Origin of the sequence: Pseudomonas sp. NFACC41-3 (assembly GCF_900109505.1) — a bacterium.
Lineage (GTDB): Bacteria > Pseudomonadota > Gammaproteobacteria > Pseudomonadales > Pseudomonadaceae > Aquipseudomonas > Aquipseudomonas chlororaphis.
This window is the reverse complement of sequence record NZ_FOAE01000005.1, coordinates 343,461-401,131: the sequence shown is the minus strand read 5'-3', so window position 1 is coordinate 401,131 and position 57,671 is coordinate 343,461. Positions and strand designations below refer to the sequence as shown.

48 protein-coding genes (2 of these 48 cut by a window edge) are annotated in these 57,671 nt (G+C 62.3%); 20 read left to right on the top strand and 28 right to left on the bottom strand.

Annotated elements, in window-relative coordinates; translation table 11 throughout:
• Positions 1 to 207 carry the end of an acyl-CoA dehydrogenase gene (locus tag BMY68_RS23365; protein ID WP_009044614.1) on the top strand. It extends 1,023 nt beyond the left edge of the window, so 207 of the gene's 1,230 nt are visible here — the last part of the coding sequence; its start codon lies beyond the left edge, outside the window; its stop codon occupies positions 205 to 207.
• Between the two features lie 93 nt (positions 208 to 300).
• Here the strand turns inward: BMY68_RS23365 and BMY68_RS23360 are convergent, their stop codons facing one another.
• Complete coding sequence (locus BMY68_RS23360) at positions 301 to 1,683, bottom strand: substrate-binding domain-containing protein (protein ID WP_085534108.1); 1,383 nt, start codon at positions 1,681 to 1,683, stop codon at positions 301 to 303.
• A 250-nt stretch (positions 1,684 to 1,933) separates the two neighbouring features.
• Here BMY68_RS23360 and BMY68_RS23355 point away from each other — a divergent pair, with 250 nt between their 5' ends.
• Positions 1,934 to 2,260, top strand: a complete 327-nt coding sequence (locus BMY68_RS23355) for a YegP family protein (RefSeq protein ID WP_062825314.1) — start codon at positions 1,934 to 1,936, stop codon at positions 2,258 to 2,260.
• Positions 2,261 to 2,315: 55 nt separating this feature from the next.
• Here BMY68_RS23355 and xthA read toward each other — a convergent pair whose 3' ends face one another.
• Positions 2,316 to 3,128 carry an exodeoxyribonuclease III gene (gene xthA / locus BMY68_RS23350; protein WP_062825315.1) on the bottom strand — a complete coding sequence of 271 codons (813 nt, stop codon included), beginning with the start codon at positions 3,126 to 3,128 and terminating at the stop codon, positions 2,316 to 2,318.
• A gap of 202 nt (positions 3,129 to 3,330) precedes the next feature.
• Between xthA and BMY68_RS23345 the strand changes: the two genes are divergently transcribed.
• The 7 genes from BMY68_RS23345 (at position 3,331) to BMY68_RS23315 (ending at position 14,408) form a co-directional block, all read left to right on the top strand.
• Positions 3,331 to 3,981, top strand: a complete 651-nt coding sequence (locus BMY68_RS23345; RefSeq protein ID WP_085534109.1) for a GNAT family N-acetyltransferase — start codon at positions 3,331 to 3,333, stop codon at positions 3,979 to 3,981.
• A 63-nt stretch (positions 3,982 to 4,044) separates the two neighbouring features.
• Positions 4,045 to 5,772 (top strand): autotransporter assembly complex protein TamA, encoded by a 1,728-nt coding sequence (locus BMY68_RS23340; RefSeq protein WP_085534111.1) that lies wholly within the window; start codon positions 4,045 to 4,047, stop codon positions 5,770 to 5,772.
• Positions 5,769 to 9,443, top strand: coding sequence for a translocation/assembly module TamB domain-containing protein (locus BMY68_RS23335; RefSeq protein ID WP_085534113.1), 3,675 nt, complete (start codon positions 5,769 to 5,771; stop codon positions 9,441 to 9,443). The genes BMY68_RS23340 and BMY68_RS23335 overlap by 4 nt, the downstream gene beginning before the upstream one ends.
• A gap of 208 nt (positions 9,444 to 9,651) precedes the next feature.
• Complete coding sequence (locus tag BMY68_RS23330) at positions 9,652 to 10,125, top strand: MarR family winged helix-turn-helix transcriptional regulator (RefSeq protein WP_009044607.1); 474 nt, start codon at positions 9,652 to 9,654, stop codon at positions 10,123 to 10,125.
• Positions 10,126 to 11,595, top strand: a complete 1,470-nt coding sequence (locus tag BMY68_RS23325; RefSeq protein ID WP_085534115.1) for an efflux transporter outer membrane subunit — start codon at positions 10,126 to 10,128, stop codon at positions 11,593 to 11,595. It abuts the gene before it with no gap.
• A 15-nt stretch (positions 11,596 to 11,610) separates the two neighbouring features.
• On the top strand, positions 11,611 to 12,813 hold the full coding sequence (locus tag BMY68_RS23320; protein ID WP_085534116.1) for an HlyD/EmrA/EmrK family protein: 1,203 nt from the start codon (positions 11,611 to 11,613) through the stop codon (positions 12,811 to 12,813).
• A gap of 65 nt (positions 12,814 to 12,878) precedes the next feature.
• On the top strand, positions 12,879 to 14,408 hold the full coding sequence (locus tag BMY68_RS23315; protein WP_085534118.1) for a DHA2 family efflux MFS transporter permease subunit: 1,530 nt from the start codon (positions 12,879 to 12,881) through the stop codon (positions 14,406 to 14,408).
• 155 nt (positions 14,409 to 14,563) lie between these two features.
• Here BMY68_RS23315 and lpxH read toward each other — a convergent pair whose 3' ends face one another.
• Positions 14,564 to 15,313, bottom strand: a complete 750-nt coding sequence (gene lpxH, locus BMY68_RS23310) for a UDP-2,3-diacylglucosamine diphosphatase (protein WP_007929635.1) — start codon at positions 15,311 to 15,313, stop codon at positions 14,564 to 14,566.
• The gene (locus tag BMY68_RS23305; RefSeq protein WP_009044603.1) at positions 15,310 to 15,813 is read right to left on the bottom strand and encodes a peptidylprolyl isomerase; all 504 of its coding nucleotides are present in this window, start codon (positions 15,811 to 15,813) and stop codon (positions 15,310 to 15,312) included. Before BMY68_RS23305 ends, lpxH begins: the two co-directional genes overlap by 4 nt.
• Positions 15,814 to 16,090: 277 nt before the next feature.
• Here BMY68_RS23305 and BMY68_RS23300 point away from each other — a divergent pair, with 277 nt between their 5' ends.
• Together BMY68_RS23300 and cysS are read left to right on the top strand one after the other, a co-directional pair.
• The gene (locus BMY68_RS23300; RefSeq protein ID WP_009049801.1) at positions 16,091 to 17,788 is read left to right on the top strand and encodes a glutamine--tRNA ligase/YqeY domain fusion protein; all 1,698 of its coding nucleotides are present in this window, start codon (positions 16,091 to 16,093) and stop codon (positions 17,786 to 17,788) included.
• Between the two features lie 18 nt (positions 17,789 to 17,806).
• A complete protein-coding gene (gene cysS / locus BMY68_RS23295; protein WP_053261852.1) occupies positions 17,807 to 19,189 on the top strand; it encodes a cysteine--tRNA ligase in 1,383 nt (460 codons plus the stop codon).
• 79 nt (positions 19,190 to 19,268) lie between these two features.
• Here cysS and BMY68_RS23290 read toward each other — a convergent pair whose 3' ends face one another.
• A complete protein-coding gene (locus BMY68_RS23290; RefSeq protein ID WP_085534120.1) occupies positions 19,269 to 21,119 on the bottom strand; it encodes a sigma-54-dependent Fis family transcriptional regulator in 1,851 nt (616 codons plus the stop codon).
• Between the two features lie 436 nt (positions 21,120 to 21,555).
• Here BMY68_RS23290 and BMY68_RS23285 point away from each other — a divergent pair, with 436 nt between their 5' ends.
• Genes BMY68_RS23285 through BMY68_RS23260 form a run of 6 tightly spaced genes read left to right on the top strand, consistent with a single transcriptional unit; the run spans position 21,556 to position 27,516 of the window.
• Positions 21,556 to 22,650, top strand: coding sequence for an ABC transporter ATP-binding protein (locus tag BMY68_RS23285; RefSeq protein ID WP_007929624.1), 1,095 nt, complete (start codon positions 21,556 to 21,558; stop codon positions 22,648 to 22,650).
• Complete coding sequence (locus BMY68_RS23280) at positions 22,650 to 23,765, top strand: ABC transporter ATP-binding protein (RefSeq protein ID WP_085534121.1); 1,116 nt, start codon at positions 22,650 to 22,652, stop codon at positions 23,763 to 23,765. The genes BMY68_RS23285 and BMY68_RS23280 overlap by 1 nt, the downstream gene beginning before the upstream one ends.
• Entirely contained in the window at positions 23,762 to 24,628 is an 867-nt protein-coding gene (locus BMY68_RS23275; protein ID WP_085534123.1) for a carbohydrate ABC transporter permease, read from the top strand. The genes BMY68_RS23280 and BMY68_RS23275 overlap by 4 nt, the downstream gene beginning before the upstream one ends.
• Positions 24,629 to 24,639: 11 nt before the next feature.
• Positions 24,640 to 25,440 carry a carbohydrate ABC transporter permease gene (locus BMY68_RS23270; protein ID WP_007929618.1) on the top strand — a complete coding sequence of 267 codons (801 nt, stop codon included), beginning with the start codon at positions 24,640 to 24,642 and terminating at the stop codon, positions 25,438 to 25,440.
• A 10-nt stretch (positions 25,441 to 25,450) separates the two neighbouring features.
• Complete coding sequence (locus BMY68_RS23265) at positions 25,451 to 25,723, top strand: DUF2160 domain-containing protein (protein ID WP_009044596.1); 273 nt, start codon at positions 25,451 to 25,453, stop codon at positions 25,721 to 25,723.
• A 50-nt stretch (positions 25,724 to 25,773) separates the two neighbouring features.
• On the top strand, positions 25,774 to 27,516 hold the full coding sequence (locus tag BMY68_RS23260; RefSeq protein WP_062825325.1) for an ABC transporter substrate-binding protein: 1,743 nt from the start codon (positions 25,774 to 25,776) through the stop codon (positions 27,514 to 27,516).
• Positions 27,517 to 27,966: 450 nt separating this feature from the next.
• Here BMY68_RS23260 and nuoN read toward each other — a convergent pair whose 3' ends face one another.
• From nuoN to BMY68_RS23150, 22 genes are all read right to left on the bottom strand, one after another.
• On the bottom strand, positions 27,967 to 29,430 hold the full coding sequence (gene nuoN / locus BMY68_RS23255; protein WP_009044594.1) for an NADH-quinone oxidoreductase subunit NuoN: 1,464 nt from the start codon (positions 29,428 to 29,430) through the stop codon (positions 27,967 to 27,969).
• Between the two features lie 7 nt (positions 29,431 to 29,437).
• Positions 29,438 to 30,970, bottom strand: coding sequence for an NADH-quinone oxidoreductase subunit M (gene nuoM, locus BMY68_RS23250; protein WP_009044593.1), 1,533 nt, complete (start codon positions 30,968 to 30,970; stop codon positions 29,438 to 29,440).
• A 39-nt stretch (positions 30,971 to 31,009) separates the two neighbouring features.
• Positions 31,010 to 32,863 carry an NADH-quinone oxidoreductase subunit L gene (gene nuoL / locus BMY68_RS23245; RefSeq protein ID WP_085534125.1) on the bottom strand — a complete coding sequence of 618 codons (1,854 nt, stop codon included), beginning with the start codon at positions 32,861 to 32,863 and terminating at the stop codon, positions 31,010 to 31,012.
• On the bottom strand, positions 32,860 to 33,168 hold the full coding sequence (gene nuoK / locus BMY68_RS23240) for an NADH-quinone oxidoreductase subunit NuoK (RefSeq protein WP_085985111.1): 309 nt from the start codon (positions 33,166 to 33,168) through the stop codon (positions 32,860 to 32,862). The genes nuoL and nuoK overlap by 4 nt, the downstream gene beginning before the upstream one ends.
• A 13-nt stretch (positions 33,169 to 33,181) precedes the next feature.
• Positions 33,182 to 33,682: an NADH-quinone oxidoreductase subunit J gene (gene nuoJ / locus BMY68_RS23235; protein ID WP_007929608.1), complete on the bottom strand. Its 501-nt coding sequence runs from the start codon at positions 33,680 to 33,682 to the stop codon at positions 33,182 to 33,184.
• Between the two features lie 9 nt (positions 33,683 to 33,691).
• Complete coding sequence (gene nuoI / locus BMY68_RS23230) at positions 33,692 to 34,240, bottom strand: NADH-quinone oxidoreductase subunit NuoI (protein ID WP_003223795.1); 549 nt, start codon at positions 34,238 to 34,240, stop codon at positions 33,692 to 33,694.
• Positions 34,241 to 34,251: 11 nt separating this feature from the next.
• Positions 34,252 to 35,259, bottom strand: a complete 1,008-nt coding sequence (gene nuoH / locus BMY68_RS23225) for an NADH-quinone oxidoreductase subunit NuoH (protein WP_007929607.1) — start codon at positions 35,257 to 35,259, stop codon at positions 34,252 to 34,254.
• Entirely contained in the window at positions 35,256 to 37,970 is a 2,715-nt protein-coding gene (nuoG, locus tag BMY68_RS23220) for an NADH-quinone oxidoreductase subunit NuoG (RefSeq protein ID WP_085534127.1), read from the bottom strand. Before nuoG ends, nuoH begins: the two co-directional genes overlap by 4 nt.
• 125 nt (positions 37,971 to 38,095) lie before the next feature.
• Positions 38,096 to 39,454 (bottom strand): NADH-quinone oxidoreductase subunit NuoF, encoded by a 1,359-nt coding sequence (nuoF, locus tag BMY68_RS23215; protein WP_009044590.1) that lies wholly within the window; start codon positions 39,452 to 39,454, stop codon positions 38,096 to 38,098.
• On the bottom strand, positions 39,451 to 39,948 hold the full coding sequence (gene nuoE / locus BMY68_RS23210) for an NADH-quinone oxidoreductase subunit NuoE (protein ID WP_009044589.1): 498 nt from the start codon (positions 39,946 to 39,948) through the stop codon (positions 39,451 to 39,453). Before nuoE ends, nuoF begins: the two co-directional genes overlap by 4 nt.
• A gap of 2 nt (positions 39,949 to 39,950) precedes the next feature.
• Complete coding sequence (nuoC, locus tag BMY68_RS23205) at positions 39,951 to 41,732, bottom strand: NADH-quinone oxidoreductase subunit C/D (protein WP_007929185.1); 1,782 nt, start codon at positions 41,730 to 41,732, stop codon at positions 39,951 to 39,953.
• Positions 41,733 to 41,804: 72 nt separating this feature from the next.
• Entirely contained in the window at positions 41,805 to 42,479 is a 675-nt protein-coding gene (locus BMY68_RS23200; RefSeq protein ID WP_007929186.1) for a NuoB/complex I 20 kDa subunit family protein, read from the bottom strand.
• A gap of 10 nt (positions 42,480 to 42,489) precedes the next feature.
• Positions 42,490 to 42,903 carry an NADH-quinone oxidoreductase subunit A gene (locus BMY68_RS23195; RefSeq protein WP_007929187.1) on the bottom strand — a complete coding sequence of 138 codons (414 nt, stop codon included), beginning with the start codon at positions 42,901 to 42,903 and terminating at the stop codon, positions 42,490 to 42,492.
• A 599-nt stretch (positions 42,904 to 43,502) separates the two neighbouring features.
• Positions 43,503 to 44,828, bottom strand: coding sequence for an isocitrate lyase (gene aceA, locus BMY68_RS23190; RefSeq protein WP_007929188.1), 1,326 nt, complete (start codon positions 44,826 to 44,828; stop codon positions 43,503 to 43,505).
• Positions 44,829 to 45,340: 512 nt separating this feature from the next.
• Positions 45,341 to 46,096 (bottom strand): secretin N-terminal domain-containing protein, encoded by a 756-nt coding sequence (locus BMY68_RS23185; protein ID WP_085534129.1) that lies wholly within the window; start codon positions 46,094 to 46,096, stop codon positions 45,341 to 45,343.
• A 196-nt stretch (positions 46,097 to 46,292) separates the two neighbouring features.
• On the bottom strand, positions 46,293 to 46,718 hold the full coding sequence (locus BMY68_RS23180) for a GNAT family N-acetyltransferase (protein WP_007929190.1): 426 nt from the start codon (positions 46,716 to 46,718) through the stop codon (positions 46,293 to 46,295).
• Positions 46,711 to 47,877: a ribosomal protein uL16 3-hydroxylase gene (locus BMY68_RS23175; RefSeq protein ID WP_085534131.1), complete on the bottom strand. Its 1,167-nt coding sequence runs from the start codon at positions 47,875 to 47,877 to the stop codon at positions 46,711 to 46,713. Before BMY68_RS23175 ends, BMY68_RS23180 begins: the two co-directional genes overlap by 8 nt.
• 82 nt (positions 47,878 to 47,959) lie before the next feature.
• A complete protein-coding gene (purB, locus tag BMY68_RS23170; RefSeq protein WP_007929192.1) occupies positions 47,960 to 49,330 on the bottom strand; it encodes an adenylosuccinate lyase in 1,371 nt (456 codons plus the stop codon).
• A gap of 126 nt (positions 49,331 to 49,456) precedes the next feature.
• The gene (hflD, locus tag BMY68_RS23165; protein WP_007929193.1) at positions 49,457 to 50,080 is read right to left on the bottom strand and encodes a high frequency lysogenization protein HflD; all 624 of its coding nucleotides are present in this window, start codon (positions 50,078 to 50,080) and stop codon (positions 49,457 to 49,459) included.
• A complete protein-coding gene (gene mnmA / locus BMY68_RS23160) occupies positions 50,077 to 51,201 on the bottom strand; it encodes a tRNA 2-thiouridine(34) synthase MnmA (RefSeq protein WP_009044586.1) in 1,125 nt (374 codons plus the stop codon). Before mnmA ends, hflD begins: the two co-directional genes overlap by 4 nt.
• Before the next feature lie 71 nt (positions 51,202 to 51,272).
• Positions 51,273 to 51,719: an NUDIX hydrolase gene (locus BMY68_RS23155; RefSeq protein ID WP_062825332.1), complete on the bottom strand. Its 447-nt coding sequence runs from the start codon at positions 51,717 to 51,719 to the stop codon at positions 51,273 to 51,275.
• A 210-nt stretch (positions 51,720 to 51,929) separates the two neighbouring features.
• The gene (locus BMY68_RS23150) at positions 51,930 to 54,155 is read right to left on the bottom strand and encodes an NADP-dependent isocitrate dehydrogenase (protein ID WP_085534133.1); all 2,226 of its coding nucleotides are present in this window, start codon (positions 54,153 to 54,155) and stop codon (positions 51,930 to 51,932) included.
• A 505-nt stretch (positions 54,156 to 54,660) separates the two neighbouring features.
• Here BMY68_RS23150 and icd point away from each other — a divergent pair.
• Positions 54,661 to 55,917: an NADP-dependent isocitrate dehydrogenase gene (gene icd / locus BMY68_RS23140; RefSeq protein WP_007929208.1), complete on the top strand. Its 1,257-nt coding sequence runs from the start codon at positions 54,661 to 54,663 to the stop codon at positions 55,915 to 55,917.
• Positions 55,918 to 56,007: 90 nt separating this feature from the next.
• Here icd and cspD read toward each other — a convergent pair whose 3' ends face one another.
• Entirely contained in the window at positions 56,008 to 56,265 is a 258-nt protein-coding gene (cspD, locus tag BMY68_RS23135) for a cold shock domain-containing protein CspD (RefSeq protein ID WP_009044583.1), read from the bottom strand.
• A gap of 226 nt (positions 56,266 to 56,491) precedes the next feature.
• On the opposite strand from cspD, the gene clpS reads away from it, so the two are divergent.
• Positions 56,492 to 56,854, top strand: coding sequence for an ATP-dependent Clp protease adapter ClpS (gene clpS, locus BMY68_RS23130; protein WP_009044582.1), 363 nt, complete (start codon positions 56,492 to 56,494; stop codon positions 56,852 to 56,854).
• A gap of 29 nt (positions 56,855 to 56,883) precedes the next feature.
• Positions 56,884 to 57,671: the start of an ATP-dependent Clp protease ATP-binding subunit ClpA gene (gene clpA / locus BMY68_RS23125; RefSeq protein WP_007929214.1), read on the top strand. Its footprint extends 1,483 nt past the window's final position; only the first 788 of its 2,271 coding nucleotides appear in the window; its start codon is at positions 56,884 to 56,886; the stop codon falls past the right edge of the window.

Below are 57,671 nucleotides of genomic sequence, written 5' to 3'. Positions count from 1 at the left end.
CCGAACGTGGCCTTGAAGGTGATCGACCGGGCCATCCAGATTCATGGCGGGGCCGGGGTCTCCAACGATTTCCCGCTGGCCTACATGTACGCCATGCAGCGCACCTTGCGCCTGGCCGACGGCCCGGACGAAGTACACCGCGCGGCCATCGGCAAGTTCGAAATCGGCAAGTACGTGCCCAAGGAAATGCTGCGCAGCGGGCATTAAAAGCGATCGCGGGCAAGCCTCGCTCCTACGGAAGAATCTGTAGAAGCGAGGCTTGCCCGCGAAGCGTCCTCGATTACCCCGCTGGTTTCTCTCTCAATACACCCAGACTTCCACCCGCCGATTCTTGATCCGCCCCTCGTCCGCGGTATTGGCCGCGACCGGCATCTGCGCGCCAAAACCGCGGATCTCGCGCAACACCACACCGTTTCTCACCAGCTCCCGGCGCACCGTCATGGCTCTGAGCTTGGACAGCAGCGCCGCGCGGGCCGGATCGTTCTTGGCATCGCCGAAGCCGACCAGGGTCACGCGCTTGGCCAGCTTGTCGTGCCGCTTGAGAAAGTCCAGGACCCGTGGCAGGTCCTGGCGCGCCTTGTTGTCGAGGGTGGCGCTGCCTTCCTCGAAGCGAAAGTTCACGGTCAGGCGCTGCGCCTGCCGGGCGATGGCCTGGTAACCCTCGGGCATCTGCGGGGCGGGGGCGACACTCATGGCCAGCACCGTCTGGGCGATAAAACCGTTGGTCGCGACTATGGCCTGGCCCCTGGCGCTTTGGGCGAAACGCACCAGGGCCCTGGCCCAGGGATTTTGCTCATCGGGCGGCAGGTAGAAGTACAGGCGCCGTGACAATGGGTAGTCCTCGGTGGCGATCAGGCTGTCGAGGGGCAGCATCGGTTGCGAGCCGCCGTCGACGATCGCCACGGCCTTGGCCTGGCGCACATAAGGCAGGCCGATAAAACCGATGCCCTGGGGATCGCGGCTGACCGCGTCGGAGAGTTGTTCGCTGGACTCGAAGCGTTTCGCCGTGGCGCTCAGGTTCCTGTCGCGGCGGGCCAGCACCAGTTCCTTGAAGGTGTCGTAGGTGCCGGAGCGGTCATCGCGGGCGTACAGGTGAATGGCGCCGCCGACGCCGCCCAGTTCTTCCCAGGTTTTCACCTCGCCGCTGAACACCCGCGCCAGTTGTTCGGTGTCCAGTCGCGTCAGCGGGTTGTGCGGGTGGAGGATGATGGCCAGGCCGTCGATGGCGATCACCTGTTCGGCGTCGGGGTCTTTCAGGTCGCCGAGGGCTTCCAGCTCCACCAGTTCGCTGTCCTTGATCGGCCGCGACGCGGCGGCGAGGTCGGCGCTGGCGTTCTTCAACGCGGCAAAGCCGGTACTGGAGCCATGCGCGGCGATCTCGACGACAACGCGCCGGCCCTGGGCACTCTGGCCGGTCACCCGACGCTCGTTGTCTTTGCCCGTCGCCTCGATCCGTATATCGAGCAAACCCTGTTCTTGCATCAGGCCCTTGACCAGGGCCGGGCCCAGCGCGGCACCGATGGTGTTGGAACCCTGGATGCGCAGCACCGGCTGGTTGTCGCCGGCCAGGGGCAGGGCGGCGAACACCGACCAGGGCAGGGCGTAGCAGACGAAGCCGACCAGCAGCAGGCAGAGGGTTCGGCACCAGAGGTCCGGTTCACTGACGGTGGAGACGCGTGACATGCGGCAATGGCCTTCTATGGCGGGAGCGAGTGCGGCGAGATTAAGTCAGGGAGGTGACGGGGATGTGACAGTTGATGGGGGTAATCGGAGCGTTCCCCAGGCTTTTCAGAATGCTCTTAAAGACCCGGCACGGCGGGCTCAGTAGAGTTGAAAACTTTGTCTGGAGGGGAATTGGCGCACGCCGACTCTCGTCGTCACCAGGCGTCGATGCAGCCCTGGCTGCAATTTGCTTGTGTCAAAGGAGTATGAAATGAGTGGCTGGTTCGAGCTGAAGCAATATGGCAGCGGTGGTTTCAGGTTCTTGCTGAAGTCCAAGGACGCGCAGACCATGCTTCAAAGCGACCGTTACCCTTGTCGTGAGAGTGTCGAGGCAGCCATTGCGCTGCTCCGCAAGCACTGCACGTCCCCGGGTAGTTACGAAAAGAAGATCGCCCCCGGTGGCAAACCTTACTTCAATCTCAAGGCCGGCAAGGAGGTGATCCTGGTCAGCCACTTGTATGACTCGGAGCCGACCCGTGAGTCCGCCATCGAGGCCATCATGCAGGCTGGCACCAGCACCCGGGTCGAGCTGTGTTGAGACGCTGAAGCAATAAAAAAGCCCATCTCAGGATAGGCTTTTTTGTGCCGGGCGATCAGCTCAGCTCGAGCCAGATCGGTGCGTGGTCGGAAGGTTTCTCCATGCCGCGCAGGTCGTAGTCGACCCCGGCATCCTTGATCCGTGGCAGCAGGCCGCGAGAGGCCATGATCAGGTCGATGCGCAGGCCGCGCTTGGGCTCGTCCTCGAAACCGCGGCTGCGGTAGTCGAACCAGCTGAAGCGATCGGCCACCTCGGGATTGAGGTGACGGAAACTGTCCACCAGGCCCCAGTTCTTCAGGCGGGCCATCCACTCGCGCTCTTCCGGCAGGAAGCTGCACTTGCCGGTTTTCAGCCAGCGTTTCATGTTGTCCGGGCCGATGCCGATGTCGCAGTCTTCCGGGGAAATGTTCACGTCGCCCATGACCAGCAGCGGCTGCTCGTTGCTGAAGCGGGTTTCCAGCAGGTGCTGCAGGTCGCTGTAGAAGCGCTGCTTGGCCGGGAACTTGGTGGGGTGGTCGCGGCTTTCGCCCTGGGGGAAGTAGCCGTTCATGATGGTCACCGGGGTGCCATCGGCATCGGCGAAGGTGCCCCAGATAAAACGTCGCTGGGCATCTTCATCGTCGCCATCGAAGCCTTTGTACAGGTCCAGCGGCGCCAGGCGCGAGAGCAGGGCGACGCCGTAGTGGCCTTTTTGCCCGTGGTAATGCACGTGATAACCCAGCGCCTGGACTTCGGCCAGGGGGAACTGGTCGTCCGACACCTTGGTTTCCTGCAGGCCGATGACGTCCGGTTGATGCTTTTCGATCAGCGCCGCCAACTGATGGGGGCGGGCGCGCAGCCCGTTGATGTTGAACGAGACGATCTTCATGGTCGGCAGTCCTGGCAAAACTGCGATGCTAGCCGACAAGTCGCGCGGCGGCCAGCGTGGCGGCAGGGCAGATGCGCTGCTAAGGTCGATGGGCGGTGGAACGATCACGAGCCTGAAAGGTTCGTAGCTATAACAACCGCGCAGAAGAACGCCGCCACCCAGCGCGGTCACTTCAAGCCGGGCCCAGGGGAGACCAATCGCCATGCCTGAAACCTCGACTGCCATCGCCGACATTCACATGCTCGACAGCGGCTACGCCCGCGAAGCCCGTTCCCTGCTGTACCAGGCTTATCGCCATGAGCCGACCTTCGCTTATCTGTTCGAGTCCGAACGCCCGGGTTACGAACAACGGGTGCGGGCCACGGTGCGGGAGCTGGTCAAGCAGCACTTCATTCAGGACCTGCCGGCCATCGGCCTGCTGGTCAATGACCGGCTGATCGGCATCGCCCTGATCGCGCCGCCCCAGCGTCGCCTGGGTATTACCGAGAGTTGGGCCTGGCGCCTGCGGATGGTGCTCAGTACCGGTTTCCGTTGCACCCGGCGTTACCTGGACTATCACGCCGCGGTGCTGGGTTGCCTGCCCAGCGATTCGGTGCACGTCCTGCCCTTGCTGGGGATTCATCCGCAATTCCAGGGCAAGCACTTCGGCGAGCAGTTGCTGCAGGCGGTGCACAACTGGTGCGCGGTGGACGAACACTCCCAGGGTGTGGTGCTGGACACCGGCAACCCGCGTTACCTGGCGTTCTATGAGCGCCAGGGTTATGAAGAGATTGGCGAGATCGCCGTCGGTCCGGTCCGCGAGCACGTTTTCTTTCACGCCAACCCGCAGGTTCTGCAAAGCGCGATCGGCTGAACAGAACTTTCCTCACATTTGTGCGCTCTATCGGGCTCCCAGCTCGTGATAGCATTCGCGCCTATGAAGTTTTCAGGAAGATTCACCAGCGGCTTGTTGCTGCTGTTCACAAGCTGTGCGGCACTGGCGCAAAGCGAATTGGACGTCAGGGTCAAACCCTCCAACGATGAACTCAAGGCCAATGTGGAAGGCTACATCGGCGGGGTGGGCGATCGCGACGAGGAAGCCCTGTTGCGTTTCAGCCGTGGCGCCGAGGAGCAGGCCCGCAAGGCCGCCCAGGCCCTGGGCTACTACCAGCCGCAGATCAGCAGCGAAGTCAAAGGCGGCGAAAAGCCGCGTTTGGTGCTGAATATCGATCCTGGCGAGCCGGTGCACCTGCGCAACGTCACCATCCGGGTCGACGGCCCGGCGGCCTCCCTCAAGGGCTTTCGTGTGCCCAGGAGCGACCAGCTGAAAAGCGGCGCGGTCCTCAATCACGGTCATTACGAAGACGCCAAGCGGCTGATCCAGAACCAGGCGTCGCGCTACGGCTTTTTCAGCGGGCGCTTCACCCGGCAGAAGCTGGCGGTGGACCCCCAGGCCGGGGTGGCGGATATCGAGCTGGTCTACGAAAGCGGTCCGCGTTACGCCTTGGGCAAGGTCAGTTTTGCCGGCGATACGCCGTTCGACGAAGACCTGCTGCAACGCATGGTGCCGTTCAAGGCCGGTACTCCCTACGATTCTGAACTGATCGCCGAGCTTAACCAGGCGCTGCAATCGAGCGGTTACTTCGAGGGCGTGCGGGTCGACGCGGCGCCGACCGCGGCCGCCGCCGAGGTGATTCCGGTGGCGGTCCAGCTGGAAACCCGCAAGCCGCGCACCATGGGCCTGGGCCTGGGCTTTTCCACCGACGTCGGGCCGCGGGCCAAGGCCAACTGGACCCGACACTGGGTCAACGCCCAAGGCCACAGCTATGGCTGGGAGGCGGAAGTCTCCGCGCCACGGCAGAACGTCGGCCTGTTCTACGACATACCGCTGGACCCGCCGCTGACCGACAAGCTGCGTTTTGCCGGCGGCTACCAGAACGAAGAAATCGCCAACACCGACACCCTGAGTAAACTGCTCACCCTCGGTCCCGAGTGGCACAGCAAGTTGCCCAGCGGCTGGCAGCGGGTCATCTCGTTGAAGTGGCAACGCGAGGAATACCGCCTTGGCGACGACTCGGGCCTGAGTACCCTATTGATGCCCGGCATCAGCTATTCCTACCTGCGCAGCGATAACCGCATCGACCCGCACAACGGCTATCGCCTGCAATTCGACAGCAAGGTGGCCAAGGAAGGGCTGGGCTCGGACACCAACCTGTTATATGGCACCGTGCTGCTCAAGGGCCTGACCACGGTATGGGACAACCATCGTTTCCTCGGCCGGGTGCAGTTTGGTGGCAGCGCCACCAACGGTTACAAGAAGGTTCCGCCGTCGCTGCGCTTTTTCGCCGGTGGCGATCAGAGTGTGCGCGGCTACGACTACCAGAGCCTGTCGCCGGAGAACTCCGACGGCGACCGGATCGGCGGGCGCTACATGGTGGCCGGCAGCCTCGAGTATCAGTACTCCATCGCGGAAAAATGGCGCCTGGCGACCTTTGTCGACCAGGGCAACTCCTTCGACAAACTTGAACTGCCGAACCTCAAGACCGGGGTCGGTGTCGGTGTGCGCTGGGTGTCCCCGGTGGGGCCGATCCGCCTCGACCTGGCCCATGCGCTGGACGATGACGGCGGCATTCGCTTGCACTTTTCCATGGGGCCTGAGCTGTGAAGCGTGGTTTGAAGATCGTGGCGCTGGCGCTGCTTGTGCTGGTGGCGGTGCTGGTACTGGCGCTGGCTTCGATACTCGGCACCCAGGCCGGCAGTCGCTGGGCCCTGGGCCTGGTGCCGGGCTTGAGCGTGGAAAACTTCGCCGGCCACTTAGGCGGACAGTGGAGCGCCGATCACCTGTTGTGGCAGCAGGACAGCAGCCGGGTCGAACTCCAGGCGCCGAAATTCGCCTGGTCGCCGGCGTGCCTGATGCGCATGACCCTGTGCATCGAGCAACTGGACGTGGAGCAGGTCAGCCTGCAATTCCCGCCGGGCGCGGAAGAACAAAGCAGCGGCCCGATCAGCCTGCCGGATCTGCAGTTGCCTGTGGCTATCGAGCTGGGGCAGGTGCGGGTCGGTAGCTTGCAATTCAATGGCAGCGAGGCGCTCAAGGGCCTGCAACTGGCGGTGCAGTGGACGGCCAAGGGCCTGCAGATCGACTCGGTGAGCCTGCAACGCGACGACCTCAGCCTGAAGCTTTCGGGGTTGTTGTCGCCCAGCGGCGACTGGCCACTGAGCGCCACCGGTACCCTGACCCTGCCGGCGCCCGGCAGCGAACCCTGGGCGCTGGCGCTGAAGGTCGACGGCGACCTGTTGAAGACCCTCAAGCTTGCGGCCGACAGCAGCGGTTACCTGCAAGGCCGGTTGAGCGGTGAGCTGCAACCGCTGGCGGAGAACCTGCCGGCCCAGGTGCGGATCACCGCCGATGGCTTCAAGGCCAGCGCCGAGCTGCCCGATACCCTGATGCTCAATCAGCTGGAACTGACCGGCAAAGGCGACCTCAAGACGGGTTACCAACTGCTGGGCAAGGCCACTCTGCCGGCCGAGCAGGGGCCGGTGGCCCTGGCGCTGCAAGGCAAGGTCGACGCCAAGGGCGCGCAGATTGCCGCGCTGGACCTGAGCGCCAACGACAAGCAGAACCTCAAGCTGACCGGTCAGCTGGACTGGAGCCAGGGCCTGAACGCCGAAGCCAGGCTCGACTGGCTGGATTTCCCCTGGCATCGCCTGTACCCGCTGATCGAAGAGCCCGCGGTGGCGGTGCGCCGCTTCACGGCCGAGGTCGCCTATCGCGATGGTAACTATCTGGGCAACTTCAAGGGCGACCTCGATGGCCCGGCGGGGGCGTTCAGCCTCAGCAGCCCGTTCAGCGGCGACCTGACGAAAATCTTCCTGCCCCAGTTCAAGCTGGCCGCCGGCCAGGGCAAGGCCGAAGGCCACCTGAACCTGCAATTCGCCGATGGCATCGCCTGGGATACCGCCCTGGATCTGTCGGCGATCAACCCGGCGTACTGGGTCGCCGAGCTACCGGGCACTTTGGCCGGGCCGCTGCGCAGCCAGGGCGAAATGAAGAACGAGCAACTCAAGCTCAACGCCGACCTCGACCTCAAAGGCAAGTTGCGCGGCCAGCCCGCGGTGCTGCAGGCCAAGGCCGATGGCGCTGGCGAGCAGTGGAACCTGAACACCCTGGACATCCGCCTGGGCGACAACCGCATCAACGGTTCCGGGCGCCTGCAACAGCGTTTGGCCGGGCAACTCGATATCAAGCTGCCGCGTCTCGGCCAGCTGTGGCCCGAGCTGCGTGGCCAGCTCAACGGCCGCCTCGATGTGGCGGGCACCCTGAAGGCGCCGAAGGGCAAGCTCGACCTGCAAGGCCAGCAACTGGTGTTCGCCGACAATCGCCTGCAGAGCCTCAAGCTCGATGCCAACCTGGACAGCGCGCAACGGGCGCAAATCGACCTCAAGGGGGCCGGCATCCAGGTCGGCGAAACCGCGCTGGGCACACTGACGGCCAGCGGCCAGGGCGATATCAAGAACCAGAAGCTGCAACTGGACCTGCAAGGCCCGCAGCTCAAGCTGGCACTGGGCCTGGACGGCAAGCTGGACCAGGGCAACTGGCGCGGGCGCCTGGCCAGCGGCGATATCCAGACCGGTGGCCAGGACTGGAGGCTGCAAGCCCCGGCCAAGCTCGAATACCTGGCCGACGGCAAGCTCAACTTCGGCGCCCATTGCTGGGCCAGTGGCGATGCCAGCCTTTGCGGCGAGGATCAGCGGCTGATGCCCGAGCCCAGGTTGCGCTACCACCTCAAGCAGTTCCCGATCGACAGCCTCGCGCAGTGGTTGCCCAAGGACTTTGCCTGGAAGGGCCGGCTCAACGCCGATATCAAGCTGGACGTACCGGCCGACGGCCCGCAGGGGCGGATCCTGCTGGACGCCAGCGGCGGCACCTTGCGGGTCAAGGAAAAGCAGCAGTGGCTGGACTTCCCGTACCAGACGCTGAAACTCGACACCACCCTCAACCCCAAGCGTATCGACACCCAGCTGGCGTTCAGTGGCGGCAAGCTCGGCGAGCTGATGCTACAGGCGCAGATCAATCCGCTGCCGAAAAACAAGCCGCTGTCCGGCGAGTTCCGCCTCAGCGGCCTGGACCTGGCGGTGGCGCGACCGTTCGTGCCGATGGTCGAGAAGCTCACCGGCACCCTCAATGGCAGCGGGCGCATCTCCGGCGGTCTGCTGGCGCCGCAGGTCAATGGCAACCTGGCCCTTAGTGGTGGCGAAGTTTCCGGCCCTGAATTGCCCATCAGTCTCCAGGACCTGCAATTGCAGGCGCTGATCGCCGGTGAAAGCGTGCAGTTGAGCGGCGGCTGGAAGAGCGGCAAGGCCGGCCAGGGCAGCCTGAACGGCAATATCGCCTGGGGCCAGGCGCTGGTGGTGGACCTGAACCTGAAAGGCTCGCAACTGCCGGTCACCGTCGAGCCCTATGCGGTGCTGGACGTGGCGCCGGACCTGAAGATCTCGATGAAGGACGACAAGCTGGCGATCGCCGGCAAGGTCCATGTGCCCAAGGGCGAGATCACCATCCGTGAATTGCCGCCATCGACGGTCAAGGTGTCGGACGACACGGTGATCATCGGCCACCAGACCGAGGAGGGCAAAGCGCCGATGGCCATGGCGATGGACATCGACGTGGTGGTCGGCGAGGACAAGCTCAGCTTCACCGGTTTCGGCCTGACCGCCAACCTGCAAGGCCACGTGCACATCGGCGACAACATGGACACCCGTGGCGAACTGTGGCTCAACGACGGCCGCTACCGCGCCTACGGCCAGCGCCTGACCGTGCGCCGGGCGCGCCTGCTGTTCGCCGGGCCGATCGACCAGCCGTACCTGGACATCGAGGCGATTCGCCAGACCGATGACGTGATCGCCGGTATCCGCCTCAGTGGCAGTGCCGAACAACCGACCACGCAGATCTTCTCGGAGCCGGCGATGAGCCAGGAACAGGCGCTGTCTTACCTGGTGCTCGGGCGTCCCTTGAGCACCACCGGCGAGGACAACAACATGTTGGCGCAAGCCGCCCTGGGCCTGGGCCTGATGGGCAGTTCGAACATCACCGGCGGGCTGGCCAAGGACCTGGGGATCGACGACTTCCAGCTCGACACCCAGGGCAGCGGCAACACCACCAGCGTGGTGGCCAGCGGCAATATCTCCGAGCGGCTCAGCCTGCGTTACGGGGTGGGGGTCTTCGAGCCGGCCAACACCATCGCCCTGCGCTACAAGCTGAGCAAAAAGGTCTACCTGGAAGCGGCCAGTGGCGTCGCCAGCTCGCTGGATATCTTCTACAAGCGCGACTTCTAGCTCGTCGGCAATCCAGTCCCCTTTGGCGAGGGGGCTGGCGTTCACCACCGCGCTCCTCCTGCTGGTAATTCTCCCGCCGATTTTCGACTTCAAGGCTTCCCATTAATTAGCTTAATAGTGAGCATGCTAATTATTGTTTGGATATTGGCTGCCTAGGCAGTAACATCTCGACATACTTTCGCTGCCTAGGCAGCTAACAGGTGGTCAGATGAAGCACTTCACCCCAGACGATTTCCACAATTGCCACCTCGGGCTCTTGCTGGGCCGCGCGGCCCTGCTCAAGGACCGGATCATCGACACCCACATGGAACCCCACGGCATCACCGCCGCGCAGTTCAAGGTGCTGATCATCATGGCCCAGTTCGGCGTCGACACTCCGGCCGAGCTGTGCCGCCACCTGTCCCTGGACAGCGGTTCCATGACCCGCATGCTCGATCGCCTGGAGCAGAAGGATTTCCTCGCCCGCCAACGCTCGGAGCACGACCGCCGCCAGGTGCGCCTGGTGCTCACCGAGGAGGGCCAGAAGCTCGCCGACTGCCTGCCGCACATCGGCGCCAACGCCATGAATGAACTGGCCGGCGCCATTACCCCCGAAGAGTTGAAAACCCTGGAACAGATCCTCAAGAAAATTTTGCTGGCGGCCGGTGACCCGATCACCGTGTTGCGGGTAGGTGATAAGTAAATGAGCAGTAAAATCTTGCGTGCCCGTTTGAGCCTGGTGCTGCTGGCCATGAGCCTGGCTGGATGTGCCAACTACAGTGGCCTGACAACCGAAGGGGTGAGCCTCGATGCCAAATCCCTCAAGGCCGGACAATCCCTGAGTGGCGTGACCCTGTCGCCGGCGGCCTGGCCGAAGAGCGACTGGTGGAAGAGCCTGGGCGATCCACAGCTCGATGGCTTGATCCGCGAAGCCCTGCACGACAGCCCCGACATGCAGATCGCCAGTGCCCGCGCCCACCAGGCCAGCGCGGCGGCCTATGCCGCGGACGCGGCACGCATGCCGACCCTGGACGCCAGCGGCAGTGTCAGCCGCTCGCGCCTGTCCCGTTCGCAGGACCCGAGCGGGCAGGGCGACAACTACAGCACGATGCGCAGCCTGACAGGCAACTTCAATTACACCTTCGACCTCTGGGGCGGCCAGCGCGATACCTGGGAAGCCGCCCTGGGCCAGGCCCGCGCCGCCGAGATCGATCGCCAGGCCGCGCAACTGACCCTGGCCGCCGACGTGGCCCGGGCCTACAGCGATCTGGGCCAGGCGCATATCGTCCATGACCTGGCCACTGAAGACCTCAAGCGCACCCGGCAGATGCTCGACCTGAGCCAGAAACGCCTGAGTTCGGGCATCGACAGCCAGTACCAGTACCAGCAGACCGAAAGCCTGGAGGCCAGCTCTGAAGCCAGCCTGATCGATGCCGAGAAAAACCTGCAGAGCGCCAAGATCGCCCTCGCGGTATTGCTCGGCAAAGGCCCGGACCGGGGCAACGAAATCGCCCGGCCGAAAGTCTTGCAGGCCAGCGCGGTGGCCCTGCCATCGGTGCTGCCGGCGGAACTGCTGGGCCGCCGTCCGGACCTGGTGGCCGCGCGCTGGCGGGTCGAGGCGGCGAGCAAGAGCATCGACGCCGGCAAGACCAACTTCTATCCCAACCTCAACCTGAGCGCCGCTGCCGGCACTCAAGCGTTGCTGGGGGACGCGATGTTCGGATCGGCCAGCCGCTTCTTCAACATCGCCCCCACCGTGTCGCTGCCGATCTTCGACGGTGGCCGCCTGCGCGCCGACCTGGATGCCCGGGACGCCGACTACGACCTGGCCGTGGCGCAGTACAACAAGAGCCTGGTGAATGCCCTGGGGGATGTCAGCGACACCATCTCCCAGCTGCGTGACATCGGTCGGCAGATCGCCGCCCAGCAACACGCCACCGACATCGCCCAGGACTCCTACGACACCGTGGTCCAGCGCTACGGCTCGGGGATCGGCAATTACCTGGACGTGCTCAGCATCGAGCAGCAATTACTGCAGGCCCAGCGTCAGCTGGCGACCCTGAATGCCCAGCAGATCGACCTGTCGATCCAACTGATGCAGGCCCTGGGCGGTGGTTTCCAGACCGACAATCTGGCCGCGGCCACCCCGACCCCAGCCTCGCGCACTCAATAATTCAAGGTACTCATCATGGCCACTGCCGCAACCAACAACGCTCCCGAAAACACCCCGGACACCGCCAACCCGCGCAAGCGCAAGGTCATGCTGCTGGGCCTGGTGGCGCTGATCGTCCTGGGCGGGCTGGGGGTCTTTGCCTGGTATGAACTCTACGGACGCTGGAATGAAGGCACCGACGACGCCTATGTGAACGGCAACGTGGTGGAAATCACCCCGCTGGTCACCGGTACGGTGGTCAGCATCGGCGCCGACGATGGCGACCTGGTCCACGAAGGCCAGGTGCTGATCAACTTCGACCCCAACGATGCCGAGGTCGGCCTGCAAAGCGCCGAGGCCAACCTGGCCCGCACTGTGCGCCAGGTGCGCGGGCTGTACAGCAATGTCGACGGCATGCGCGCCCAGGTGGCAGCGCAGAAGGCCGAAGTGCAGAAGGCCCAGGACAACTTCAACCGTCGTCGGACCCTCGCCAGCAGCGGGGCGATTTCCCAGGAAGAACTGTCCCACGCCCGCGACGACCTGACCTCGGCGCAGAACGCCCTGGCCAATGCCCAGCAGCAGCTCAACACCACCAACGCGCTGGTGGACGACACTGTGGTGTCGAACCATCCGGACGTGCAGGCGGCCGCCGCACAGTTGCGCCAGGCCTACCTGACCAACGCCCGCAGCACCCTGATCGCCCCGGTGACCGGTTATGTCGCCAAGCGCACTGTGCAACTGGGCCAGCGGGTACAGCCGGGCACCGCGTTGATGGCGGTGATTCCGCTCGACCAGCTGTGGATCGACGCCAACTTCAAGGAAACCCAGCTGCGTGACATGCGCATCGGCCAGCCGGTGGACATCGAAGCCGATATCTACGGCAGCGACGTCAAGTACAGCGGCACCATCGACAGCCTGGGCGCCGGTACCGGCAGTGCCTTCGCCCTGTTGCCGGCGCAGAACGCCACCGGCAACTGGATCAAGATCGTGCAGCGGGTGCCGGTGCGCATCCATGTGAATACCGAAGAGCTGGCCAGGCACCCGCTGCGGGTCGGCCTGTCGACGGTGGTCAACGTCGACCTGCATGACCAGAGCGGCCCGGTGCTGGCCCAGCAGCCGCCACAAAAGGCGTCGTTCAGCACCAACGTCTACGACCGCCAATTGAGCGAAGCCGATGCCCTGATCGCCCGCCTGATCCACGACAACAGCGCCGCCATCGGCAAGACCGCGCAGCGCTGATTCGCCGATCCCTCTGCTGCGGCCGTTAGCGGCCGCGGCGCCTGCCTCGCTTCATAGGATTCGCGATGAGCAATAACGCCTCTTTCACGCCGCCCAGCCTGTTGCTCAGCACCATCGGCCTGTCGCTGGCGACCTTCATGCAGGTGCTCGACACCACCATCGCCAACGTGGCCTTGCCGACCATCTCGGGCAACCTCGGGGTGAGTTCGGAGCAGGGCACCTGGGTGATCACCTCGTTTGCCGTGAGCAACGCCATCGCCTTGCCGCTGACCGGCTGGCTGAGCCGGCGCTTCGGCGAGGTGAAGCTGTTTATCTGGGCCACCCTGCTGTTCGTGCTGGCCTCCTTCCTCTGCGGGATTTCCACCTCCATGCCCGAGCTGGTGGGCTTTCGTGTGCTGCAAGGGGTGGTGGCCGGGCCGTTGTACCCGATGACCCAGACCCTGCTGATCGCGGTCTACCCGCCGGCGAAAAGGGGCATGGCCCTGGCGCTGCTGGCGATGGTCACGGTGGTGGCGCCGATTGCCGGGCCGATTCTCGGCGGCTGGATCACCGACAGTTACAGCTGGCCGTGGATCTTCTTCATCAACGTGCCGATCGGCCTGTTCGCCGCCTGGGTGGTCAAGCAGCAGCTGAAGGCGCGGCCGGTGGTGACCAGCCGCCAACCGATGGACTACATCGGCCTGCTGAGCCTGATCGTCGGCGTCGGTGCCTTGCAGATCGTGCTCGACAAGGGCAACGACCTGGACTGGTTCGAATCCAACTTCATCATCATCGGCACGCTGATTTCGGTGATTGCCCTGGCGGTGTTCGTGATCTGGGAAATGACCGACCGCCATCCGGTGGTCAACCTGCGGTTGTTCGCCCACCGCAACTTCCGCATCGGCACCATCGTGCTGGTGGGCGGTTATGCCGGCTTCTTCGGCATCAACCTGATCCTGCCGCAGTGGTTGCAGACCCAGATGGGCTACACCGCGACCTGGGCCGGCCTGGCGGTGGCGCCGATCGGTATCCTGCCGGTGCTGATGTCGCCTTTCGTCGGCAAGTACGCGCACAAGTTCGACCTGCGCTTGCTGGCCGGGCTGGCGTTCCTGGCGATCGGCCTGAGCTGCTTCATGCGTGCCGGCTTCACCAACGAGGTGGACTTCCAGCACATCGCCCTGGTGCAACTGTTCATGGGTATTGGCGTGGCGCTGTTCTTCATGCCGACCCTGAGCATCCTGATGTCGGACCTGCCGCCGCACCAGATCGCCGATGGCGCCGGCCTGGCCACTTTCCTGCGGACCCTGGGCGGCAGCTTCGCCGCGTCGTTGACCACCTGGATCTGGATCCGCCGGGCGAACGAGCACCATGCCTACATGAGTGAGCACATCAGCAGCTTCGAGCCGGCCACCCGCGATGCCCTGAACGCCTTGGGCGGTGCCAGCAACCAGGCCTACGCGCAGCTGGACCAGGTGCTGACCGGGCAGGCGTACATGATGTCCACCGTGGACTATTTCACGCTGCTGGGCTGGAGCTTCATGGCGCTGATCCTGCTGGTGTGGCTGGCCAAGCCACCGTTCACCGCCAAGGCCGGGCCGGCGTCGGCGGGGCATTGAGGGTGCGGTAGGGCAGAGGAATTATCGCGAGCAAGCTCGTTCCTACAAAAAGGTACGTCTTCCTGTAGGAGCGAGCTTGCTCGCGATTGAACGCACAGCGTTCGCCTGGAAGGCCTCGCAAGGCCCTTCGGGCCTTATTGCAGCCTGCGGCGGCGCTACAGGCGGGGCAATGCCTGCTGTGACGGCACGAAGTCGAAAGCCGCCAGCTGGAAGCCCTGCTCATCCACCTGCAAGGCCCAGCCCTGACGGTCCCAGTCGCCCAGCACGATGCGCTTGGCGGCCTGGTCGCCGATCTGCAATTTGTGGATGGCCGGGCGGTGGGTGTGGCCGTGGACCAGGGTCCGCACCTTGAATGCCTGCATGATCCGCGGCACTTCGTCCGGGGTCACGTCGACGATGTCGTTGGCCTTCATGCGGGTTTGCGCGCGGCTTTCATTGCGCAGCTTGCGCGCCAGCTTGTGTCGGGTGCGCAGCGGCAGGTGCCTGAGGATCCACAACGAAACCGGATTGCGCAGGTAGCGGCGCATGCGCATATAGGCTTCGTCGCGGGTGCACAGGCTGTCGCCGTGCATCAGCAGCACCGGCTCGCCGTAGAAGTCGACCACGCTCGGGTCCTTGAGCAGGGTCGCGCCCGCGGCCTTGCAGAAGGCCTTGCCAAGCATGAAGTCGCGATTGCCATGCATCAGGAAAACCTGCGTGCCGCTGTCGCTGAGCTCGCGCAGTGCTTGGCAAATGGAAAGCTGGTAGGGGGTCATGGCGTCGTCGCCGATCCAGACCTCGAAGAAATCTCCCAGGATATACAGCGCTTGCGCCGAGCGGGCACGCCCGCCCAGTAAATCCAGAAACGCCCGGGTAATGTCCGGGCGCTCCTCTTCCAGATGCAAATCTGAAATCAGCAGTATCACTCAACGATCTCGGCTTTCTCGATGATCACGTCTTCTGCCGGTACGTCCTGGTGGCCGGCCTTCATGGTGGTGGCCACGCCTTTGATCTTGTCGACCACTTCGGTGCCGGCAACCACTTTGCCGAATACCGCGTAGCCCCAGCCCTGCACGGTCTTGCCGCTGTGGTTGAGGAAGCTGTTGTCAGCGACGTTGATGAAGAACTGCGCGGAAGCCGAATGCGGCTCCATGGTGCGGGCCATGGCGACGGTGTACTTGTCGTTGGAAAGACCGTTGTCGGCTTCGTTCTGGATGCTTGGACGCTTGTCTTTCTTTTCTTTCATGCCTGGCTCGAAACCGCCGCCCTGGATCATGAAGTTACCGATGACGCGGTGGAACACGGTGTTTTCGTAATGACCGGCTTTAACGTATTCGATGAAGTTGGCCACGGTGACCGGGGCTTTCTCGGCGTTCAGTTCCAGCACGATGTCGCCGTGGTTGGTGGTCAGTTTGACTTGGGTCATGATCGGTACTCTTTATAAGGAGGAGCGTTTTCAAGGAATTCCCGGGTTCCGGGAGGCAGGCATGGGGCCCGCGGGCCGGAACCGCGCTGGCAAAAATCCGCCAAGGTGCGCAGTTTAGCGTGCCGGGCGTGAAATTCGAGGCTGTTTTTTCATTTGCGACGGATTAATCGCGGCAGATTTAAAGCCCGCTCTGTCAGGGGCTTGACCGCATCGGCTATGATATCCGTTTTGATTTATCAGGCCGCACCGGCCGCGCACTTGTACGTTCAAGGATCCTATGAGCAAGCCCACTGTCGACCCTACCTCGAATTCCAAGACCGGACCGGCCGTTCCGGTCAACTTCCTGCGCCCGATCATCCAGGCGGACCTGGACTCGGGTAAGCACACACAGATCGTGACCCGCTTCCCGCCGGAACCCAACGGCTACCTGCACATCGGTCACGCCAAGTCGATCTGCGTGAACTTCGGGCTGGCCCAGGAATTCGGCGGCGTCACCCACCTGCGTTTCGACGACACCAACCCGGCCAAGGAAGACCAGGAATACATCGACGCCATCGAAAGCGACGTCAAGTGGCTGGGCTTCGAGTGGGCCGGTGAAGTGCGCTACGCCTCGCAATACTTCGACCAGCTGCACGAGTGGGCGGTGGAGCTGATTAAGGCGGGCAAGGCCTATGTCGACGACCTGACCCCCGAGCAGGCCAAGGAATACCGTGGCAGCCTGACCGAGCCGGGCAAGAACAGCCCGTTCCGCGACCGTTCGGTGGAAGAGAACCTGGACCTGTTCGCCCGCATGAAGGCGGGCGAATTCCCGGACGGCGCACGTGTGCTGCGGGCCAAGATCGACATGGCCTCGCCGAACATGAACCTGCGCGACCCGATCATGTATCGCATCCGTCATGCGCATCACCACCAGACCGGCGACAAGTGGTGCATCTACCCCAACTACGACTTCACCCACGGTCAGTCGGACGCCATCGAAGGCATCACCCACTCGATCTGCACCCTGGAGTTCGAAAGCCACCGTCCGCTGTACGAGTGGTTCCTGGAGAACCTGCCGGTGCCGGCACAGCCGCGCCAGTATGAGTTCAGCCGCCTGAACCTGAACTACACCATCACCAGCAAGCGCAAGCTCAAGCAACTGGTGGACGAGAAGCACGTCAACGGTTGGGACGACCCGCGCATGTCGACCCTGTCGGGCTTCCGTCGTCGTGGCTACACGCCGAAATCCATCCGCAACTTCTGCGAGATGGTTGGCACCAACCGTTCCGACGGCGTGGTGGACTTCGGCATGCTGGAATTCAGCATCCGTGACGACCTCGACCACAGCGCCCCGCGCGCCATGTGCGTGCTGCGCCCGCTGAAGGTGGTGATCACCAACTACCCTGAAGGCCAGGTCGAGAACCTCGAACTGCCGCGCCACCCGAAAGAAGACATGGGTGTGCGGGTGCTGCCGTTCGCCCGTGAAATCTACATCGATCGCGACGACTTCATGGAAGAGCCGCCAAAGGGCTACAAGCGCCTGGAACCGGCCGGCGAAGTGCGCCTGCGCGGCAGCTACGTGATCCGCGCCGACGAGGCGATCAAGGATGCCGATGGCAACATCGTCGAGCTGCGTTGCTCGTACGACCCGGACACCCTGGGCAAGAACCCGGAAGGGCGCAAGGTCAAGGGTGTGATCCACTGGGTGCCGGCCGCCGCCAGCGTCGAGTGCGAAGTGCGCCTGTACGATCGCCTGTTCCGTTCGCCGAACCCGGAGAAGGCCGAAGACAGCGCAAGTTTCCTGGACAACATCAACCCTGACTCCCTGCAGGTCCTCACTGGTTGTCGTGCCGAACCCTCGCTGGGCAACGCACAGCCGGAAGACCGTTTCCAGTTCGAGCGCGAAGGTTACTTCTGCGCGGATATCAAGGACTCGAAACCGGGCGCACCGGTATTCAACCGTACCGTGACCCTGCGCGACTCCTGGGGTCAGTGATCAGTTAAGGAACTCCTTGTGCTAACGATCTACAACACGCTCACCAAGAGCAAAGAAGTCTTCAAGCCGCTCGATGGCAACAAGGTGCGCATGTACGTGTGCGGCATGACCGTGTACGACTACTGCCACCTGGGCCACGGCCGCAGCATGGTCGCCTTCGACCTGGTGACCCGCTGGCTGCGTTTCAGCGGCTACGACCTGACTTATGTGCGCAACATCACCGACATCGACGACAAGATCATCAATCGGGCCAACGAGAACGGCGAATCGTTCGAGGCGTTGACCGAGCGCATGATCGCGGCGATGCACGAAGACGAAGCACGCCTGAACATCAAGAAGCCGGACATGGAGCCGCGTGCCACCGACCATATCGCCGGCATGCACGCGATGATCCAGACCCTGATCGACAAGGGCTACGCCTACGCGCCGGGCAACGGCGACGTGTACTACCGGGTCGGCAAGTTCCTCGGTTACGGCAAGCTGTCGCGCAAGAAGATCGAAGACCTGCGCATCGGCGCGCGCATCGAAGTCGACGAGTCGAAACAGGACCCGCTGGACTTCGTACTGTGGAAAGCCGCCAAGCCGGGCGAGCCGAGCTGGGAATCGCCATGGGGCGCCGGGCGTCCGGGCTGGCACATCGAATGCTCGGTGATGTCGACCTGCTGCCTGGGCGAGACCTTCGACATTCATGGCGGCGGCAGCGACCTCGAGTTCCCGCACCATGAAAACGAGATCGCCCAGAGCGAGGCGGCCACCGGCAAGACCTACGCCAATGCCTGGATGCATTGCGGCATGATCCGCATCAATGGCGAGAAGATGTCCAAGTCCTTGAACAACTTCTTCACCATCCGCGACGTGCTCGACAAGTACCATCCGGAAGTGGTGCGTTACCTGCTGGTGTCGAGCCACTACCGCAGCGCGATCAACTATTCGGAAGACAACCTCAAGGACGCCAAGGGCGCCCTGGAGCGTTTCTACCACGCCCTCAAAGGCCTGCCGACTGTACCGGCCGCCGGTGGCGAAGCCTTCGTCGAGCGTTTCACCGAGGTGATGAACGACGACTTCGGCACGCCGGAAGCCTGTGCGGTGCTGTTCGAGATGGTGCGCGAGATCAACCGTCTGCGCGAGAGCGATCTCAATGCGGCGGCCGGTCTGGCGGCGCGCCTGAGGGAACTGGCGGACGTGCTGGGTGTGCTGCAGCTGGACGCCGACGACTTCCTGCAGGCCGGTGCCGAAGGCCGGGTCGACGCAGCGCAGGTCGAAGCGTTGATCCAGGCGCGCCTGGCGGCCCGGGCCAACAAGGACTGGGCCGAGTCCGACCGCATCCGCGACCAGATCACCGCCATGGGCGTGGTGCTGGAAGACGGCAAGGGTGGGACGACCTGGCGTCTGGCTGACTGATTGCTGTACTGGCTACAAACAGAAACCCGCCTTGTGCGGGTTTTTGTTTGCCTGCCATTCGAGGGCGGGGTGCGGGCGATCAATCCTCCTGCTGGCGCAATCTTTTATAGAGGGTATTGCGACTCACCCCCAGGCGCCGGGCCAATAGGGAGATGTTGCCGCCCACGGCCTTGAGCCGGCGGTGCAGGTCGGCGCTGTCTTGCAGGTCGATGTCGCCGGGCGGTTCGTGGCTGGTGGCTGGCTCCATGTCCAGGTCGACAAAAAAGTCGTCGGGCAGGTGCTCGGCGCGGATCGGCTGTTCTTCGGCCATGGCCAGCGCCACCTGCATCACGCTGCTGACCTGGCGCAGGTTGCCCGGCCAGGGATGGCGCTCGAACAGTTCCTGGACGTCGCTGCTGAGCCCGGCCCATTGGCCGGACTCGCGATGCTGTTCCCAGATGCGCTTGAACAGCGCCTGTTTGTCGCTGCGTTCGCGCAGGGGCGGCAACTCCAGGGTCAGGCCGCCGATGCGGTAATACAGGTCCTCGCGGAAACGCCCGAGTTGTACCTGTTCGCGCAGGGAGCGGTTGGTCGCCGAGATGATGCGGATGTCCACCGGGAACAGCTCGCTGCTGCCCACCGGTTGCACGCAACGCTCCTGCAGCACACGCAACAGGCGGGCCTGGGTCGGCAAGGGCATGTCGCCGATTTCGTCGAGGAACAGCGTGCCTTTGTCGGCCTTGCGGATCAGGCCAATGCTGCCTTTCTGGTTGGCGCCGGTGAAGGCGCCTTTTTCATAGCCGAACAGCTCGGACTCCACCAGTTCGGCGGGAATCGCTGCGCAATTGACGGCAATGAACGCCTGTTTGCTCCGCGAGCTGGCCTGGTGCAGGGCTTTGACGAAAACTTCCTTGCCGACGCCGGTTTCGCCGTGGATCAGCAGCGGAATGTCCTTTTCCAGCAGGCGTTCGGCCTGGCGCACGGCTTTCTCCACCCGGCTGTCGCCGAAGTGCAGGGTGTTCAGGCTGATGGCATTTGTGTTGGCGGGAGCCGGGCGGGAAGGTGGCTCGACGAAGACCCGAGCCTGGATCGGCACCTGCCTTGGACGCTTAAGCAGGCAATGGAAACGGTTACGGCCGGCGGCCTGCAGGGCAAAGGGCAGGCCTTCGGGCTGGTTGAGCAATTCCAGCAGGGACACCTTGAACAGGCTTTCGATGCCGACCCGCGACAGGCTGATGCCCAGCAGGTTGTCGGCGCGGCGGTTGGCCGACAGCACCTGGCCGCTGTCATCGAAGATCAGCAGGCCGGCCCATTGGCTGTCGAGGTTGTTCAGGCCGGTGTTGAAGGTCAGCTGGAAATGCCGGCCTTGGAACAGGTTGAGGATCAGTCGGTTCTCCACGGTCTGGCTCATCATCTTGACCATGCCCAGGGTGTGGGAGGGCGGCAGGTAGCTGTCGCTGGAGACGTCCAGCACCGCGATCACCCGGCGCTCGGCATCGAAGATCGGCGCGGCCGAGCCGGTCATGAAGCGGTTGGCCTTGAGAAAGTGTTCATCGTGCTCGATATGCACCGCCTGTTCGCAAGCCAGGGCGGTGCCGATGGCGTTGGTCCCGCTGCAGTGTTCCAGCCAACTGGCGCCGGCGCTGAAACCACGGGCCAGGCTCGGCTCGATAAAACGCTGGGTGCCCCAGGACGTCAGCACCTGGCCCTGGTTGTCGGCGAGCATGATCAGGCAATTGGAGTTGCTGAGGATGTTCTCGTAGTAGGGCAGGACTTCCTGGTGGGTGGTCTGCACCAGGGCATGCTGGCTCTCCAGCAACTGGGCGATGCGCTCGGCGGGCAGTTGATCGAAGGCGGGCGTGCTCTGGTGGCTGAGGCCAAAGGCCCGGCAGCGACTCCAGGAGTCCTTGATGATGGTCTCGTGAGACAGCGGTGAGGCAGGTGCGCTCATGGCGGTAGGTCTCTGAAAACGCTTTTATTGTTGTTATTGGCCTATGCCCGGGTGTAGCCGCTGGCGCAGGCTGCGATCGAGCTGGGCGGCATTCCGACGTAGCGCTCGCAAACCAGGCATCGCGATTCGTCTGTTGACCGCGTCGTTCGCTTTGCGAGTCCTGCGGCCTCGATCGCAGCCTGCGGCAGCGGCTACAGGTGGCGTTTACGGGCAAAAGCGTCCATCCAGTGTTGTTCACTCTTGTTCATTGTCAACCGCCGGACTGTTCAGTTGTTCAGTGCGGGTTGTTCATTTCTGTTCAGCTGTGAACCTTCCAATAGCCTGTCTTTTAATAAATATCAGGCTTATCAGTGGCTTGGCTGGGTGCCACGGTTCTGGCACGAAAGTCGCTCTGCTGCTGCGGTCGCTTGACTCCAATAATAAAAAAGGCCGAGCCATGTCATTAACGCTGGAGCACGTCAGCCGTGTCGTCGAGGGCCAGACCTGGATCGATGACATCTCGCTGCGCTTTGAACCCGGTTCCTTCAATGTCCTGCTGGGGCGCACGCTGTCCGGCAAGACCAGCCTGATGCGCTTGATCGCCGGGCTCGACAAGCCCGCCAGCGGGCGCATCCTGATGAACGGCGTGGACGTCACCGGGCGCCCGGTGCGGCTGCGCAACGTGTCGATGGTCTATCAGCAGTTCATCAACTACCCGACCATGACCGTGTTCGAGAACATCGCCTCGCCGCTGCGCCAGGCCGGCGTTTCGGCGCAACTGATCGAGAGCAAGGTGCTGGAGACGGCGAAGATGCTGCGGATCGAGAAATTCCTGCAGCGCCATCCGCTGGAGCTGTCCGGCGGCCAGCAGCAGCGCACGGCGATGGCCCGGGCTCTTGTCAAGGATGCCGAGCTGATCCTGTTCGACGAACCGCTGGTCAACCTCGACTACAAGCTGCGCGAAGAGCTGCGCCAGGAGATGCGCGAGCTGTTCCAGGCCCGCCACACCATCGCCATCTATGCCACCACCGAGCCCAACGAGGCGTTGGCCCTGGGCGGCACCACCACCATCCTCCACGAGGGGCGCCTGGTGCAGAGCGGCAAGACCGCCGAGGTCTATCACCAGCCCCAGACCGTGCTGGCCGCCGAGCTGTTCTCCGAACCGCCGATCAACCTGATGCCGGGGCGCATCGCCGGCAATGAAGTGAGCTTCGCCAATTTCGTGCACTTTCCGCTGAACGTCGACTTGCGCCCGGTCGGCGAGGGCGAGTTCCGCTTCGGTGTGCGGCCCAGCCATATCTCCCTGGTACCGAGCAACGACGACGACCTGGAGCTGGCGGTGACCGTCGAGGTGGCGGAAATCAGCGGCTCGGAAACCTTCCTGCATGTGCGCAACGAACAATTCCTGTTGGTGCTGCACCTGCCCGGCGTGCACGAATATGACGTCGACGCGCCGATCCGCATCTATATCCCCACCCACAAACTATTCGTCTTCGATGCCCAGGGCCGTCTGGTCCAGGCGCCGGGGCGGCGCGTCGCGAGGGTTGCCTGATGGCCGAGATCCGTTTGCACAACCTCGCCCACAGTTACACCAGTACCCCGGCCGGTCCCGAGGACTATGCGATCCGCGAGATGAACCACGTCTGGGAGCAGGGCGGCGCCTATGCCTTGCTCGGGCCGTCCGGCTGCGGCAAGTCGACCTTGCTCAACATCATTTCCGGGCTGCTCAGCCCTTCCCAGGGGCAGGTGCTGTTCGATACCCGGGTGGTCAACGAGCTGACTCCCGAGAAGCGCAACATCGCCCAGGTTTTCCAGTTCCCGGTGGTCTACGACACCATGACGGTGTTCGACAACCTGGCCTTCCCGCTGCGCAACCAGGGCCTGGCCGAGGCCAAGGTGCACAGCAAGGTGCAGGAGATTGCCGAGGTCCTCGACCTGCAGGCGCTGCTGAATAAGAAGGCGCGCAACCTCAGCGCCGACGAAAAGCAGAAGGTTTCCATGGGCCGCGGCCTGGTGCGCGACGACGTATCGGCGATCCTGTTCGACGAGCCGCTGACGGTGATCGACCCGCACCTGAAGTGGAAGCTGCGGCGCAAGCTCAAGCAGATCCACGAGCAGTTCAACATCACCATGGTCTACGTCACCCACGACCAGCTCGAAGCCTCGACCTTCGCCGACAAGATCGCAGTGATGTACGGCGGGCAGATCGTCCAGTTCGGTACCCCGCGTGAGCTGTTCGAGCGGCCGAGCCACACCTTTGTCGGCTACTTCATCGGCAGCCCGGGGATGAACCTGATCGAGGTCCGGGCGGAGGCCGGCGGTGTCAGGTTCGCCGGGACCCATCTGGCCTTGCCCGAGGCCTTGCAGCAGCGAATCGCCGAGACCGATTACCAGAGCCTGAAAGTCGGCATTCGCCCGGAGTTCATCCATGTCTGGGACGAGCCTTACGAGGAAGCGCTGCAGGCCGACGTGGTCCACATCGAGGACCTGGGTACCTACAAGATCATGACCCTGAACCTCGACGGCGCGGTCTTGAAAGTGCGGCTGGCCGAAGACAAACCGGTGCCGCAGGGCAGGGCCTGCATCAGCTTCCCCGCGCAGTGGTTGATGGTCTACGCCGACGAATACCTGCTGGAGGCCCACGCCACGAACGAGGTTCAGCCATGAACAAAGTGCAGAACAACAAAGCCTGGTGGCTGGTATTGCCGGTGTTCCTGCTGGTGGCCTTCAGTGCGGTGATCCCGATGATGACCGTGGTCAACTACTCGGTGCAGGACATTTTCGACCAGTCCAGCCGCTATTTCGTCGGCGCCGACTGGTACCGCCAGGTGCTGCTCGACCCGCGCCTGCACGACTCGCTGCTGCGCCAGTTCATCTATTCGGCCTGCGTGCTGCTGATCGAAATCCCCTTGGGCATCGCCATCGCCCTGACCATGCCGAGCAAGGGGCGCTGGTCGTCGGTGGTGCTGATCATCCTCGCCATTCCGCTGCTGATCCCGTGGAACGTGGTGGGCACCATCTGGCAGATCTTCGGTCGCGCCGACATCGGCCTGATGGGCTCGTCGCTGAATGCCCTGGGCATCGATTACAACTATGCGGCCAACACCATGGATGCCTGGGTCACAGTGCTGGTGATGGACGTGTGGCACTGGACCTCGCTGGTGGCGCTGCTGTGCTTTTCGGGGCTGCGGGCGATCCCGGACGTGTATTACCAGGCGGCGCGCATCGACCGGGCGTCGAACTGGGCGGTGTTCCGCCATATCCAGTTGCCGAAGATGAAAAGCGTGCTGCTGATCGCGGTGATGCTGCGCTTCATGGACAGCTTCATGATCTACACCGAGCCGTTCGTGCTCACCGGCGGCGGGCCGGGCAACGGCACGACCTTCCTCAGCCAGACCCTGACCCAGATGGCGATCGGGCAGTTCGACCTGGGCCCGGCCGCGGCGTTCTCCCTGGTGTACTTCCTGATCATCCTGCTGGTGTCCTGGCTGTTCTACACCGCCATGACCCACTCCGACGCCAATCGCTGAGGACGGCCGCCATGACCAAGCGCAAGCTGATACCGCTGCTGATCTACATCCTGTTCCTGCTGGTGCCGATCTACTGGTTGCTGAACATGTCGTTCAAGAGCAACAACGAGATCCTCGGCAGCCTGACCCTGTGGCCCCAGGACTTCACCTGGCACAACTACAAGGTGATCTTCACCGACCCCAGCTGGTACACCGGCTACCTCAACTCGCTGTATTACGTCAGCCTGAACACGGTGATTTCCCTGAGCGTGGCGCTGCCGGCGGCCTATGCGTTCTCGCGCTACCGCTTCCTCGGTGACAAGCACCTGTTCTTCTGGCTGCTGACCAACCGCATGGCGCCGCCGGCGGTATTCCTGCTGCCGTTCTTCCAGCTGTATTCGTCCATCGGCCTGTTCGATACGCACATTGCCGTGGCCCTGGCCCACTGCCTGTTCAACGTGCCGCTGGCGGTGTGGATTCTCGAAGGCTTCATGTCCGGGGTGCCGAAGGAAATCGACGAGACCGCCTACATCGACGGCTACAGCTTTCCCAAGTTCTTCGTGAAGATCTTCGTCCCGCTGATCGGTTCGGGGATCGGCGTGACGGCGTTCTTCTGCTTCATGTTTTCCTGGGTCGAGCTGTTGCTGGCGCGGACTTTGACCTCGGTGAACGCCAAGCCGATCGCCGCGGTGATGACCCGCACCGTGTCCGCCTCCGGTATCGACTGGGGCGTGCTGGCGGCCGCCGGGGTGCTGACCATTCTGCCGGGCATGCTGGTGATCTGGTTTGTTCGCAACCATGTGGCCAAGGGCTTTGCCCTGGGCCGGGTATGAGGATCCGTTGATGGAATGGATGAACTGGACCGCCCCGACGGCGGCATTCTTCGGTGTCATTGCCTTGATCCTGCTGGGCATGACCACTTGGGAGCTGCGTTCGCCGAGCATCCCTCGGCGCGGCTTCCTGCCGATTGCCACCACCCGTGGCGATCGTCTGTTTATCGGTCTTCTCGGCAGCGCCTACCTGCATCTGCTGGTAATCGGCGCCACCGACTGGAGCATCTGGGTGGCGTTCGTGCTGTCCCTGGTGTGGCTGTTGGCTGTGATGCGTTGGGGCTAGCCGGGCGCGTGCGCGGTGGTCCTGCTTCGAAATTCAACCGGGAGGTCTCTATGTTCGACAAAAACAATAAGCTGCGACATAGCGTTTCATTGGCGGCCATGCTGGCATTGAGCGGCTTGAGCGCGACGGCCTGGGCCGACGCCTATGAGGACGCCGCGAAAAAATGGATCGGCAGCGAGTTCAAGCCATCCACCCTGACCGCGGAACAACAGCTGGAAGAGCTGAAGTGGTTCATCAAGGCGTCCGAGCCGTTTCGCGGGATGAAGATCAACGTGGTCTCGGAAACCATCGCCACCCATGAATACGAGTCCAAGGTGCTGGCCAAGGCTTTCAGTGAAATCACCGGGATCAAGCTGACCCACGACCTGCTGCAGGAAGGCGACGTGGTGGAGAAGCTGCAGACCCAGATGCAGTCGGACAAGAACATCTATGACGGCTGGGTCAACGACTCCGACCTGATCGGCACGCACTTTCGTTATGGCAAGACCGAATCCATCACCGACCTGATGGCCAACGAGGGCAAGGACTACACCTCGCCAACCCTGGACATCAAGGACTTCATCGGCATCTCCTTCACCACCGCGCCGGACGGCAAGATCTATCAGTTGCCCGACCAGCAGTTCGCCAACCTGTACTGGTTCCGCGCCGACTGGTTCGAGCGGGCCGACCTGAAAGCCAAGTTCAAGGAGAAGTACGGCTACGAGCTGGGTGTGCCGGTGAACTGGTCGGCCTATGAGGACATCGCCAAGTTCTTCAGCGAGGACGTCAAGGAGATCGACGGCAAGCGGGTCTACGGGCATATGGACTACGGCAAGAAGGACCCGTCCCTGGGCTGGCGCTTCACCGATGCCTGGTTCTCCATGGCCGGTGGCGGCGACAAGGGCTTGCCCAACGGCTTGCCGGTGGACGAGTGGGGGATCCGCGTCGAGGATTGCCATCCGGTGGGTTCCAGCGTGACCCGCGGCGGCGACACCAATGGCCCGGCGGCGGTGTTCGCCACCACCAAGTACGTCGAGTGGATGAAAAAGTACGCGCCACCGGAGGCGGCGGGCATGACCTTCTCCGAATCCGGACCGGTGCCGTCCCAGGGCAATATCGCCCAGCAGATCTTCTGGTACACCGCCTTCACCGCCGACATGACCAAGCCGGGCCTGGCGGTGATGAACGCCGACGGCACGCCGAAATGGCGCATGGCGCCGTCGCCGCGTGGACCGTACTGGGAAGAGGGCATGAAGCTGGGGTATCAGGACGTGGGTTCCTGGACCTTCATGAAGTCCACCCCGGAGAAGCAGAAACTTGCGGCCTGGCTCTATGCCCAGTTCGTGACCTCGAAAACCGTGTCGCTGAAGAAAACCATCGTCGGCCTGACACCGATCCGCGAGTCGGACATCAACTCCCAGGCAATGACCGACCTGGCGCCGAAGCTCGGTGGCCTGGTGGAGTTCTATCGCAGCCCGGCCCGCGTGCAGTGGACGCCGACCGGCACCAACGTGCCGGACTATCCACGCCTGGCGCAGTTGTGGTGGAGCCATATCGCCGAAGCGGCCAGTGGCGAGAAAACCCCGCAACAGGCACTCGATGGCCTGGCCAAGGACCAGGACGCGATCATGACCCGGCTCGAGCGCTCGAAAGCCCAGGCCACCTGCGCGCCGAAAATGAACCCCGAGCGCGACGCGCAATACTGGTTCGACCAGCCGGGCGCGCCGAAACCGAAACTGGCCAACGAGAAACCCAAGGGGGAAACCGTGAGCTACAACGAACTGCTCAAGTCGTGGGAGGCAGCGCGCAAATAAGGTTGTGGATCGGTAATGCGCAACGGCACCTTCGGGTGCCGTTTTTTTTCGAGGCGCGCGATGATTGCGTTGTCGCTTTCGCGAGCAAGCCTACCCTGGCTGTTTCGTGGCGCAGGTGCCGACGGTCTTCAGTTCTGTAGGTGTAGAGGGTTGCCGCTCGATTGCTCGCGACAGCGTCCTGGTGGGTAGTGTGATCCTGCCGTGGCGTTCATCTGCCAGCGCTTCAAGGCCTTCGCAACTCGGAAAAGATGTCTCGTCTCATCGTCTTTCCTTGCCTCTATTTGAATGTGACGTGTGGAGTTCACTTTAAAGCCAGGCACAGTTCGGGTATGTCAGGCATCACGGATTTGCTTGAAGGGTAATTCGCAGGGCAGGGGAGGGCCGTTCCCATAAATGCAAAACGGCGCCCGAAGGCGCCGTCTTGTTTTACCGCGGATCGTGCTTGAGCGATCAGCCCGCCAGACCGGATTGCTGGACCAGGGTCAGCAGCGGTTGTGGGTAGACGCCGAGGAAGAACGCCAGGACCGCGATGGCCAGCAGCATCACGCCGCCGGCTTTCTGTTCCCAGTGCAGCTGGGCGTCGACGCGGCGCAGGTTCGGCTCGATCAGGTACAGGGTGACCATGACGCGCAGGTAGTAGAACACGCCGATGGCGCTGCCCAGGACCAGGGAGCCGACCAGCCACCATTGGTGCGCTTCGACACCGGTGGCGATGATGTAGAACTTGCCGATGAAGCCCGCGGTCAGCGGGATACCGGCCAGGGACAGCATCATCACGGTGAGTACGGCGGTGAGGTACGGACGACGCCAGAACAGGCCGCGGTACTCGTACAGGGCATCCGCGTCGCGACCCTTGTAAGGCGAGGACATCAGGGTGATCACGCCGAAGGCGCCGAGGCTGGTGATCACGTAGGTGACCAGGTAGACGCCGATGGCTTCCATCGCCAGGCCCTTGCTCGCCACCAGGGCGATCAGCAGGTAACCGAAGTGGGCGATGGACGAGTAACCCAGCAGACGCTTGAGGTTGCTCTGGGTCAGCGCCAGCAGGTTGCCGAACAGGATCGAGGCAATCGCGATCAGGGTCAGCACGGTGTTCAGGACACCGCTGCTGGCCACTGGCGAGATCTGGAACAGACGCACCATCACCGCGAATACCGCCACCTTGCTCGCGGTGGCCAGGAAGGCCGCCACAGGTGCCGGGGCCCCTTCGTAGACGTCCGGGGTCCACAGGTGGAAGGGTACCAGCGACAGCTTGAACGCCAGGCCGATCAGCATCATGCCCAGGCCCAGTTGGGCCAGCGGGCTAGGCAGGCCGGTCGCGGCCAGGGCCTGACCGATGCCATTGAAGCTCAGGCTGCCGGCTTCGGCGTAGAGCAGGGCCATGCCGAACAGCAGGAACGCGGAACCGGCGGCCGACAGCACCATGTACTTGATGCCGGCTTCCAGCGAGCGCTTGTTGAAGAAGGCATAAGCCACCAGGCCGTAGACCGGTACCGAGAGCAGCTCCAGGCCGATGAACAAGCCAGCCAGGTGCTGCGCGCTGACCAGCACCAGGCCACCGGCGGCGGCCATCAGGATCAGCAGGTACAGTTCTTCGCGGTTGCCCGGGTAACCGGTGCCGCCGTCGCCCAGGTAGGCATGGGCGAGGGTGACGCAGGCCAGGGTGGCCACCAGGATCAGCGCCATGTACAGGCAGGCGAACTGGTCGATCTGCAGCAATGGAGTCACCGCCAGAGGGGTGACTTTCAGGGCCGGGAGGATCGACAGCAACGCCAGGTTCAGACCGGCGACCGACAGCAGGAAGGTTTGCGAATGGTTGCGACGCCAGGCGATAGCCAGCATCACCACAATGATGGTGAGGCTGGTGATCAACAGCGGCGCAAGCGCGATAAAGTGTTGAATCGTAAAGTCCATAGCGCTCTTACCGGGCCGAAGCGAGTTGAGTGAAGGCGGTGCCGAGCCATTGCTGCACGCCACTCATCGTGGCGGCAGAGGTATCGAGGAACGGTTGCGGGTAGATGCCGATGTAAATCAGCAGCGCCGCCAGTCCGACCACCATGATCAGTTCGCGAGCGTCCATGCCGTGCAGGACCGCGTCCGACTTGGCCGGGCCGAAGTAGGCGCGGTGAATCATGATCAGCGAATAGACCGAACCGAACACCAGGCCGGACGTCGCGAGCACGGTGACCCATGGCGCGCTGGCGAAGGTGCCGATCAGGATCAGGAATTCGCCGACGAAGTTACCGGTCGCCGGCAAGCCCAGCGAGGCCGCGGCGAAGAACAGGCTGATGGCTGGCAGGTAGGCGATCTTCGACCACAGGCCACCCATTTCACGCATATCGCGAGTGTGGGTGCGTTCATACAGCTGGCCGCAGAGGATAAAGAGTGCCGCCGCCGACAGGCCGTGCGCGAGCATCTGGATCACCGCGCCCTGCAGGGCCAGCTGGCTGCCGGAGTAGATGCCGATCAGCACGAAACCCATGTGCGAAACGCTGGAGAATGCCACCAGGCGCTTGATGTCGGTCTGGGCGAAGGCCAGGAAGGCACCGTAGAAGATCCCGATCAGACCCAGGGTCATGGCGATCGGCGCGAACTCGGCCGAGGCATTCGGGAACAGCGGCAGGGCGAAACGCAGCAGGCCGTAGGCCGCGGTCTTCAGCAAGATACCGGCCAGGTCCACGGAACCTGCGGTCGGTGCCTGGGCGTGGGCATCGGGCAGCCAGGAGTGGAACGGCACCACCGGCAGTTTCACCGCGAAGGCGATGAAGAAGCCGAGCATCAGCACGTACTCGGTGGTGGTCGACATCTTGGTCTTCAACAGGTCGGCGTAGTTGAAGGTGATCACGCCAGTGTCGTTGAAGTTGACCAGCACCAGACCGAGGATCGCCACCAGCATGATCAGGCCGGAAGCCTGAGTGAAGATGAAGAACTTGGTCGCGGCGTAGATCCGGGTTTTCTTGCCGTCCGAAGAGCTGTGACCCCAGAGCGCGATGAGGAAGTACATCGGCACCAGCATCATTTCCCAGAAGAAGAAGAACATGAACAGGTCGAGGGCGAGGAACACGCCGACGACACCGCCCAGGATCCACATCAGGTTCAGGTGGAAGAAGCCCACGTGACGCTGGATCTCTTTCCAGGAGCAGAGGACGGACAGCACGCCCAGGAGGCCGGTCAGCAGGATCATCAACAGCGACAGGCCATCGAGGGCCAGGTGCACGTTGATGCCGAAGCGCTCGATCCAGACGTGCTTGAACTCCAGGGTCCAGGTCGGATCGGCGCCAGGTGCCGGAGCGAATGAATAGTCGCCATGGGCCCACAGCCAGAGGCCGAGAGCGAGTTCCAGGGACATGGTCAGCAGCGCAATCCAGCGGGGGAGGGTGGCGCCGAAGCGCTCACCCATCCAGCACAGCAGGCCGCCGATGAAGGGGATCAGGATTAGCCAAGGCAGAATCATGACGGGCTCAATTCCTTTCGCAAGTTCGCAAGGTTCATATCAGACCGCTACCAGCACGACGGCGCCGATAACCAGCACGGCACCAGCAGCCATCGAGGCGGCGTACCAACGCAGTTGACCGGTTTCCGTACGGCTCAGGGAGTTGTGGCCCCCTTTGGCCAGGCGCGGGATCAGACCGATGGTCTGGTCGAGCGGGTCTTTGCGCAGTACATGGCTGATCGCCAGATATGGCTTGACGAACAGTTTGTCGTAGATCCAGTCGAAGCCCCAGGCAGCGAACCACCAGGCCGAGAGGAGGCGGCCGATGCCGCTGTTGGCGACCGCGGTAACGAAGCGACGCTTGCCGAGGAACAGCAGCGCGGCCAGCAGGATACCGGCGATGGCGATGGCGCCCGACGCCAGTTCCAGGCTGTGCTTGGCTTCGCCACCGGCATGGCCGACGCTTTGCGGCAGCACACCGTGCAGCGGTGGTGTGATCATGGCGCCGACGGCGGTCGACAGAATGATCAGCACCGACAGCGGCAGCCAGTGGCTGATGCCGTGGCCGGCGTGGGCTTCGGTCTTGGCTTCACCGTGGAAGGTGATGAAGATCAGGCGGAAGGTGTACAGCGAGGTCATGAAGGCCCCCACCAGACCGGCATACAGCAGGCCGTGGTTACCGCTGGCGAAGGCTTCCCAGAGGATCTCGTCCTTGGAGTAGAAACCGGCGGTGACCAGTGGCAGGGCCGCCAGGGCCGCGCCGCCGACGATGAAGCTGGCGTAGGCCAGCGGCAGTTTCTTCCACAGGCCGCCCATCTTGAAGATGTTCTGCTCGTGGTGGCAGGCAACGATCACCGCACCGGAGGCAAGGAACAGCAGGGCCTTGAAGAAGGCGTGGGTCATCAGGTGGAAGATCGCGCCGTCCCAGGCGCCAACGCCCAGGGCTAGGAACATGTAGCCGATCTGGCTCATGGTCGAGTAGGCGAGGATTCGCTTGATGTCGGTCTGGACCAGCGCGGCGAAGCCGGCCAGGACCAGGGTCACGCCACCGACGACGCCCACCAGGTGCAGGATATCCGGCGCCAGGGCGAACAGACCGTGGGTACGGGCAATCAGATAGACACCGGCGGTCACCATGGTTGCGGCGTGGATCAGTGCCGAAACCGGGGTAGGACCGGCCATTGCGTCCGCCAGCCAGGTCTGCAGCGGCAGCTGGGCGGATTTACCGACCGCGCCACCCAGCAGCATCAGGGTCGCCAGGACGATCCAGAAGTCGCCGGCCTGGAACTTCGCAGGTGCCGCGACCAGCAGTTGCTGGATATTCAGGGTGCCCAGCTGCTGGAACAGGATGAACAGGCCGATGGCCATGAACACGTCGCCGATGCGGGTGACGATAAAGGCCTTGAGTGCCGCGTTACCGTTGTTGCGGTTGCTGTAGTAGAAACCGATCAGCAGGTACGAGCACAGGCCCACGCCTTCCCAGCCGAAGTACAGGAACAACAGGTCATCGCCGAGCACCAGGAACAGCATGCTGGCGATGAACAGGTTGGTGTAGGCGAAGAAGCGCGAGTAACCGTCTTCACCGCGCATGTACCAGGACGCGAACAGGTGGATCAGGAAGCCCACGCCCACCACCACGCCGAGCATGGTCACGGACAGGCCATCCAGATACAGGGCGAAGGTCGGCTTGAAGTCGCCTACGGTCATCCACTGCCACAGCACCTGGGTGTAGTGGCCGCCTTCCGGCGGGGCGACGTTGAATTGCCAGATCACATAAGCCGCGACAATCGCCGACAGGCCAACGGAGCCGACACCGATCAGGGCGGCGAGGTTTTCCGAGAGGCGTCCTCGGGAGAACGACAGCAGCAGGAAACCGATCAGGGGGAACAGGAAAGTCAGATAGAGAAGGTTCATCCGCGCATCTCGCTGGCAGCGTCGATATCGAGAGTGTGGAAGCGGCGATACAGCTGCAACAGGATCGCCAGGCCGATACTGGCCTCGGCAGCTGCCAGGCTGATCACCAGGATGAACATGATCTGTCCATCCGGCTGCGCCCATCTGGCACCTGCGACGATGAAGGCCAGGGCGGAGGCGTTCATCATTACCTCCAGGCTCATCAGCACGAAGAGAATGTTGCGGCGCACCATCAGGCCGACCAGGCCAAGGCAGAACAGGATGCCGGCAACGGCCAGGCCATGCTCCAGAGGGATAGTTCCGATCGTAGGCATGTTCTTACTCCTTCGCCTCGTTGCGGCCCAGATGGAACGCCGTGACGGCTGCGGCGAGCAGCAGCATCGAGGCGAGTTCGACCACCAGCAGATAAGGACCGAACAGGCTGATGCCCACGGCCTTGGCGTCCACGGTGGTGTGGCCGACACCGGTACCGCTCTGGTGGCTGAACAGCACGTACAGCAGTTCCACCAGCAGCAGGGCGGCGAGCACCACCGGCCCCAGCCAGATTCCCGGCTTGAGCCAGATGCGTTCCTGCTGAACCGAGGCAGGCCCCAGGTTCAGCATCATCACCACGAACACGAACAGCACCATGATGGCGCCGGCATAGGCAATCACTTCCAGCACGCCGGCGAACGGCGCGCCGAGGCTGAAGAAAGTCATCGCCACGGCGATCAGCGAAATGATCAGGTAGAGCAGGGCGTGCACAGGGTTGGTGTTGGTCACCACGCGGAGCGTGGAGACAACGGCGACACCTGACGCGAAATAGAAAGCGAATTCCATCTTTCTTCCTTAAGGCAGCAAGCTCTTCACGTTGATCGGCTCGGCTTCGTTTTGCGCGGAGCCTTTTGGCTTACCGGCAATGGCCATACCTGCAACACGATAGAAGTTGTAATCAGGGTTCTTTCCGGGGCCGGAGATCAGCAGATCTTCTTTCTCGTAAACCAGGTCCTGACGTTTGAACTCGGCCATCTCGAAATCCGGCGTCAGCTGGATCGCGGTGGTCGGGCAGGCTTCCTCGCAGAGTCCGCAGAAGATGCAACGCGAGAAGTTGATGCGGAAGAAGTCCGGGTACCAGCGACCGTCTTCGGTTTCAGCTTTCTGCAGCGAGATGCAACCCACCGGGCATGCCACGGCGCACAGGTTGCAGGCTACGCAACGCTCTTCGCCATCGGGGTCGCGGGTCAGTACGATGCGGCCACGGTAGCGGGGCGGCAGGTAGACCGGCTCTTCCGGGTATTGCAGGGTGTCGCGCTTGCGAAAGCCATGGCCGAAGACCATCACCAGGCTGCGCAGTTGGGTACCAGTACCCTTAACGATGTCGCCAATATATTTGAACATGGGTCAAATCCTCACTGAACCGCGCCCGCTGGCGTGTTCAACAACACAAGCGCAGCAGTCACCAGCAAATTGATCAGGGTCAGCGGCAGGCAGAATTTCCAGCTGAAGTCCATCACCTGGTCATAACGCGGACGCGGGATGGAAGCGCGCAGCAGGATGAACAGCATGATGAAGAACGCGGTCTTCAGGGCGAACCAGACGAAGGACAGTTGCGGCAGGATGCCGAACGGACCGTGCCAGCCACCGAAGAACAGGGTGACCAGCAGTGCCGAGATCAGGATGATGCCGATGTACTCGCCAACGAAGAACATGCCCCATTTCATGCCGGCGTATTCAATGTGGTAACCGTCGGCCAGTTCCTGTTCCGCTTCCGGCTGGTCGAACGGGTGACGGTGAGTCACGGCCACGCCAGCGATGAAAAAGGTACAGAAGCCGAAGAACTGCGGAATGATGAACCACAGGTTCTGCGCCTGGTAGTCGACGATGTCACGCATGTTGAACGAGCCGACCTGGGCCACGATGCCCATCAGCGCCAGGCCCATGAACACTTCATAGGACACGGTCTGGGCCGAGGCGCGCAGGCTGCCGAGCAGGGCGAACTTGTTGTTGCTCGACCAGCCGGCGAACAGCACCGCGTAGACCGACAGGCCGGCCATGGCGAAGAAGAACAGCAGGCCGATGTTCAGGTCCGCCACGCCCCAGGTCGGGGTGATCGGGATGATTGCGAAAGCGATCAGCAAGGCGCTCATGGCCACGACCGGTGCCAGGGTGAAAATCACCTTGTCGGCAAACGGCGGGGTCCAGTCTTCCTTGAAGAACATCTTCAGCATGTCGGCGGCGATCTGGAACATGCCAAACGGGCCAACGCGGTTCGGACCGTAACGGTCCTGCCACCAGCCCAGCAGGCGACGTTCGACAAAGCTGAGCAAGGCACCTGCGACCACCACGGCCAGCATGATGACCAGGGCTTTGACGACCGCCAGGATCACGTCGATCACTTCAGGGGTGAACCAGGTCATTGCGCTGCCTCCTGCAGACCGTCAACGGATTTGCCAAAGAACGCCGGTGGAATGCCCGCCAGGCCTGCCGGCAGGGCCACCAGGCCAGCGCCCAGCTCTTCGTTGATGCGCAGCGGCAGACGCAGGGTCTGGCCCGCCACGCTCACGGCGAGCAGCGCGCCATCGTTGACGCCCAGGCGGTCGGCTTCGGACTTGGCCAGGGAGACGTAGGCGGCCGGGATGCGTTCCTGGACCGGAGCGGCTTTCGAAGAGTTCTCCTCGCTGCCGAACAGGTGGTAGAACGGCACCGCCTGCCAGGTGCCCTGGGCAGGGGAGAAGGCGCGCGGCACGCTGGCGAACCAGCCGAGGCTGTCGCCCTGGCTTTCGATCAGGCGGGTGCCCGGATCGCCGGCACGCAGATGACCACCGACTTCGTCCTGGAACTTGTTCCAGGCTTGCGGCGAGTTCCAGCCCGGCGACCAGGCGAACGGCACCTGGGAGCGCGGTTCCACGGAACCCGAGTAACCTTCCATGGAGAAGGAAAACGCGGTGTCCTGGTCTTGCGGGGTACGTGGCTCGTGCACGCTGATGTCGGCGCGCATGGCGGTACGGCCGCTGTAACGCAGCGGTTCGCGAGCCAGCTTCAGGCCCTTGATACGGAACGACGCCGATGGCGCGGCATCGACGATGCGTGCCAGTTGCGGGTTGCTCTGGGCGCAGGCGGCGGTCACGTGGTCCAGCTGGGTCCAGTCCACCGGCTTGTTCAGCAGGGTAGAGCGCAGGGCATGCAGCCAGCGCCAGCCTTCGTGAACCAGGATGCTGGCATCCATATAGGTTGGATCGAACACCTGGAAGAAGCGCTGGGCACGACCTTCCTGGCTGACCAGGGTGCCGTCGCCTTCGGCGAAGCTGGCCGCTGGCAGGACCAGGTGCGCGCGATCGCTGGTGGCGGTCTTCTGGTGGTCGGCGACGATCAGCACTTTCGCGGCGTTCAGCGCGGCATCGACCTTGGCGGCGTCGGTGCGGGTGTACAGATCGTTTTCCAGCACGACCAGGGCGTCGGCCTGGTCGTCGATCACCGCTTGCAGGGCGGCGTCCACCGATTCGCCACCGAGCATGGCCAGGCCGAGGCTGTTGGCCTCAGGCACGATCAGGCTGATGGAGCCGTTCTTCTCGCGCAGCTTGAGGGCCTTGGCGATGTTTGCCGCGGCTTCGATCAGGGCCTTGGAACCCAGGGAGGTGCCGGCGATGATCAGTGGGCGCTTGGCGGCGAGGAGGGCGTCGGCGATGCGCTTGGCCAGCTCAAAGGCTTCGCTGTCCAGGCCTTCGACGGCCGGGGCGCTGGCATCCAGGGCGTGGGCCACGGCGAAACCGATGCGCGCCAGGTCGTCGGGAGCGGCGTGTACACACTCTTCGGCGACGTCGTCGAGCTTGGTTTCAGCGATGCTTGCAATGAACAGCGGGTTCAGCGCGTGCTGGCCGATGTTTTTTACCGCGGCGTCGAGCCATGGCTGGACGCGCATGGCGTCGGCCATCTCTTCGGCCTTGCCCTTGACCGACTGGCGCAGGGCCAGGGCCATGCGGGCGGCGGTCTGGGTCAGGTCCTCGCCGAGGACGAACACCGCATCGTGGTCTTCGATGTCGCGCATGGTCGGCACGGGCAGCGGGCTGTTTCTCAGCACTTGCAGGACCAGGCGGATGCGTTCCAGTTCGGCGGCTTCGATACCGCTGTAGAAGTGCTCGGCGCCTACCAGTTCACGCAGGGCGTAGTTGCTTTCCAGGCTGGCGCGAGGCGAACCGATACCGACGATATTGCGCCCGCGCAGCAGGTCGGCGGCCTTGTCCAGCGCCTGGTCCAGGTTCAGCTTGGTGCCGTCGTTCAGCAGCGGCTGGCGTGGACGGTCTTCGCGGTTGACGTAGCCATAGCCGAAACGACCACGGTCGCACAGGAAGTACTGGTTCACCGAACCGTTGTAGCGGTTCTCGATGCGCCGCAGTTCGCCGTAGCGCTCGCCCGGGGAAATGTTGCAACCGCTGGAGCAGCCATGGCAGATGCTCGGCGAGAACTGCATGTCCCATTTGCGGTTGTAGCGCTCGGAGTGAGTCTTGTCGGTGAACACGCCGGTCGGGCAGACCTCGGTGAGGTTGCCGGAGAACTCGCTTTCCAGGGTGCCGTCTTCAACGCGACCGAAGTACACGTTGTCGTGGGCGCCGAACACACCGAGGTCGGTGCCGCCGGCATAGTCCTTGTAGAAACGCACGCAACGGTAGCAGGCGATGCAGCGGTTCATCTCGTGAGCGATGAACGGGCCGAGTTCCTGGTTCTGGTGGGTACGCTTGGTGAAGCGATAACGGCGCTCGTTGTGGCCGGTCATCACGGTCATGTCTTGCAGGTGGCAGTGACCGCCTTCCTCGCAGACCGGGCAGTCGTGCGGGTGGTTGGTCATCAGCCATTCGACGACACTGGCGCGGAAGGCCTTGGATTCTTCATCGTCGATGGAGATCCAGGTGTTGTCGGTGGCGGGCGTCATGCAGGACATGACGATGCGACCACGGGTGTCGTTCTCGTCGGTGTACTGCTTGACCGCGCACTGGCGACAGGCACCGACGCTACCGAGAGCGGGGTGCCAGCAGAAATAAGGGATGTCGAGGCCTAGTGACAGACATGCCTGTAACAGGTTGTCCGCCCCATCGACTTCGAGCGCTTTGCCGTCTACGTGGATAGTGGCCATGGTTCAAAGTTCTTCGTTGGCCCGGTGTCAGCGGGCGTGGCTAATGGAATCTTGGTGCTCGCCTGGCGCGTCGCGGCGTCTTCAGGCGATACGAGGGCGGCACGGACCACCCTCGTTCGATACGTTTACGCGCCGACTACGATCGGCCGGGCCAGGGGCGGGACGGCGGCAGCACTGGTGGCTGCGATGCCGGCCTCGAACTCTGGACGGAAATACTTGATGGCACTGCCCAATGGCTCCACGGCGCCCGGTGCGTGAGCACAGAAGGTCTTGCCTGGGCCGAGGAAACCGACCAGACCCAGCAGGGTCTCGATATCGCCGGCTTGCCCTTCGCCTTTCTCGAGGGCGCGCAGCAGCTTGACGCTCCACGGCAGGCCATCGCGGCAAGGGGTGCAGAAACCGCAGGATTCACGGGCAAAGAACTCTTCCATGTTGCGCAGCAGCGAAACCATGTTGATGCTGTCGTCGACCGCCATGGCCAGGCCGGTACCCATGCGGGTGCCTACCTTGGCGATGCCGCCGGCGTACATTTGCGCATCCAGGTGTTCAGGCAACAGGAAACCGGTACCGGCGCCGCCGGGCTGCCAGCACTTGAGCTTGAAGCCGTCGCGCATGCCACCGGCATAGTCTTCGAACAGCTCGCGCGCGGTCACGCCGAACGGCAGCTCCCACAGGCCAGGGTTCTTCACTTTGCCGGAGAAGCCCATCAGCTTGGTGCCGTGGTCTTCACTGCCTTCGCGAGCGAGGGATTTGTACCACTCCACGCCGTCGCCGATGATCGCCGGCACGTTGCACAGGGTCTCGACGTTGTTCACGCAGGTCGGCTTGCCCCACACGCCGACGGCGGCAGGGAAGGGCGGCTTGGAGCGCGGGTTGGCGCGGCGGCCTTCGAGGGAGTTGATCAGTGCGGTTTCTTCACCGCAGATGTAACGCCCGGCGCCGGTGTGGACGAACAGCTCGAAGTCGAAACCCGAGCCGAGGATGTTCTTGCCCAGCAGGCCCGCGGCCTTGGCTTCTTCCACGGCACGGTTGAGGTGCTTGGCGGCGGTGGTGTACTCGCCTCGCAGGAAGATGTAGCCGCGGTAGGTTTTCAGCGCGCGGGCGCTGATCAGCATGCCTTCGATCAGCAGATGGGGCAGTTGCTCCATCAGCATGCGGTCTTTCCAGGTGTTGGGTTCCATTTCATCCGCGTTGCACAGCAGGTAGCGGATGTTCATGGATTCGTCTTTGGGCATCAGGCCCCACTTCACGCCAGTGGGGAAGCCCGCGCCGCCGCGGCCCTTGAGGCCGGCGTCCTTGACGGTCTGGACGATGTCGTCCTGGGACAGGTCGGCGAAGGCCTTGCGCGCCGCGGCGTAGCCGTTCTTGGCCTGGTACTCGTCGAGCCATACCGGCTCGCCGTCGTCGCGCAGGCGCCAGGTCAGCGGATGAGTTTCGGGGCTGCGCTGGATGCGGTTGGCAGGGCCGAAGGATGTCAGGGTCATACGTAGCCCTCCAACAGTTTGGCCACGCCAGCAGGCTGCACGTCGCCGAAAGTGTCGTCGTCGATCATCAGCGCCGGGGCCTTGTCGCAGTTGCCCAGGCAGCATACCGGCAGCAGGGTGAAGCGGCCGTCGGCGGTGGTCTGGCCGAGGCCGATGCCCAGCTCGCTCTGGATCTGGCTGACCACGGACTCGTGGCCGCCGATGTAGCAGACCATGCTGTCGCAGACACGGATGATGTGACGGCCGACCGGTTGACGGAAGATCTGGCTGTAGAACGTCGCCACGCCTTCTACGTCGCTGGCCGGGATGCCGAGGATCTCGCCGATGGCGTAGAGCGCGCCATCAGGCACCCAGCCACGTTCCTTCTGGACGATCTTCAGGGCTTCGATAGACGCCGCGCGCGGGTCTTCGTAGTGATGCAGCTCGTGCTCGATGGCCGAGCGCTCGGTTTCGCTGAGGGCGAAACGGTCTGTCTGGATAAGCGGGCTGTTCATGCTTAGCGGTCCACGTCGGCCATAACGAAGTCGATACTACCCAGGTACGCGATCAAGTCCGCGACCATGCTGCCGCGGATCACCGAAGGGATCTGCTGCAGGTGGGCGAAGCTCGGGGTGCGGATCCGGGTGCGGTAGCTCATGGTGCCGCCATCGCTCGTCAGGTAATAACTGTTGATGCCCTTGGTCGCTTCGATCATCTGGAAGGACTCGTTGGCCGGCATGACCGGGCCCCACGAAACCTGCAGGAAGTGCGTGATCAGGGTCTCGATGTGCTGCAGCGTGCGCTCTTTCGGCGGCGGCGTGGTCAGCGGGTGGTCCGCCTTGTACGGGCCTTCCGGCATGTTGCGCAGGCACTGGTCGATGATCTTGATGCTCTGGCGCATCTCTTCGACACGGACCATACAGCGGTCGTAGGCATCGCCGTTGGCCGCCAGCGGTACTTCGAACTCGAAGTTCTCGTAGCCGGAGTAGGGGCGCGCTTTACGCAGGTCGAAATCGCAACCGGTGGAACGCAGGCCGGCACCGGTGACGCCCCATTCCAGGGCTTCCTTGGTGTTGTAGGCGGCGACGCCGATGGTACGACCCTTGAGGATGCTGTTCTGCAGGGCGGCCTTGGTGTATTCATCGAGGCGCTTGGGTAGCCAGTCGACGAAGTCTTTCACCAGTTTTTCCCAGCCGCGTGGCAGGTCGTGGGCGACGCCGCCGATGCGGTACCAGGCCGGGTGCAGGCGGAAACCGGTGATGGCTTCGATCACGGTGTAGGCGCGCTGACGGTCGGTGAAGGTGAAGAACACCGGGGTCATGGCGCCGACGTCCTGGATGTAGGTGCCCAGGAACAGCAGGTGGCTGGTGATCCGGAAGAACTCGGCCATCATGATGCGGATGACGTCGACCTTCTCCGGCACCTTGATCCCGGCCAGTTTCTCGACCGAGAGCACGTACGGCAGGTTGTTCATCACGCCGCCGAGGTAGTCGATGCGGTCGGTGTACGGGATGAAGCTGTGCCAGGACTGACGCTCGGCCATTTTCTCGGCACCACGGTGGTGGTAGCCGATGTCCGGTACGCAGTCGACGATCTCTTCGCCGTCCAGCTGCAGGATGATGCGGAAGGCACCGTGGGCCGAAGGGTGGTTCGGGCCCAGGTTGAGGAACATGTAGTCCTCGTTGGCGCCGGAACGCTTCATGCCCCAGTCTTCCGGTTTGAAGCGCGCGGCTTCTTCTTCCAGTTGTTGCTTGGCCAGGGTCAGGCTGAACGGATCGAACTCGGTGGCGCGGGCCGGGAAGTCCTTGCGCAGCGGGTGACCTTCCCAGGTCGGCGGCATCATGATGCGCGACAGGTGAGGGTGGCCGGCGAAGTCGATGCCGAACATGTCCCAGACTTCACGCTCGTACCAGTTGGCGTTCGGCCAGATACCGGTCACGGTCGGCAAGCTGAGGTCGCTCTCGGACAAGGCGACCTTGATCATTACGTCACTATTACGTTCGATCGACAGCAGGTGGTAGAACACGCTGAAGTCGGCGCCTGGCAGCCCTTGACGCTTGGTGCGCAGACGCTCGTCCACGCCATGCAGGTCATAGAGCATGACGTACGGCTTGGGCAGGTTGCGCAGGAAGGTCAGGACTTCGACGAGTTTGGCACGGGTAACCCACAGCACCGGCATGCCGGTGCGGGTGGCCTGGGCGGTGAACGCCTCAGGGCCGAAACGGTTATTGAGTTCGACGACCACATCCTGGTCGTCTGCCTTATAAGGCGGGATGTACAGAGCACTGCCTGTAGTCATGGTTTTTTATCGCTTTCGGTCAACGTAAAGAATGAAGCCAGTTTTTCGTTCTTTGTAAGAAGCGTTCTGGAATCAGACTTCGTCGGGGCTGCGCAGGTTGGTTACCTGAATACGCTGTTCGCGGCGCTGTTCCTTTTGCGACGGCATTTCGGCGCGATACACGCCTTGGTCACCGACGACCCAGGAAAGTGGGCGACGCTCCTGGCCAATCGACTCCTGCAAGAGCATCAGGCCTTGCAGAAAAGCTTCAGGGCGGGGCGGGCAGCCAGGCACGTAGACGTCCACGGGCAGGAACTTGTCCACCCCTTGAACGACGGAATAGATGTCGTACATGCCACCGGAGTTGGCGCACGAACCCATGGAGATGACCCACTTCGGCTCGAGCATTTGCTCGTAGAGACGCTGAATGATCGGCGCCATCTTGATGAAGCAGGTTCCGGCAATAACCATGAAATCCGCCTGGCGCGGTGATGCCCGGATAACTTCGGCGCCAAAGCGCGCGATATCGTGGGGCGCCGTGAAGGCGGTGGTCATTTCCACGTAGCAGCAGGACAGGCCGAAGTTGTACGGCCACAGGGAGTTCTTACGCCCCCAGTTGACCGCGCCGCTCAGCACGTCTTCCAGCTTGCCCATGAAGATGTTTTTGTGGACTTGATCTTCTAACGGATCGGAAACGGTTTCCCGTTCGCCGATCGGATACTGCTCGTTAGGAGCATCGGGGTCGATCCTGGTGAGATTGTATTGCATCGCCAAAGCCTCATTGTTTTAGCTTCGCCTGCCGCTTACGGCGACCTTCCGGAGCCCAATCAAGAGCCCCCACCCGCCAAAGGTAGACAAGACCTGCCAACAGAATTGCTATGAAAACGAGAGCTTCGACGAATCCGGTCCAGCCGCTTTCGCGGACGGACACAGACCAGGCAAAGAGAAAGAGGGCTTCGATATCGAAGATCACGAAGAGCATCGCGACCAGATAGAATTTGGCTGAGAGCCGCAAGCGGGCGCCACCGGTAGGTAGCATGCCGGACTCGAACGGTTCGTTTTTGCTGCGGCCCCAGGCTTTTGACCCGAGGAGGCTGGAGACGCCGAGCATGAAGGCGCAGAGGCCGCCTACACCCAGAAGGAAAATGGCAAAGCCCCAGTTGTGGGCCATGAGTCCTGTCGCTTCGGGCATGCTGGTAATCCTTAACAGAGAGCAAAGGTCTCTGAGCTTGATAAAGAAATAAAGCAGTGACGATATGTCGCAGTGCAATCAATCCCCGTGATTTTATGGCTAAACACCGGGCAAGTAAATTTTCATGGCGAAATTATTTAGCGGAATAAGGACATAGCTCCCCTTGCAAGCCCCGTAAGCCACGGCCTGTGGGCATTAGCGGGTGTTTTGTTAATTATGTTTTGTCCTCGCTGTAACGAACATTCTTGCCTCTAAATGATAATCAATATTATTTAGCGCTGCTTTTAAACAATGGTTCCCATGAAGAGCCGCTAAGTTGTCTTTTATATGCTCGTTACTGCAAGTTGCGAGCGAGCCCCTTTTACCCGTTTTTTTCTCCACGCATACCGCTCTGGAGCAATGTTTTGCCTGATTGGCAGGGTGTCCAGGCCGAGGTCGTCGCGAGCAGGCTCGTTCCTGTCGCAGCTTGGGGGTTGCCGGTGATGCCTGCAAAAGCCGCAGGCAAAAAAACGCCCCGAACCAGTCGGGGCGTCAGATATGCGGCATTGCAGTTAGCTTTTACCGGGTCTGCAATGGCCGTTTTTCAGCGCGAAGTCGAATCAGTGGAACTGTTCTTCTTCGGTGGAGCCGGTCAGTGCGGTTACCGAAGACGAGCCGCCCTGGATCACGGTGGTCATGTCGTCGAAGTAGCCGGTACCCACTTCCTGCTGGTGAGCCACGAAGGTGTAGCCCTTGGCGGCATCAGCGAATTCCTGCTCCTGCAGCTTCACGTAGGCGGTCATGTCGTTGCGGGCGTAGTCGTGCGCCAGGTTGAACATGCTGTGCCACATGTTGTGAATGCCGGCCAGGGTGATGAACTGGTGCTTGTAGCCCATGGCGGACAGTTCGCGCTGGAACTTGGCGATGGTCGCGTCGTCAAGGTTCTTCTTCCAGTTGAAGGAAGGCGAGCAGTTGTACGACAGGATCTGGTCCGGGTATTCCTTCTTGATCGCTTCGGCGAAGCGACGGGCTTCGTCCAGGTCCGGCTTGGCGGTTTCGCACCAGATCAGGTCGGCGTACGGTGCGTAGGCCAGACCGCGAGCGATGGCCTGGTCGAGGCCGGCGCGCACTTTATAGAAGCCTTCCTGGGTGCGGGTGCCGGTCACGAACGGCTGGTCGTACGGGTCGCAGTCGGAGGTCAGCAGGTCGGCGGCGTTAGCGTCGGTACGGGCCAGGATGATGGTCGGTACGCCGGCAACGTCGGCCGCCAGGCGGGCAGCGGTCAGCTTCTGCACGGCTTCCTGGGTCGGAACCAGTACCTTGCCGCCCATGTGGCCGCATTTCTTCACGGAAGCCAGCTGGTCTTCGAAGTGAACGCCAGCGGCGCCTGCTTCGATCATGCTCTTCATCAGCTCGTAGGCGTTCAGCACGCCGCCGAAACCGGCTTCGGCGTCAGCCACGATTGGTGCGAAGTAGTCGATGTAGCCTTCGTCGCCCGGGTTCTTGCCGGATTTCCACTGGATCTGGTCGGCGCGACGGAACGAGTTGTTGATGCGCTTGACCACGGTTGGCACGGAGTCCACTGGGTACAGCGACTGGTCCGGGTACATCGATTCGGCGGAGTTGTTGTCTGCGGCAACCTGCCAGCCCGACAGGTAGATCGCCTGGATGCCGGCTTTGACTTGCTGCACTGCCTGGCCGCCGGTCAGGGCGCCCATGCAGTTGACGAAATCTTTCTCAGGACGGAAGGACGGTTTGGCACCCTGGGTCACCAGGTTCCAGAGCTTCTCGGCGCCCATGCGTGCCAGGGTGTGCTCAGGTTGAACCGAGCCACGCAGACGGACAACGTCGGCAGCGGAATAAGTGCGAGTCACGCCTTTCCAGCGCGGGTTTTCAGCCCAGTCTTTTTCAAGGGCTGCAATTTGCTGTTCGCGTGTCAGTGCCATGGAGATAAACCTCGTCGCGTCTTGTGTGAAAAGTCGTTCTTGGGCGGAAAATTCCGACTCGCCAGATACGCAGGGTCAAAGGGTGCGTAGTTGGCTGCTCGCTGACCAGAAGCTTAGGCGGTCAAGTCGGATATGGCGCGATGGCGACGGTTGAACGATGGGCTCAAGGGGGAAGTGAGCAGGTGAGGGCCAGCTGTCGGGCGCATTCGGGCGTCGTGGGCCTTCATACGAACCATCAGTGTGTTGCCGATCTACCTAGTTAGCTTCCGTCCCTCGGGACAACCTCGTTCCAGTCGCAATCTCGTCAAACACACCTTGTGGGCGGTACAGACACGAATCGGCTCAGGTGGGTAGGTTAGAGCGGCGATCCGAAGGCCCTTGCCAGGGCCCCTGGTTAGCGGGAGCGAGGCCATCATGCCTTCGGTTTTTTGCCTCGTCAAACGTTTTGTAGTGCTTTTTTTATACCACTACATCTTTGGTCTAATACGACTAATCAGTCAGTTTTCGGTGCTTTAGTCCAAGGCGTCGACTTTCACCCGCAAGGTCATGTCATCCCGGCCCTGAGTCGAGTAGCTGCGGGTTGTAGCCTGTTTGTCGGCCTGGTTCTGGCGATTGACGCCGGCCAGGGTGATCCACTCGCCAAGACGGCCGCTGACAGTTGTGTCGGTACTTTGCACATTCACTACATCGGGACGTTCCTGGCTCATTCGGTCACGGTTGGTGCTGATGCTCAGGTGGACGGTTTCGCCGGTGACGCTGGCCGTGACGTAGAAACCCTGGGTGACGTTGCGATACTGGGTCTGGTTCTGCAGGCGGCCGTAAGGATCGGTCTGGGTGGTGGTCAGCGGCACGCTCTGGCCGACCTGGATCAGGGCCGGTATGCCTTCGCTGGCCTGGATCTGCTGGATGCCGCCATCGCGGCTGACGGTACTGCGGCTGATGATGCGGGTTTGCGGCACGCCGTTGACCGAATAACCCTGATTGTTCTGGGTGTTGTTTTCGTTGGTGTCGACCGTGATCAGCAGGCGTTTGGCGGCGGTATCCAGTTGCGCGATGAAGGTGCGCAGTTCCTCGATCTTCTCCGGTTCCGCATTGACGATCAGCTGGTTGCCGTAGGCGCTGACCCGGCCTTCCTTGCCGAGGAAGTTCTGTGCGACGGGCAGTAGGTCGGCGCTGGTGCGGTTGCTCAGGGGCACGATCTCGGTCGCGGCCGAGACTGAAAAGCTTGCAGTCAGCAGCAGCGTCGTGAGCAGGGTGCGTAGGGACATGTCCGTTATCTCCGCTAGGGGTGGAAGCCTTGAGTTTGACAGTTTGTCGGCTCGCGGTGGGGCAAGTTGAATCGCCGATAGCAAAACGCCCCGGCCTCCAAGGAGCCAGCTTAGCTTGCTGGATCCGGGGAGGCCGGGGCGTTTTGTGACGCCTGGCAGGACATCGTCAGCAGGTTCGCTGCTGCGCGGGGCTTGCTCAGGCGTTGCCGCGAACCATGTCGACGTGAGGAATGCCCGCTTCCAGGAACTCCTCGCTGACGATGCTGAAACCCAGGCGCTCATAGAAGGCGGTAGCCTGGACCTGGGCGCTGAGCATCAACTGTTTGAGGCCGCGCTTCTCGGCTTCGCCGATCACTGCTTGCATCAGCGCATCGCCGACCTTCAGGCCGCGCCAGTCCTTGAGCACCGATACCCGGCCGATCTGCCCATCGGGCAGCAGGCGTGCGGTGCCGATCGGAAAGTCGCCTTCGAGCGCGAGGAAATGCACCGCGCTGTCGTCGTCGGCGTCCCACTCCAGCTCAGGGGGGACGGATTGCTCGATGATGAACACCGCTTCACGAATGCGCCGGATCTCGGCGTTATCCTTTTGCCAGTCTGCGACACGTACGCGAATCTTATTCATCGGCAAATCCCAGGCTTCCTTGCTTGACCAGTTCGCACAGCAGGCTGCGTCCATCCTCGTCCGCCAGCCATGGGCTGAGGTTGTCGAGGTGCAGCGCGTCGGCGGCGCAAATCATCTTCAGCAGTTCGCGCAGCTTGCCCGGCAGGTAGCGGCTCTGGCCGCTGGCGAACAGCAGCAGGTCGTCGTCGACTTCGGACCAGGCCAGGCGCGCGCTCGGGTTGCGGATCAGGATGGCGCCCTGTTCGAGGCTGCCGAGCAGGTCTTCTTCTTCCAGCTCGGGGCCGACCACCAGTTCCGGGTAGCGCGGCTCGGTCATGAACTGGCCGAACCAGGTCAGCAGCATGCGCTCGTCGCTCATGTGCTCGGCCAGCAGGCCCTTGAGGCGATCGAGGGCGTCGTGCTGGATCTGGTGTGGATCGCTGACAGGTTGCACGTCGGCGTCGGTATAGCGCTCTTCATCCGGCAGGTACTGGCTGAGGAAGTCGGTGAAGTGGGTCAGCACTTCGGCGGCGCTCGGGGCGCGGAAGCCTACGGAGTAGGTCATGCAGTCGTTCACCGCGACGCCGTAGTGGGCCAGGCGCGGCGGCAGGTAGAGCATGTCGCCGGGTTCCAGGACCCAGCTTTCGGTTTCTTCGAATTCGGCGAGGATGCGCAGGTCCGCGTGCTGCAGCAGCGGGCTCTCGGCGTCGCACATCTGGCCGATCTTCCAGTTGCGCTTGCCGTGGCCTTGCAGCAGGAACACATCGTAGTTATCGAAGTGCGGGCCGACGTTACCGCCGGGAGCGGCGAAGCTGATCATCACATCGTCGATGCGCCAGCTCGGCAGGAAACGGAAATGCTCCAGCAGTTCGGCGACTTCCGGCACGAACTGGTCGACGGCCTGGACCAGCAGGGTCCAGTCACGCTCCGGCAGCTTGCTGAACTCGTCTTCGGCGAACGGGCCGCGGCGCAGTTCCCAGGGGCGTTCGCCATCCTCGATGACCAGGCGCGATTCGACCTCTTCTTCCAGCGCCAGGCCGGCCAGTTCGTCGGCGTCGATCGGGCTTTCGAAGTCGGGCAGGGCCTGACGGATCAGCAGGGGCTTTTTCTGCCAGTAGTCACGCAGGAATTCCCGTGCGCTGATGCCGCCCAGAAGTTGAAGAGGAATGTCAGGATTCATGTGTAACCTATTGAAAAAATGCACTTTTCATACGGGAATAAAAACGCCCGGCGCTGCCGGGCGTCAAAGGTCTTGCCATCGATCAGATGCGTTTGGCTTGCGCCGCGGCATTGCCGATGTAGCTGGCCGGGGTGAGCTTCTTCAGCTCGGCCTTGGCCGCTTCGGGCATTTCCAACGCGTCGATGAAGGTCTGCAGTGCTTCAGGGCTGATGCCCTTGCCGCGCGTCAGTTCCTTGAGTTTCTCGTACGGGTTTTCGATGTTGTAGCGGCGCATCACGGTCTGGATCGGCTCGGCCAGGACTTCCCAGCAGGCGTCCAGGTCTTCGGCGATCTTCTGGGCGTTGAGCTCCAGCTTGCTGATGCCTTTGAGGCTGGCTTCGTAAGCAATCACGCTGTGGGCGAAACCGACGCCCAGGTTACGCAGGACGGTGGAGTCGGTCAGGTCGCGCTGCCAGCGGGAGATCGGCAGTTTGCTCGCCAGGTGCTGGAACAGCGCGTTGGCGATACCCAGGTTGCCTTCGGAGTTTTCGAAGTCGATCGGGTTGACCTTGTGCGGCATGGTCGAGGAACCGATTTCGCCGGCGATGGTGCGCTGCTTGAAGTAGCCCAGGGAGATGTAGCCCCAGATATCGCGATCGAAGTCGATCAGGATGGTGTTGAAGCGGGCGATGGCGTCGAACAGCTCGGCGATGTAGTCGTGCGGCTCGATCTGTGTGGTGTACGGGTTGAAGCTCAGGCCCAGTTCGTCTTCGATGAAGGCGCGGGCGTTGGCTTCCCAGTCGATTTCCGGGTAGGCCGACAGGTGCGCGTTGTAGTTGCCCACGGCGCCGTTGATCTTGCCCAGCAGTGGCACGGCGGCGACCTGAGCGATCTGGCGCTCCAGGCGGTACACCACGTTCGCCAGTTCTTTGCCCAGGGTGGTCGGCGAGGCCGGCTGGCCGTGGGTACGCGACAGCATTGGCACGTCGGCGAAGCGCAGGGCCAGTTCGCGGATAGCCCCGGCGGTCTGGCGCATCAGCGGCAGCATCACTTCGTCGCGGCCTTCGCGCAGCATCAGGGCGTGGGACAGGTTGTTGATGTCCTCGCTGGTGCAGGCGAAGTGGATGAATTCGCTGACGTTGGCCAGTTCAGGCAGCTTGGCGGCCTGTTCCTTGAGCAGGTACTCGATGGCCTTGACGTCGTGGTTGGTGGTGCGTTCGATCTCTTTGACACGCTCGGCGTGCTCCAGAGAGAAGTTTTCCGCCAGGGTGTTCAGCACGGCGTTGGCTTCGGCGGAGAACGCCGGCACTTCGCTGATGGCGGAATGGGCGGCCAGGCGCTGGAGCCAGCGCACTTCGACCAGGACACGAGCACGGATCAGGCCGTATTCGCTGAAAATGGGGCGCAGGGCCTGGGTTTTGCCGGCGTAGCGGCCGTCAACAGGGGAAACCGCAGTGAGCGAAGAGAGCTGCATGGGGTGTTCTCGGACAGTCGGGCAACGAAATGGGGCGCGTATCATACATGAAAATATCCGCCGGTCCGTTGCCAACCGACCAGCGTCTTACGCGTTACTGACTACAAAAGGTCTTGCGGGTGCACTTCAGCTGCTGCGCATCAGCGGATAAAGCTCTTTGAGCAGTTTGCGGCGGCTGATCACCAGCTGCCAGCGGTGGCCGCCCAGCTGGCGCCACAGCCGCGCCGAACGGATGCCGGCCAGCAGCAGGGCGCGGATCTTCGAGGCATTGCTCGGCTGCTGCAGGTTGCGCATGTCGCCATGCACCTGGATCCGCTGGCGCAAGGTGCTCAGGGTGTCCTGGTACAGCGAGCCGCAAGCGGCAACCACGTTTTCGTGGGCCGGGCCGAAATGTTCGACCTGGGACTGAATCTGCGGCAGGCGCTTGCCGATGATTTCCAGCAGGTCGTCGCGCTTGGCCAGCTGGCGCTCCAGGCCGAGCATCGACAGGGCGTAGCGCAATGGCTCGCGCTGCAGGGTGCTGGGGTCGCGTTCCAGGGCGCCGATCAGGGCGCGATAACCTTCACGCAGATTGATGTCGTCGCCACCGTAGACTTCCAGGGTGTCTTTCGGGTCGCGGATCAGCAGGCTGCCGAGCATGCAGCTCAAGGCTGCTTCGGTGACCTGGCCGGTCTTGGCGATCTTGTCCACCAGCACGGCGGCGAGAAACACGCCGCCCAATGCCGTCAGTTGCTCCTGGGTCGGGCTCATGCCTTGCTGCTCCAGGGCTCTGCGACTTCGATCACGCCGCCGCCCAGACAGATTTCGCCGTCATAGAAGACTACGGATTGGCCGGGGGTGACCGCTCGTTGCGGGTCATCGAAGGTGGCGCGGTAGCCGCTGGCGGTCTTTTCCAGGGTGCAAGGCTGGTCGCTCTGGCGATAGCGCACTTTCGCGGTGAGGCGGCGCGGCTGGCTCAGGTCGATCGGGTTGACCCAATAGATGTCGGAGGCGAGCAGGGCGCGGGAGAACAGCCATGGGTGATCGTTGCCCTGGCCAACGATCAGCTCGTTGTGTTCCAGGTCCTTGATCAACACGTACCACGGCTCATCGCCGGCGTCCTTGAGGCCACCGATGCCCAGGCCCTGGCGCTGGCCGATGGTGTGGTACATCAGGCCGTGGTGGCGGCCGATCACTTCGCCTTCGGTGGTTTTGATCTCGCCGGGCTGGGCCGGCAGGTATTGCTTGAGAAAGTCGCTGAAACGCCGTTCACCGATAAAGCAGATACCGGTGGAGTCCTTCTTCTTGGCGGTGGCCAGGTCGTGTTTCTCGGCAATCGCGCGGACTTCGGGTTTTTCCAGTTCGCCTACCGGAAACAGGGTCTTGGCGATCTGTTCGCCGCCAACGGCGTGCAGGAAGTAACTCTGGTCCTTGTTCGGATCCAGGCCCTTGAGCAGTTCGGTGCGCCCGTCGATGTCGCGGCGGCGTACGTAGTGACCGGTGGCGATCAGGTCGGCGCCGAGCATCATGGCGTAGTCGAGGAACGCCTTGAACTTGATTTCACGGTTGCACAGGATGTCCGGGTTCGGCGTGCGGCCGGCCTTGTATTCGGCCAGGAAGTGCTCGAACACATTGTCCCAGTACTCGGCGGCGAAGTTGGCGGTGTGCAGCTTGATACCGATCTTGTCGCACACGGCCTGGGCGTCCGCGAGGTCGTCCATGGCGGTGCAGTACTCGGTTCCGTCGTCTTCCTCCCAGTTCTTCATGAACAGGCCTTCCACCTGGTAACCCTGCTCCATCAGCAGGAGGGCGGAAACGGAAGAGTCCACGCCGCCGGACATGCCGACGATGACGCGCTTCTTTTGGGTGTCAGAAGGGGCTGGATCACGCATAGGAATTCAACGGGTGTCTTGAAAAAGGACGCGATTCTAACAGGCTGAGGCCTGCAAGGCTAAAACTGCGGTTAAAGCGACGGACGGATCAGCTCGAGGCTGTGCAGTTGCCCGGCCAGATAGTCGTCGACACAGCGGATAATCAGCTCGCTGCGCCATTGCGGGCGCAAGGCCAGCAGTTCGTCGCGGCTCAGCCAGCGCGGGCCGATGATGCCGTCGTCCAATTGATAGTCAGGGTGGTGCCTGAGCGGTTTGCCGGCAAAGCAGACGCGTTGGTAGGTCACGCCATTGCTGGGGGCGGTGTACAGGTAGATGCCAACCACGCCGGTCAGCTCGATGTCCCAGCCGGTTTCTTCCAGGGTTTCACGAATGGCCGCCTGGAGCAGGCTTTCGTCCGGGTCCAGGTGCCCAGCGGGCTGGTTGAACACCACCTGCTCGCCCTGGAATTCCTCGACGAACAGAAAGCGCCCCTGATCCTCAACGATGGTGGCGACGGTGATGTGGGGTTGCCATTCCATATATATAAAGCTCCGTCTTGAGTGGGTGGTCATCATAAGGCGAACGCCAGTCCTGTAGGAGCGAAGCTTGCTCGCGATAGGGGCGCTGCGGTGAGTCAGGCGAAACGCGCTGCTTTCATCGCGAGCAAGCTTCGCTCCTACAGGGAAGGTGTTGTCCAAAAAAGCACAAACCCCGGCACCTGGCCGGGGTTTGTATGACAGCGGTGTTGGTTAAACCAGCGCAGCGATAGCCGCGTTGAGGGTGGCGCTTGGGCGCATGGCCTTGCTCACCAGCTCAGGATTGGCGCTGTAGTAGCCGCCGATATCCACTGGCTTGCCTTGAACGCCGTTGAGTTCGGCGACGATGGTCGCTTCGTTCTCGGTCAGGGTCTTGGCCAGGGTGCTGAACTGCGCTTGCAGGGCGGTATCTTCAGTCTGGGTGGCCAGGGCCTGGGCCCAGTACAGCGCCAGGTAGAAGTGGCTGCCGCGGTTGTCGATGTTGCCGACTTTGCGCGATGGCGACTTATTGTTGTCCAGGAACTGACCGGTTGCCTGGTCGAGGGTCTTGGCCAGTACCAGCGCTTTCGGGTTGTTGTAAGTGTTGCCCAGGTGCTCCAGGGAAGCGGCCAAGGCCAGGAACTCACCCAGGGAATCCCAGCGCAGGAAGTTTTCTTCCAGCAGCTGTTGTACGTGCTTCGGAGCCGAACCGCCGGCGCCGGTTTCGAACAGGCCGCCACCGTTCATCAGCGGCACGATCGACAGCATCTTGGCGCTGGTGCCCAGTTCCATGATCGGGAACAGGTCGGTCAGGTAGTCGCGCAGCACGTTGCCGGTGACGGAGATGGTGTCCTTGCCTTCGCGGGTGCGGGCCAGGGTGAACTTCATGGCATCGACTGGCGACATCACGCGGATGTCCAGGCCGGCGGTGTCGTGATCCTTCAGGTAAGCCTGGACCTTCTCGATCATCACGCCGTCGTGGGCGCGCATCGGGTCCAGCCAGAAAATCGCTGGCGTGCTGCTGGCGCGAGCGCGGTTGACGGCCAGTTTGACCCAATCCTGGATCGGCGCGTCCTTGGTTTGGCACATGCGGAAGATGTCGCCGGCTTCGACGGTCTGTTCCAGCAGCAGGTTGCCCTTGCTGTCGGTGACGCGAACGACGCCGTCAGCCTTGATCTGGAAGGTCTTGTCGTGGGAGCCGTACTCTTCGGCTTTCTTCGCCATCAGGCCAACGTTCGGCACGCTGCCCATGGTGGTCGGGTCGAAGGCGCCGTTGGCCTTGCAGTCTTCGATCACGGCCTGGTAGATGGTGGCGTAGCAGCGATCCGGGATCAGTGCCTTGGTGTCGTGCAACTGGCCGTCGGTGCCCCACATCTTGCCGGAGTCACGGATCATGGCTGGCATCGAGGCGTCGACGATCACGTCGCTCGGCACGTGCAGGTTGGTGATGCCTTTGTCGGAGTTGACCATGGCCAGGGCAGGGCGCACGGCGTAGACGGCCTGGATGTCGGCTTCGATCTGCGCTTGCTGCTCCGCGGGCAGGGCCTTGATGCGGGCGTACAGGTCGCCGATGCCGTTGTTCAGGTTGAAGCCGATCTGGCTCAGCACATCAGCGTGCTTGCTCAGGGCGTCCTGATAGAACTCGGCAACGATCTGGCCGAACATGATCGGGTCGGAAACCTTCATCATGGTGGCTTTCAGGTGCACCGACAGCAGTACGCCTTGCTTCTTGGCGTCTTCGATCTCGGCGGCAACGAAAGCCCGCAGGGCCTTTTTGCTCATGACTGCGCAATCGAGGATCTCGCCGGCTTGTACGGCGGTTTTTTCCTTCAGGACGGTAGCGCTACCGTCTTGAGCGATCAGCTCGATCTTCACGGTGTCCTGGGCGTCGATCAGGGCGGCTTTTTCGCTGCCGTAGAAATCGCCCTGGCTCATGTGAGCAACGTGGGACTTGGAGTCTTTGGCCCAGGCGCCCATTTTGTGCGGGTGCTTGCGCGCGTAGTTCTTGACCGACAGCGGAGCGCGGCGGTCGGAGTTGCCTTCACGCAGGACCGGGTTCACGGCGCTGCCCTTGACCTTGTCGTAGCGCGCCTTGGCGTCTTTGTCGGCGTCGCTGGTCACGGTTTCCGGGTAGTCCGGCAGGGCATAGCCCTTGGCTTGCAGCTCTTTGATCGCGGCCTGAAGCTGCGGTGCCGAAGCACTGATGTTCGGCAGCTTGATGATGTTGGCTTCAGGCGTTACGGCCAGGTCGCCCAGCTCGGCCAGGTGGTCCGGTACGGCTTTGTCGCCCAGCAGCTCCGGGAAGCTGGCAAGAATACGCCCTGCGAGAGAGATGTCGCGGGTTTCCACGGCAATATCAGCGGAAGCGGTGAAGGCTTCGACGATAGGGAGCAGCGAGTAGGTGGCGAGGGCGGGGGCTTCGTCGGTGAAGGTATAGATGATCTTCGAGCGGGTGGGCATATTCGGATTAACTCTCTTCTTTGCTAAAGCGTGCGCAGAAACTCGAGGGGGCGCCGGGTAAGCGCGTTCGTTCAAAGTCATCCGTGAACCGAATGTCGAGGTTTCTTCGCGGTGATGTTGGGTGCATCAGTCGAGCGTCAAGCGGGTGGGTTGCGGTAACAACCCGGCTTTGGGCGGAAAGTCTCGGCTCCTTTTTTCCAGTAGCAGAGCGCTCAGCCGTCGTGACTCTGTGGTCAGCGGCGGCATTATACATAGGTAGCTGGCAAAACGCCGACGGTTCATATGCAACCGATCTCGTCCATTGGTCTAAAGGTCGCAGGCGGGGTGGCGGCGTAGAGTCCTCCGCAGTGCTCAAGTTTGGCGCTTTTCCCTTTGCTTTCAGGCTTGTAGGCCACGAACTGCGCAGCCTTCACGGCAGATGAGCGGAACATGAGGTTCCCGTCCAGATTCAACTGGGGTACGCTCGAACGCAGCCAGATGTTCAATCCACACAACGGAGTTCAGCATGGGATACAAGAAGATTCAGGTTCCAGCAGTCGGCGACAAAATCACCGTCAACGCAGACCATTCTCTCAATGTTCCTAACAACCCGATTATCCCTTTCATCGAAGGCGATGGTATTGGCGTTGATATCAGCCCGGTCATGATCAAGGTTGTCGATGCTGCTGTTAAGAAGGCCTACGGCGGCGAGCGCAAAATCTCCTGGATGGAAGTCTATGCCGGCGAGAAAGCAACTCAAGTGTACGACCAGGACACCTGGCTCCCTCAGGAAACCCTGGACGCAGTCAAGGATTACGTGGTTTCCATCAAGGGTCCGCTGACCACTCCGGTAGGTGGCGGTATCCGTTCCCTGAACGTGGCCCTGCGTCAGCAGCTTGACCTGTATGTGTGCCTGCGCCCGGTGCGCTGGTTCGAAGGCGTGCCGAGCCCGGTGAAGAAGCCTGGCGATGTCGACATGACCATTTTCCGTGAGAACTCGGAAGACATTTACGCCGGTATCGAATGGAAGGCCGGCTCCGCCGAAGCCACCAAGGTCATCAAGTTCCTCAAAGAAGAAATGGGCGTCACCAAGATCCGTTTCGACGAAAACTGCGGTATCGGCGTCAAGCCGGTTTCCCTGCAGGGCACCAAGCGCCTGGCGCGCAAAGCGCTGCAATATGTGGTCGACAACGACCGCGATTCGCTGACCATTGTGCATAAAGGCAACATCATGAAGTTCACCGAAGGTGCCTTCAAAGAGTGGGCCTATGAAGTGGCGGCGGAAGAATTTGGCGCGACGCTGCTCGATGGCGGCCCGTGGATGCAGTTCAAGAACCCGAAAACCGGCAAGAACGTGATCGTCAAGGACGCCATCGCCGATGCGATGCTCCAGCAGATCCTGCTGCGTCCGGCCGAATATGACGTGATTGCGACCCTTAACCTGAACGGTGACTACCTGTCCGACGCGCTGGCGGCTGAAGTGGGCGGGATCGGCATCGCTCCGGGCGCCAACCTGTCCGACACCGTGGCCATGTTCGAAGCGACCCACGGTACGGCGCCGAAGTACGCGGGCAAGGACCAGGTGAACCCGGGTTCGCTGATCCTGTCCGCGGAAATGATGCTGCGTCACATGGGCTGGACCGAAGCGGCCGACCTGATCATCAAGGGCACCAACGGCGCCATTGGTGCCAAGACCGTGACCTACGACTTCGAGCGCCTGATGGAGGGCGCCACGCTGTTGTCGTCTTCGGCGTTCGGCGATGCGCTGATCTCTCACATGTAAATTGACACGCTCCAAATGAAACGGCCGGTTCAATCAATTGAACCGGCCGTTTTTTTATGACTGTTTTTTATGACTGGATGCTGAAGATTTTCAGCTCAGGGCCGTTTCCTGGTAGGAGGGGGCTGCGGCGGGGGTGTTCTGGGTCTTGATGGATTGGATTTTCACGGCGTGCAGGCCCTTGGGTCCTTGAGTGATCTCAAAGCTCACGGCCTGGCCGGCTTTCAAGGTTTTGTAGCCTTCCATCTCGATGGCCGAGTAGTGGGCGAAAAGGTCATCGCTTTTACCCTCCTCATTAATGAAGCCATAACCCTTGGCGTTGTTGAACCACTTGACCTTGCCGCTTGCCATGCTCATATCCCTCTGCAACAGACTCCATCACTGGAGTATCATCCAGTTCATCCGTACCGGAATCCGAAAATATAGGATTGACGGTACGGACCTTTATTACCCAATGTGGGCTCTATTGGTTGTAACACCGTTTTGCCGATAGTCAAGGTGACCCGGCGGTCGGAGTTGAAATCCCCCTGGAGCGCCCCCACCACTGTATTTGCTCAACTAACGAACCTTTCTTTCCATGCATGCAATCAGCCAGATTCGACTAACATTCAATCAGGATCGCCCGGATTTCCAAGACGACGATTCCGCTGGCTTGGCTGTACAGGAAGCTAAGCCGACGTTGCAGGCTCCGCCGATGTACAAGGTGGTTTTGTTCAATGATGACTACACACCGATGGATTTCGTCGTCGAAGTGCTCGAGGTGTTTTTTAACCTGAATCGCGAGCTGGCGACCAAGGTAATGCTGGCCGTTCATACAGAAGGACGGGCAGTATGTGGATTGTTTACCCGCGACATCGCCGAGACCAAGGCCATGCAGGTCAACCAGTACGCCAGGGAAAGCCAGCATCCGCTACTCTGTGAAATCGAGAAGGACGGTTAACGCCGACCACTTGGGTATGAGGTGAAGCTATGTTAAACCGCGAGCTCGAAGTCACCCTCAATCTCGCCTTCAAAGAGGCTCGTTCGAAGCGTCATGAGTTCATGACCGTCGAGCACCTCTTGTTGGCTCTTTTGGATAATGAGGCCGCCGCCACCGTTTTGCGTGCCTGCGGAGCAAACCTCGACAAACTCAAGCACGACCTGCAGGAGTTCATCGACTCCACCACGCCGTTGATTCCTGTGCACGACGAGGATCGCGAAACCCAGCCAACCCTGGGCTTCCAGCGTGTGCTGCAACGTGCTGTCTTCCATGTGCAGAGCTCGGGCAAGCGCGAAGTGACCGGCGCCAATGTGCTGGTTGCAATCTTCAGTGAGCAAGAGAGTCAGGCGGTGTTCCTGCTGAAACAGCAGAGCGTTGCCCGCATCGATGTCGTCAACTACATCGCCCATGGCATCTCCAAGGTGCCGGGGCATGGCGATCATTCCGAAGGTGAGCAGGATATGCAGGACGATGAAGGCGGTGAGTCTTCCTCTTCAGGTAATCCGCTGGATGCTTATGCCAGCAATCTCAATGAGCTGGCGCGCCAGGGGCGTATCGACCCGTTGGTCGGTCGTGAGCAGGAAGTCGAGCGTGTGGCGCAGATTCTTGCGCGTCGGCGCAAGAACAACCCGCTGCTGGTGGGCGAGGCCGGAGTCGGTAAAACGGCCATCGCCGAAGGTCTGGCCAAGCGCATCGTCGACAGTCAGGTGCCTGACCTGTTGGCCAGTAGCGTGGTGTACTCCCTGGATCTCGGCGCGTTGTTGGCGGGTACCAAATA

Excerpts from the sequence above, each read along its gene's own strand:
- BMY68_RS23180 (WP_007929190.1), bottom strand. The coding sequence starts at position 46,718 with ATGAATAAGATTCGCGTACGTGTCGCAGACTGGCAAAAGGATAACGCC.
- BMY68_RS23360 (WP_085534108.1), bottom strand. The coding sequence starts at position 1,683 with ATGTCACGCGTCTCCACCGTCAGTGAACCGGACCTCTGGTGCCGAACC.
- BMY68_RS23320 (WP_085534116.1), top strand. The coding sequence starts at position 11,611 with ATGGCCACTGCCGCAACCAACAACGCTCCCGAAAACACCCCGGACACC.
- nuoL (WP_085534125.1), bottom strand. The coding sequence starts at position 32,863 with ATGAACCTTCTCTATCTGACTTTCCTGTTCCCCCTGATCGGTTTCCTG.
- nuoI (WP_003223795.1), bottom strand. The coding sequence starts at position 34,240 with ATGTTCAAATATATTGGCGACATCGTTAAGGGTACTGGTACCCAACTG.
- BMY68_RS23185 (WP_085534129.1), bottom strand. The coding sequence starts at position 46,096 with ATGTCCCTACGCACCCTGCTCACGACGCTGCTGCTGACTGCAAGCTTT.
- cspD (WP_009044583.1), bottom strand. The coding sequence starts at position 56,265 with ATGGCAAGCGGCAAGGTCAAGTGGTTCAACAACGCCAAGGGTTATGGC.
- nuoE (WP_009044589.1), bottom strand. The coding sequence starts at position 39,948 with ATGAACAGCCCGCTTATCCAGACAGACCGTTTCGCCCTCAGCGAAACC.
- BMY68_RS23280 (WP_085534121.1), top strand. The coding sequence starts at position 22,650 with ATGGCCGAGATCCGTTTGCACAACCTCGCCCACAGTTACACCAGTACC.
- BMY68_RS23150 (WP_085534133.1), bottom strand. The coding sequence starts at position 54,155 with ATGCCCACCCGCTCGAAGATCATCTATACCTTCACCGACGAAGCCCCC.
- hflD (WP_007929193.1), bottom strand. The coding sequence starts at position 50,080 with ATGAGCCCGACCCAGGAGCAACTGACGGCATTGGGCGGCGTGTTTCTC.
- BMY68_RS23300 (WP_009049801.1), top strand. The coding sequence starts at position 16,091 with ATGAGCAAGCCCACTGTCGACCCTACCTCGAATTCCAAGACCGGACCG.
- BMY68_RS23355 (WP_062825314.1), top strand. The coding sequence starts at position 1,934 with ATGAGTGGCTGGTTCGAGCTGAAGCAATATGGCAGCGGTGGTTTCAGG.
- nuoF (WP_009044590.1), bottom strand. The coding sequence starts at position 39,454 with ATGACCCTGACATCCTTCGGCCCTGCCAACCGCATCCAGCGCAGCCCC.
- aceA (WP_007929188.1), bottom strand. The coding sequence starts at position 44,828 with ATGGCACTGACACGCGAACAGCAAATTGCAGCCCTTGAAAAAGACTGG.
- xthA (WP_062825315.1), bottom strand. The coding sequence starts at position 3,128 with ATGAAGATCGTCTCGTTCAACATCAACGGGCTGCGCGCCCGCCCCCAT.
- nuoM (WP_009044593.1), bottom strand. The coding sequence starts at position 30,970 with ATGATTCTGCCTTGGCTAATCCTGATCCCCTTCATCGGCGGCCTGCTG.
- purB (WP_007929192.1), bottom strand. The coding sequence starts at position 49,330 with ATGCAGCTCTCTTCGCTCACTGCGGTTTCCCCTGTTGACGGCCGCTAC.
- BMY68_RS23305 (WP_009044603.1), bottom strand. The coding sequence starts at position 15,813 with ATGACCCAAGTCAAACTGACCACCAACCACGGCGACATCGTGCTGGAA.
- BMY68_RS23275 (WP_085534123.1), top strand. The coding sequence starts at position 23,762 with ATGAACAAAGTGCAGAACAACAAAGCCTGGTGGCTGGTATTGCCGGTG.
- mnmA (WP_009044586.1), bottom strand. The coding sequence starts at position 51,201 with ATGCGTGATCCAGCCCCTTCTGACACCCAAAAGAAGCGCGTCATCGTC.
- BMY68_RS23345 (WP_085534109.1), top strand. The coding sequence starts at position 3,331 with ATGCCTGAAACCTCGACTGCCATCGCCGACATTCACATGCTCGACAGC.
- BMY68_RS23325 (WP_085534115.1), top strand. The coding sequence starts at position 10,126 with ATGAGCAGTAAAATCTTGCGTGCCCGTTTGAGCCTGGTGCTGCTGGCC.
- BMY68_RS23195 (WP_007929187.1), bottom strand. The coding sequence starts at position 42,903 with ATGCCCGAAGCGACAGGACTCATGGCCCACAACTGGGGCTTTGCCATT.
- BMY68_RS23200 (WP_007929186.1), bottom strand. The coding sequence starts at position 42,479 with ATGCAATACAATCTCACCAGGATCGACCCCGATGCTCCTAACGAGCAG.
- BMY68_RS23175 (WP_085534131.1), bottom strand. The coding sequence starts at position 47,877 with ATGAATCCTGACATTCCTCTTCAACTTCTGGGCGGCATCAGCGCACGG.
- nuoN (WP_009044594.1), bottom strand. The coding sequence starts at position 29,430 with ATGGACTTTACGATTCAACACTTTATCGCGCTTGCGCCGCTGTTGATC.
- BMY68_RS23290 (WP_085534120.1), bottom strand. The coding sequence starts at position 21,119 with ATGAGCGCACCTGCCTCACCGCTGTCTCACGAGACCATCATCAAGGAC.
- BMY68_RS23315 (WP_085534118.1), top strand. The coding sequence starts at position 12,879 with ATGAGCAATAACGCCTCTTTCACGCCGCCCAGCCTGTTGCTCAGCACC.
- BMY68_RS23155 (WP_062825332.1), bottom strand. The coding sequence starts at position 51,719 with ATGGAATGGCAACCCCACATCACCGTCGCCACCATCGTTGAGGATCAG.
- BMY68_RS23340 (WP_085534111.1), top strand. The coding sequence starts at position 4,045 with ATGAAGTTTTCAGGAAGATTCACCAGCGGCTTGTTGCTGCTGTTCACA.
- BMY68_RS23260 (WP_062825325.1), top strand. The coding sequence starts at position 25,774 with ATGTTCGACAAAAACAATAAGCTGCGACATAGCGTTTCATTGGCGGCC.
- BMY68_RS23330 (WP_009044607.1), top strand. The coding sequence starts at position 9,652 with ATGAAGCACTTCACCCCAGACGATTTCCACAATTGCCACCTCGGGCTC.
- clpS (WP_009044582.1), top strand. The coding sequence starts at position 56,492 with ATGCATGCAATCAGCCAGATTCGACTAACATTCAATCAGGATCGCCCG.
- BMY68_RS23270 (WP_007929618.1), top strand. The coding sequence starts at position 24,640 with ATGACCAAGCGCAAGCTGATACCGCTGCTGATCTACATCCTGTTCCTG.
- BMY68_RS23265 (WP_009044596.1), top strand. The coding sequence starts at position 25,451 with ATGGAATGGATGAACTGGACCGCCCCGACGGCGGCATTCTTCGGTGTC.
- icd (WP_007929208.1), top strand. The coding sequence starts at position 54,661 with ATGGGATACAAGAAGATTCAGGTTCCAGCAGTCGGCGACAAAATCACC.
- nuoG (WP_085534127.1), bottom strand. The coding sequence starts at position 37,970 with ATGGCCACTATCCACGTAGACGGCAAAGCGCTCGAAGTCGATGGGGCG.
- nuoH (WP_007929607.1), bottom strand. The coding sequence starts at position 35,259 with ATGACCTGGTTCACCCCTGAAGTGATCGACGTGATCCTGGCGGTCGTC.
- nuoC (WP_007929185.1), bottom strand. The coding sequence starts at position 41,732 with ATGACTACAGGCAGTGCTCTGTACATCCCGCCTTATAAGGCAGACGAC.
- nuoJ (WP_007929608.1), bottom strand. The coding sequence starts at position 33,682 with ATGGAATTCGCTTTCTATTTCGCGTCAGGTGTCGCCGTTGTCTCCACG.
- BMY68_RS23285 (WP_007929624.1), top strand. The coding sequence starts at position 21,556 with ATGTCATTAACGCTGGAGCACGTCAGCCGTGTCGTCGAGGGCCAGACC.